This window comes from Pseudomonas sp. R151218B TE3479 (assembly GCF_053629195.1).
In genome coordinates this window covers 341,135-397,836 of record NZ_JBRJHV010000001.1, presented here as the reverse complement: position 1 = coordinate 397,836, position 56,702 = coordinate 341,135, and the positions used below count along the sequence as shown (strand labels likewise).

Below are 56,702 nucleotides of genomic sequence, written 5' to 3'. Positions count from 1 at the left end.
TGTATTAGTACAGACGTACGGCGCGGCGCTGTTCGCGCTGAACTTTCTTGGCGTGACGCTTAACAGCGGCTGCTGCCTTGCGCTTACGCTCAGAAGTCGGCTTCTCGTAGAATTCGCGGCTACGAACTTCAGCCAGAACACCGGCTTTTTCGCAGGAGCGCTTGAAACGACGCAGAGCTACGTCGAAGGGTTCGTTCTCTTTTACTTTGACGGCTGGCATCCAGAGCTACCTTCATTCATTACCGGGGTCAACATCCTCGCGGCAAAAGAGCACTTGAAGACGTCGGTTTTTAAGGGTTGCGGATGTTAACCCCTCAACGCTCGGAATGCAAAGCCTCTGATCGAAAACCGCTGGTCGGGGCACAACGCGGCGACTATTATGCGCGCCTTCGAATTCAGCCTCTACAAGGCGCAAACCCATGCTAGTACTGGGATTAGAAACCTCCTGCGACGAAACCGGTGTCGCACTTTACGACAGTGAGCGCGGCCTGCTGGCCGATGCGTTGTTCAGCCAGATCGACCTGCACCGTGCCTACGGCGGGGTGGTGCCCGAACTTGCCTCCCGCGATCACGTCAAGCGCATGCTGCCCTTGATCCGTCAGGTCCTGGCTGAAGCCGGCTGCATGCCGACCGAGATCGACGGCATCGCCTACACCGCCGGCCCGGGCCTGGTGGGCGCGTTGCTGGTAGGCGCTTCCTGTGCCCAGGCGCTGGCCTTTGCCTGGGGGATTCCGGCCCTGGGTGTGCATCACATGGAAGGCCACTTGCTGGCGCCGATGCTGGAGTCGCAACCACCACAATTCCCGTTCGTCGCTTTGTTGGTATCGGGGGGCCATACACAGCTCATCCGGGTCGATGGCATCGGCCAATACGAATTGCTCGGCGAAACCCTCGACGATGCCGCCGGCGAAGCATTCGACAAAACTGCAAAAATGATGGGGCTCAATTATCCAGGTGGGCCGGAAATTTCCCGGCTTGCGACGCAGGGGGTCGATGGGCGTTTCGTGTTCCCGCGGCCGATGTGCGACCGCCCCGGCCTGGATTTCAGTTTCAGCGGGCTGAAGACCTTCGCCCTGAACACCTGGCAGCAATGCGTCAGCGCCGGGGACGACAGTGAGCAAGCCCGTTGCGACATCTCGCTGGCGTTCCAGCAGGCCGTGGTGGAGACTTTGACCATCAAGTGCAAGCGCGCCCTGAAGCAGGCAGGGCTCAAGCGCCTGGTGATCGCCGGGGGCGTGAGTGCGAACAAGGCCTTGCGGACATCGCTGGAGAAAATGCTCGGTGACATGAAGGGCGACGTTTACTACGCCCGGCCGGAGTTCTGCACAGATAACGGCGCGATGATTGCCTTTGCCGGTTGCCAGCGTTTGCAGGCCGGCCAGCAGGAAAGCCTGGCAATCAGCGTGCAGGCGCGCTGGCCCATGGAGCAGTTGGCCCCCCTGTGAAACGGCATTTAAAAATGCCGTTCGCGCCCGGCGAACAGGTCGCGTAGATTGCCCCGGTGGCGCCAGACGATCAGTGCAACCAGCACGGTCATTGGCAGCAAGGCCGCCGGTTCCTGCCAGGCCAGCAATGGCAGGGTCAGCGGTGTGGCGATCAGCGCTGCCAGGGAGCTGGTGCGGGTCAGGTAGAACGTCAGCAGCCAGGCGCAGACAGCCAGCAGGGCGGCGGGCGGGTACAGGCCCAGCAGCATGCCGGCGGCGGTGGCGACACCCTTGCCGCCACGGAAGCGGAAGTACAGCGGGAACAAGTGGCCGATGACGGCGCAGACGCCGATCCAGGCCTGTTGCTGCAACGAGAGCCCTGCAAGGCTGGCGATCAATACCGGGACAAGGCCTTTGCAGAGGTCGCCCAGCAGGGTCAGGATGGCGAGCTTGCGTCCGGCCAGGCGCAGCATGTTGGTGGCGCCGGCATTGCCTGAGCCACTCATTCGCGGATCCGGGCGACCGGTCAGGCGGCTGAGCAAAATGGCGAAGGACAGCGAGCCGAGTAGGTAGGCGAGAATCGCCAGTAACCAAAACATGCTAACTATTCCGGGCGAGGACGCCCTGATTCTAACGGGGCATCGCGCCCTTGTCGTGCTGCGGAGAAGAGTGCTTGGACAGAGTGTTTATCGAGGGCCTGGAAGTCGACACGGTAATCGGTGCCTACGACTGGGAGCGAGGCATCCGACAGTGCCTGCGGCTTGACCTGAGCTTCGCCTGGGACAACCGCCCGGCCGCCGCGGGCGACGACCTGACCCTGGCGCTCGACTATGCCAGCGTGTCGTCGCGCATCCAGGCGTTTGCCGAGCAAGCTCAGTTCCAGTTGGTCGAGACCTTCGCCGAACGGCTGGCCCAGGAGCTGATGGACGAGTTCAAGATCACCTGGCTGCGTCTGAAAGTGACCAAGCCTGGCGCCGTACCGGCGGCCAGCGGCGTTGGCGTGGAGATCGAGCGCGGATGTCGCTGACTCAGGTTTTTCTCGGGCTCGGCAGTAATATCGAGCGCGAAACCCATTTGTGCGCCGGTCTTGAGGCCTTGGCCGGTTTCCTCGTGGACATGCGCTGTTCGGCCGTGTTCGAGAGCCAGCCAGTGGGGATCAAGAGCGGGCCGTTCTTCAACTTCGTCGTGTCGGCTTTCACGGACCTGCCGCTGATGGAGTTGGACCGTCGCCTCAAGTTCATCGAGGCGGACAACGGTCGCTATGCGCCAGACCGCAAGGGACTGCCACTGGATATCGACGTATTGTTGTATGGCGAACAGGTCGGCAACTTCGATGGGCTGATTCTGCCGCGTGCGGAAATCCTCAAGAACGCCTTCGTCCTGTGGCCTTTGTCGTTGATCGCGCCGGATCGGATTCATCCGGGCGTAGGCAAAAGCTTCGCTACGTTGTGGGATGAGTCGCAGATTGATCAGGTGCTGGCGCCAGTGGCGTTTGAGTGGCGGGGCCAGCCGCTTACGCCGTCCAGCCTGTTGTGAGGCGCCTGCCGCCATCGCGAGCAAGCTCGCTCCCACAGTGGATTTCAGTCGAACACAAGTGTCCACTGAGAGTCGCTGTGAGAGCGGGCTTGCTCGCGATGACAGTGGGCACTCCATCGCAAATGTAAACTGACTCAGTTCGCCGCTTCCTTGTAGGCTTTCAATGCCTTGAGTCGCTCGCGCTTGATCGCCTCACCCAGTTCCGGCCCCTTGAAGCCTTTCTCCAGCAAAGGCTGCACCGCCACTGCGCGGGCCGCGGCTGCGGCGCCCCGCAGATAATCAGCCTGTGGATAACTTCGCTGCTCAAGCCCCTTGCGTCCCCGCGCATCCATCTCGCAGGCCGCGATGAATTCTTCGAAGCGCTGGGGCCGGCGGTACACATCAAAACTTTGTAGCAGCTCAAGCAGAGTAGATGCCTTCAGTTCAAGCGCGCGATGACCATGGGTATGGTATTGGCCCACTAATAACGCCAGTTCCTGACAGTCGCGTGGCACCTTGAAGCGCTCGTTGACGGCTTTGATCAGCTTCAAGCCCGTGTGCTCATGGGCGATGTGTCGCGGCCATTCGTGCTGGGGCGTCAGGCCTTTGCCCAAATCATGGAGCAGGCAGGCCCAGCGGACCGTTAGCGGCTGTTGATGCAGTGCCGCCTGCTCCAACACGCTCAGGGTATGGATACCGGTATCGATTTCCGGGTGATGGGCTTCAGGTTGTGGCACGCCGAACAGTGCGTCGACTTCGGGCATCAAGACCTTGAGGGCCGTGCAGTCGCGCAAGACCTGAATGAATACTTGTGGTTGCTTCTCCATGAGGGCGCGGGAAATCTCTTTCCAACTGCGCTCGGCCGTCAACGCCTCCAATTCACCGGACTCGCTGAGCTGGCGCATCAGCTCAAGGGTTTCGTCCGCCACCTTGAAGCCCAGCGGCGCATAACGCGCGGCAAAGCGGGCAACCCTCAGAACTCGGAGCGGATCTTCGGCGAAAGCGGGGGAAACGTGACGCAGCACCCGGGCTTCGAGATCGCGCCGGCCGTGGTACGGATCGGTCAGGTTGCCATGGTCATCTTCAGCCATGGCGTTGATGGTCAAGTCCCGGCGGACCAGGTCTTCCTCCAGGGTGACTTCAGGGCTGGCATGGAACACGAAGCCGCCATAGCCGCGGCCGTTCTTGCGCTCGGTGCGGGCGAGGGCGTATTCCTCGCCGGTCTTCGGGTCTAGAAATACCGGAAAGTCGGCCCCCACAGGGCGAAAACCCTTGGCGAGCATTTCCTCGGCGGTGGCTCCCACGACGACCCGATCGATGTCGGTGATGGGAATGCCCAGCAGGCGATCGCGTACGGCGCCGCCAACTTTATAGATCTGCATAAAAAACCTCCGTTGGTCCGACAGGATAACCTTTGCGTCAGACGTCCGGAGGCGAAAACGGGATCAAAGATGAATGACGGCCAAGTCCAGGCGTCCATAATCGCCTTCGGCTTGTTCGCCTCTGGGAGGTACATGATGGGTTTTCATCACTTGGTCGCCTTGCAGGGTTTCCAGGTGGATGTCGAAGCCCCAGAGGCGATGCAGGTGCTTGAGCACTTCATCGGTGGAGTCGCCCAGCGGTTTGCGGTCGTGCGCCTGATGGCGCAGGGTCAGTGAGCGATCTCCGCGGCGGTCGATGCTGTAGATCTGCACGTTGGGCTCGCGATTACCCAGGTTGTATTGTGCTGCCAGGGTTTCGCGGATGATGCGATAGCCGCTCTCATCGTGAATGGCAGGTACCACCAAGTCATCTTTCTGGTCGTCATCCAGGATGCTGAACAGTTTCAGGTCGCGGATCACCTTGGGCGAAAGGTACTGCAGGATGAAGCTTTCGTCCTTGAAGCTGCTCATGGCGAATTTAATGGCGGACAACCAGTCCGAACCGGCGATTTCTGGAAACCAGCGACGATCTTCCTCGGTAGGGTTTTCGCACATGCGCCGGATGTCGCGGTACATGGCGAAACCCAGTGCGTAAGGGTTGATGCCGCTGTAGTACGGGCTGTCGAAGCCAGGTTGGAACACCACGCTGGTGTGTGACGTCAGGAACTCCATCATGAAACCGTCGGTGACCAGGCCTTCGTCGTACAGGTCGTTCATCAGCGTGTAGTGCCAGAACGTGGCCCAGCCTTCGTTCATTACCTGGGTTTGGCGCTGTGGATAGAAATACTGGGCGATCTTGCGCACGATACGCACGATTTCCCGTTGCCACGGCTCCAGCAGCGGCGCATGTTTTTCAATGAAATAGAGAATGTTCTCCTGGGGCTCGGCAGGGAAGCGGGCATTGTCTTTTTCGCTGTACTTGTCAGCACCCTTGGGAATGGTGCGCCAAAGATCGTTGATCTGTTTTTGCAGATGTTCTTCGCGGTCCTTCTGGCGCCGGCGTTCTTCTTCGGCGGAAATCGGATACGGTCGTTTGTAGCGGTCCACGCCGTAGTTCATCAGGGCATGGCAGGAATCCAGCAAGTCCTCCACGGCGTCGATTCCGTGACGCTCCTCGCATTGCATGATGTACTGCTTGGCGAACACCAGGTAATCGATGATCGAACTGGCATCGGTCCACGTACGGAACAGGTAGTTGCCCTTGAAGAAGCTGTTGTGCCCGTAGCAGGCATGCGCCACCACCAAGGCCTGCATGCAGATGGTGTTCTCTTCCATCAGGTAGGCGATGCAAGGGTCGGAATTGATCACGATCTCATAGGCCAGCCCCATCTGACCGCGGCTGTAGGATTTCTCGGTGCTGAGGAAGTGCTTGCCGTAGGACCAGTGGTGATAGCCCAGCGGCATCCCGACCGACGCGTAGGCGTCCATCATTTGCTCGGCGGTGATCACCTCGATCTGGTTCGGGTAGGTGTCGAGGGCATAACGGTCCGCGATACGGCTGATTTCGCGGTCGTAGGCCTTGATCAGCTCGAACGTCCATTCGGAGCCGGTGGAGATGGGCTGGCGTTTCTGCTCTTTTTTGGCGGTCATGTCACTAACCTGCGCTGGAAGAGTTCACGGAAGACCGGGTAGATATCCCCGGCCGAGACCAGTTGCTGTTGGGCAAATGTGTCGGAAAATGCTTCGGCAATCCGTTCATATTCGTACCACAAGGCCTGGTGTTCTCGTGGAGTAATTTCCACATAGGTGTAGTACTGGACGAACGGCATGATCTGGTTGATCAGGATGTCACGGCAGATCGGTGAATCGTCGTTCCAGTTGTCACCGTCCGACGCCTGGGCCGCATAGATATTCCATTCGTTGGCGGGGTAGCGTTCGGCCATGATTTCCTGCATCAGCTTCAGGGCGCTGGAGACAATGGTGCCCCCGGTTTCCCTGGAGTAGAAGAACTCCTCTTCGTCCACTTCCCGGGCGCTGGTGTGGTGGCGGATGAACACCACATCGATCTTGTCGTAGTTCCGCTTCAGGAACAGGTACAACAGGATGAAGAAGCGCTTGGCGATGTCCTTGGTGGCCTGGGTCATGGAGCCGGAAACGTCCATCAGGCAAAACATCACCGCCTTGGAGCTGGGATTTGGCTGTTTCACCAGCAGGTTGTATTTGAGATCGAACGTATCGAGGAAAGGGACGCGGTGGATGCGTGCGCTGAGTTTTTCGATTTCCGCTTCCAGGTCCTGAATATCGCCGAAATTGTCGGGTTCTTCGCGTTTCAGGCGAGCCAGTTCTTCCTTGGCTTCGCGCAGTTTGGCCCGGCTGCTACCCGACAGCGCGATGCGCCGGGCATGGGCTGAACGAAGGGTGCGGATGATGTTGATGCGTGATGGGTTGCCTTCATTGCTGATACCGGCACGCACCGTCTTGAAGGTGTCGGTACCGGTCAGGTTGCGCTTGACCAGGTTCGGCAGCTCCAGGTCCTCGAACATGAACTCCAGGAATTCCTCCTGGGTGATCTGGAAGACAAACTCATCCATGCCTTCGCCGGAATTGCCGGCCTTGCCAGGGCCCTTGCCGCCACCGCCGCCCTGGGGGCGGGGGATGTGCTCGCCACTGGTGAATTCCTTGTTGCCGGGGTGCACGACGGTCTGTTTGCCGCCGCGACCATGGTGAAGTACCGGCTCGTCGATGTCGCGGCCAGGGATGCTGATCTGTTCGCCGTGTTCCATATCGGTAATGGAACGCCGGCTGACCGCCTCTTCGACGGCCTTCTTGATGTGGTCACGGTAACGCCGCAGAAACCGCTGGCGGTTCACCGTGCTCTTGTTCTTGCCATTAAGGCGTCGGTCGATCACATAGCTCATAGGCCCCTCCAGGGGAGCTTCAAGTCGTAAGCCTCAAGCCGTAAGGGACGTGGCGTCGAGCCTTGGGCTCGACGCCACGCCCTTGCAGTTTGTAGCTAGAAGCTTGCCGCTGCTTACTGCGATTTCCGTACCCGCAGGTACCATTCGGAAAGCAGTCGTACCTGTTTGTCGGTGTAGCCACGTTCGACCATGCGTGTGACGAAGTCGTTGTGTTTTTGCTGGTCCTCCTTGCTGGCCTTGGCGTTGAAGCTGATGACGGGCAGCAGGTCTTCGGTGTTGGAGAACATCTTCTTCTCGATGACCACCCGCAGCTTTTCATAGCTGAGCCAGGTTGGGTTCTTGCCGTTGTTGTTGGCACGGGCGCGCAGCACGAAGTTGACGATTTCGTTGCGGAAATCCTTTGGATTGCTGATGCCCGCCGGTTTCTCGATTTTTTCCAGTTCCTCGTTGAGTGCCACGCGATTGAGTATTTCGCCGGTTTCCGGGTCGCGATATTCCTGGTCCTGGATCCAGAAGTCTGCGTACAGCACGTAGCGATCGAAGATGTTCTGGCCGTATTCGCTGTAGGACTCCAGGTACGCCGTCTGGATTTCCTTGCCGATGAACTCGATGTAGCGTGGGGCCAGGTATTCCTTGAGGAAGCGCAGGTAACGCTCGCGGGTTTCGGCCTGGAATTGTTCCTGTTCAATCTGCTGTTCCAGCACGTACAGCAGGTGAACCGGGTTGGCGGCAATTTCGTGGGGGTCGAAGTTGAAGACCTTGGACAGGATCTTGAACGCGAAGCGTGTGGACAGCCCGTTCATCCCTTCGTCGACGCCGGCGTTGTCGCGATATTCCTGGATCGACTTGGCCTTTGGATCGGTGTCCTTGAGGTTTTCACCGTCGTACACACGCATCTTCGAATAGATGTTGGAGTTTTCCGGCTCCTTGAGACGCGACAGCACCGTGAACTGGGCCAGCATCTTCAGGGTGTCGGGGGCGCAATGAGCCTTGGACAGCGAGCTGTTGAACAGCAGCTTGTCGTAGATCTTCACCTCGTCGGTCACTCGCAGGCAGTACGGCACCTTGACGATATAGATCCGGTCGATGAAGGCTTCGTTGTTCTTGTTGTTGCGGAAAGTATGCCATTCCGACTCGTTGGAGTGCGCCAGCAGGATGCCGGTGAACGGAATGGCCCCCAGGCCCTCGGTGCTGTTGTAGTTGCCTTCCTGGGTGGCGGTCAGCAGCGGGTGCAGCACCTTGATAGGTGCCTTGAACATTTCGACGAATTCCATGAGGCCCTGGTTGGCCCGGCACAGCGCACCCGAATAGCTGTAGGCGTCGGCGTCGTTCTGTGGGAATTCTTCCAGTTTGCGGATATCGACCTTGCCCACCAGTGCCGAGATGTCCTGGTTGTTCTCGTCCCCAGGCTCGGTCTTGGCTACCGCGATCTGGTTGAGGATCGAAGGGTAGAGCTTGACCACCCGGAACTGGCTGATATCACCGCCGAATTCGGCCAGGCGCTTGGTCGCCCATGGCGACATGATGGTATTGAGGTAGCGGCGTGGAATGCCGAAGTCTTCCTCGAGGATTGCGCCGTCCTCTGTTGCATTGAACAGCCCCAAGGGCGATTCGAACACCGGCGAGCCCTTGATGGCATAGAAGGGCACTTTTTCAATCAGCTGCTTGAGTTTTTCGGCCAGGGACGATTTACCGCCACCCACGGGGCCGAGCAGATAAAGGATTTGTTTCTTCTCTTCCAGGCCTTGGGCGGCATGGCGGAAATAGGACACGATCTGTTCGATGCATTCTTCCATCCCGTGGAAGTCCGCAAAGGCCGGATAGCGGCGAATCACCTTGTTGGAGAAGATGCGCGAAAGCCTCGAGTTGGTCGAGGTATCCAGCAGCTCCGGTTCTCCGATGGCCAGCAACAGACGCTCCGCAGCCGACACATAGGCACTGCGGTCCTGCTTGCAGAGTTCGAGGTACTCCTGCAGCGAGTATTCCTCTTGCCGCGTGGACTCGAAACGTTGCTGGAAGTGGCTAAAAATGCTCATGACGTCACCTCGCTCGATACGTGGAGCCGGTGTCGGATCAATCAGTCGATGCTGGACAGCCGCTGGGAACCCAGTTGCCGTTTACCCCCCAGAATGCTTTCAAGAATGCAGGCTCCTGAAAGCTGACTCCCGATGACCCGCGCGCCGGTGTACCGGCTCTCCCCTGTTTTGGATGGCCTGAGGCTAAGGATAGTTCGGAATCACGGAGGTAAAGGTGGAATACGTAATTAGTTGTGGCAGACCGTTCGTCCGCCATCGCTCAAGCCCACGGTTCACGCGGGCTTGGCCGGCATAAAAAATTATTCGGCGGCGCCTTGCGCTGTTTCTGCGGGATAGGTCGTGCGCCATAACTCAAAACCACCGTCCAGGCTGTAGACGTCGGTGAAGCCCTGGCTGATCAGATAGGCAGCTGCGCTCTGGCTGGAGTTGCCGTGATAGCAGACCACGACGGTCGGTGCATCGAGGTCGGCGGCGCGGATGAAGTCGGCGATGGAATGGTTATCCAGATGCTTGGCGCCACTGATATGCAGGGCCGCAAACGTGGCTGGGTCGCGAACGTCGACGACGACCGCGCCTTGCTCGCGCAGGGCCTGGGCCTGTTCCGGGGGGATGCGTTTGAATTCGGTCATGAGGGACTCCTGTAGCTTGAGCGCAACGCCGGTCAAACGGCGGTGCCGGCTGGCAATGGTGCAGTGGTCGGGTGATGGATTCTGGCGTGGCCCTGTTCATCGCAATCGCAACGCAGTTGCTCGCCCGTGTCGACGTTCATCAGTGTCATGGCGCTGCCCCACACACAGCCGGTATCGAGGGCGAAAACGCCGGGTTCGTCGCATTGACCTCCCAGTGCCGCCCAGTGCCCGAAAATGATTTTCAGGTGACGGGTCTTGCGCTCGCTGTGCTTGAACCAGGGGGCGTAGCCGGGGGGGGCGGTCTCGATGCCTTCCTTGCCCTTGAGATCGAGCTTGCCGTCGCGGGTGCAGAAGCGCATGCGCGTGAAATAGTTGGTGATGACGCGAAGGCGGGCGCTGCCGGTGAGGTCATTGTCCCACTTGACCGGCTCGTTGCCATACATGCCGTCCAGGTAGGGCGCGAACAGATTGTCGTCGCGCAGTGCCTGTTCCACCTCGCCGGCGCACTTGAGCGCCTTGCGCAGGGACCACTGAGGCGGGATGCCGGCATGGACCAGCGCCAGGTTGCGTGGCTCATCGTAGTGCATGAGCTTTTGCTGGCGCAGCCATTCCAGCAGTTCAACGCAATCGGGGGCGTCGAGGATTTCCGTCAAGGTGTCGGATTTTTTCAGGCGTTCGATGTTCTGCCAGGCGGCCAACAGGTGCAGGTCGTGGTTGCCGAGCACGCACACCAGCGACTGGCGGATGCTGTAGAGAAAACGCAACGTTTCAAGGGATTGCGGGCCACGGTTGACCAGGTCACCCACCAGCCACAGCGTGTCTTTCTGGGGATCGAAGGCGACCCGTTCCAACAGGCACTTGAGCGGATCGAGGCAGCCTTGCAGGTCGCCGACCGCATACGTGGCCATTAGTGCAGCGCTCCGGGTACGGCCAGGCGAAAGGGCTTGATGACAGCGTCGAAGCGTGTGCCGTCCTCGGCCAGCATCTGGTAGGTACCCTGCATGGTGCCGACCTTGGTGGTCATCACGGTCCCGCTGCTGTAGCTGTGGCTTTTACCGGCGTCGATCAGCGGCTGCTGGCCGACCACGCCTTCACCTCGCACTTCTTCGACATGGCCGTCGCCGTCGGTGATCACCCAGTGCCGCGACAGCAGCCTGGCGGGCAGGGAGCCGTTGTTGCGCACGGTAATGCTGTAGGCGAAGGCGAAGCGGTCATGCTCGGGTTGCGACTGTTCTGCCAGAAAACGGGTGGTGACGCTGACGTCGACCTGGTAACGAGGATCAGACATGCAAATAAGGCCTTAAAAACGAAGCGGGACGCGGGCGCGACTCAGGAGATCAGTCTAGGCCAAGTATCGGGTAGTAGACCAGACTGGCGTACTGCCCGATAGCGCTTATCACCCGTTCAGCTGGCGTCGGCTTGCGGCGCGGCCTGTTCGCTGAGCTTGTCGGCCAGGCGTACGAAAGCCGCCAGGTCCAGCTGCTCGGGGCGCAGGCTGCCGTCGACGCCGGCGGCTTCGATTTCGGCGCTGCTGAGCAACAGTTTCAAGGTGTTGCGCAAGGTTTTGCGGCGTTGGTTGAACGCTTCGCGCACCACCCGCTCCAGCAGGCGATGATCCTTGGCCGGGTGCGGCAGGACGGCATGAGGTACCAGGCGGACGATGGCCGAATCGACTTTCGGCGGCGGGTTGAATGCACCCGGACCAACGTTGAACAGGTGCTCGACCCGGCAATGGTACTGGACCATGATCGACAGGCGGCCCCAATCGCCACCGCCAGGGCCGGCGGCGAGGCGCTCGACCACTTCTTTCTGCAGCATGAAGTGCATGTCACGGATCAGGCTGGCATTGCTCAGCAGATGGAAGATCAGCGGTGTGGAGATGTTGTACGGCAGGTTTCCTACCACCCGCAGGCTGTTAGGCGCGGCATTCAGGCTATTGAAGTCGAATTTCAGTGCGTCGCCTTGGTGCAGGTTGAAATTGCTCTTGCCGGCGAACTGCTGGTTAAGGATCGGGACCAGGTCCTTGTCCAGTTCCACCACGTCCAGTTGCGCGCCGCTGTCGAGCAGGCCCTCGGTCAGGGCGCCCTGGCCCGGCCCGATTTCCAGCAGACGGTCGTCGGGCTTGGCCCGGATGGAGCGCAGGATGCGATCGATCACGCCGGCGTCATGCAGGAAGTTCTGGCCGAAGCGTTTGCGCGCGCGGTGTTGGTATTGCTCGGTCATAAATGGGTCTCGGCCATCTGGTAGGCGGTTTCCAGGGCGACTTGCAGGCTGCCGGTATCGATCTTGCCGCTGCCGGCCAGGTCCAGGGCGGTGCCATGGTCCACGGAGGTACGGATGATCGGCAGGCCCAGCGTCACGTTGACTGCTGCGCCGAAGCCTTTGTACTTCAGCACGGGCAGGCCCTGGTCGTGGTACATCGCCAGCACCGCATCGCAGTGCTCCAGATATTTGGGGGTAAACAGAGTGTCGGCAGGCAGCGGGCCACGCAGGTCCATGCCCTCCCTGCGCAAGCGCTCCAAAGTGGGTTCGATGATGTCGATTTCTTCACGGCCCAGGTGCCCGCCTTCGCCGGCATGGGGATTGAGCCCACAGACCAGGATGCGTGGCCGGGCGATGCCGAATTTTTCCTGAAGGTCGGCGTGCAGGATGCGGGTAACCCGCTCCAGGCGTTCCGAGGTGATGGCGTCGGCGATGTCCCGCAAGGGCAGGTGAGTGGTCACCAAAGCCACGCGCAGGCCGCGGGTGGCGAGCATCATCACCACTTGCGCCGTATGGGTCAGGTCCGCCAGGAATTCGGTATGTCCGGAAAAGGCAATCCCGGATTCGTTGATCACGCCCTTGTGCACCGGAGCGGTGATCATGCCGGCGAACGTCCCGTCCAGGCAGCCTTGGCCGGCACGGGTCAGGGTATCGAGGACGAACGCCGCGTTGGCCTTGTCCAGTTGCCCAGTGACGACTGGCGCGCCCAAAGGCGTATCCCAGACATACAAGCTGTTGGCGGGTGCCGGGACGTCCGGCCAAGCGCCTGGCGATACCGGCAGCAAGTCGACAACCACCCCCAGTTGCGCGGCCCGCTCAAGGAGCAGGTCGCGACTGGTGACGGCAATCAGAGGATGCGGCTGGAGGTGCGAGGCGAGCAGCAGGCACAAGTCGGGACCGATGCCGGCTGGTTCGCCGGGTGTCAGCGCGAAACGCTTGGGTTTCACTGCGCTGCCTGGTCTGCACCAGGAAGTTTGATTTCAACATAGGCTTCGTCGCGAATCTGACGCAGCCAGGTTTGCAGCTCTTCGTCATATTTGCGGTTACGCAATACGGTCATCGCCTGCTGTTCGCGCGCTTGGGTGGTGCTGTCGGTGGCGCGACGGCCAAGGACTTCCAGTACGTGCCAGCCATACGGGCTCTTGAACGGCTTGGACAGTTGGCCTTGCGGCGTATCGGCCATGACCTGGCGGAACTCGGGAACCAGTGCATTCGGGTCAACCCAGTTCAGATCGCCGCCGTTGAGGGCCGACCCCGGGTCTTCGGAGAAACTCTTCGCCAGTTCGGCGAAGTCCTCGCCCGCTTCGATGCGGTCGTAGAGTTTTTCCGCCAGGCGCTTGGTCTCGGCTTCGCTGCGAATCTCGCTTGGCTTGATCAGGATGTGGCGGACATGCACTTCGTCACGAACCTGGGTTCCGCCGCCGCGTTTTTCCAGCACTTTCAGGATGATGAAGCCACCTGGCGTGCGAGCTGGCTGGGTGATGTCGCCCACGGCCATGGCGCTCAGTTCGCGGTCGAACGGAGGTGGCAGTTGAGCGGGCTTGCGCCAGCCCATGTCGCCGCCTTCCAGGGCGTTGTCGCTGCCCGACTTGGCAATGGCCATTTGGCCGAAATCAGCGCCTTGCTTGAGCTGCTGGTAGACATCCATTGCCTGGCGATAAGCGCTCTGGATGGCTTCGGAGTTGGCGCTTTCCGGGGTAGGAATCAGGATGTTCGCCAGGTGCAGCTCTTCGGAAAGCTGCATCTTGCCCAGGTCGGAGGCGAGGAAATTCTTCACTTCCTGCTCCGACACCTGGATGCGTTCGGCGACACGGCGCTGGCGCACACGGCTGATGATCATTTCGCGACGGATCTGATCGCGGGCGTCCTCGTAGGAGAGGCCGTCGCGAGCCAGGGCGGCGCGGAACTGCTCGATGCTCATGTTATTGCGCTGGGCAATGGTGCCAACGGCCTGGTTCAGCTCTTCATCGGTAATGCGGATGCCGGAGCGTTCGCCGATCTGCAGTTGCAGGTTTTCGACGATCAGGCGTTCGAGCACTTGCTGGTCCAACACACCCGGAGGCGGCAGGCCACCGCCGCGCTTGGCGATGGTTTGCTGCACTTCATGGACACGTTGGTCCAACTGGCTCTGCATGACCACGTCGTTGTCAACGATGGCCACCACTTTATCGATGGACTGTACCGCGGCGTTGGCCGCGGTACCCAGGAACAGCGCGCCCAGCATCAGCGGGCGCAGACAATCAGAAAGCTTGGTCTTCACGTTCACGATAACCTTGGATGCCTTTGTCGAGGAAGCTCTCTACCTTGGCGCCGGTCAGGCCGCCGAGTCCCTTCAGAACAATTTGGAGGAAGATGCCGTGGTCGCCTTTTTCGTTTTCCGGGGCGGCTTGACTGAACTCTTCGTAGTCGACCCAGTAACGGTTGATCAGGCGCAGTTTCCAGCAGCAATTGTCGTATTCGAAACCACCGAAGGCTTCCAGGGTACGGTTGCGGTTGTAGTCATACTGCCAGCGGCTGATGGCGTTCCACTGCGGCACGATCGGCCAGATGACCGAGAAGTCGTGCTGCTGGATCTTGTAGTAGTCCTTCACGTAGCCAGGCTGGCCAGGCGTGCCGTAGTCGCCACCGCCCACGGACCATTGACCCGTAGTCTGGTCGTAACGGACCTGGTCGTTGCGATAGCGATAACCGGCGTTGATGACCTTGTTCGGGTTGTCTTCAGGCTGGTAGTGGAACATCGCGCTGCCCGAACGAGGGCTACGAGTATCCGGGTCCCAGTTATAGGTAGCAGTGGTGCGCCAATCGCGGTTCCAGCGGAACTCATACTCCAGGGCGTAAGGCGATACATCCGATTTGGCGTCTTCGCGCGTTTTGAAGTCGATGCCCGGCAACTGGACTTCGCGATCCTTGAAGTACAAGGCCTGGCCGACGCTGATGCGCTGGCGTTCGAAACCATTTTCTTCGATCCAGCGGCTGGTTATGCCCAGCGACAGTTTGTTCTCGTCGCCGACACGGTCGGAGCCCGAGAAACGATTGTCACGGAACAACGAGGAGTAGCTGAAGGTGTATTCACCGGTGTCGAACACGGGGATATCGCTCTGGTCTTTCTCAGGTACGTAGAGATAGAACAGGCGTGGTTCCAGAGTCTGGCGATAGTTGGTGCCAAACCACTGGGTATCACGGTCGAAATACAGGCCGCTATCGATGCTGGCGATTGGGACGCCGCGGCTCTGGCTGCCGCTGTACGTGCCGCGCAGACGATCCGTCTCGGCGGACTGCGCGGCGATCTGGGATTTGCCAATGCCGTCCAGGTCCAGGTCGTATTGGGTGTATTGGTATTTGAGCGACGGCGTGATGAAACCGTAGGTGGCTTCCATCGGCAGGCTCATCACCGGCGCCAGATTCAGGCGAGTACCGTTAGCCCGTGCCAGTCCGCGAACGTTGGAGTCCAGCCTCGGCTCGGAGTTACCGTCTTCGTCGGTGTAGGCGCCGGTTCGCAGATCACGATCAAACCGCACCAGCTCTGTCTTGTAGGCGAGATCCAGTCCATACGGGTGTTGCGGCAGCTCACCGATGAAGGTGATCTGAGGCAAGCGGTTGTAAGGGGTGATCTTCGAAATCGTTGCCATCTGGTAGGCCTGGGCATTCACCCGCGCCGTGTAGCTGTCGCCGCGATAGCTGACTGCGCCTTGCTGATTGACGTAATCATTGGACTCGATACCAATCTGGTCGCTTTCAAGATCCTGGAAATAGTACGGATCGCTGATCTTGGTGTAGTCGACTTCCGTCAGCACGCGCGAATCGAGGCCGCCCTTGTGCTGCCAGTTGTACATGTAGCGGGTCTTGTCGTAGTCGCTCTGCCCGCTGCGCTCATCGTCTTCGTCGTTGAGGTATGCGGCACCGAACTGACCTTCGCTGGACTTGGTCAGGTAGCGGAATTCACCTTCCATCAACAAGCCACGCTTGGCCATGTAGCGTGGGTACAGCGTGGCGTCGTAGTTCGGCGCCAGGTTGAAGTAGTACGGGGTGACCAGCAGGAAGCCGGTGTCGCTGCTGCTGCCGATGGTCGGCGGCAGGAAGCCGGACTGGCGACGATCGTCGATCGGGAAGTAGATGTACGGCGTGTACAGGACTGGGAAATCCTTGACCCGCAGCGTCACGTTGGTCGCGGTGCCGAAGCCGGTGGCCGGGTTCAGGGTGATGTTGTTGCCCTTGAGCGTCCAGGCGTTGCTGCCCGGCTCGCATGTGGTGTACGTACCGTCCTTGAGGCGGATGATCGCGTTCTCGGCACGCTTGGCGTACAGCGCGTTACCGCGGATGCGCGACTTGTGCATCACGTATTCGGCGTTGTCGACCTTGGCTTCGCCGGTGTCCAGCTGTACATCGGCGTGGTCGCCGACGATCAGCGCACCGTTGTCGCGAACCCGCACGTTGCCGCTCAGCTCGCCACGGTTCTCGGCCTGGTACAGGCTGGCCTCGTCGGCCTCGACCTGCATGCTGCCCTGGCGCATGACCACATCGCCGGCCAGGGTCGCCACTTGCTGTTCCTGCTCATAGCGGGAAGCCTTGGCGCCGAGGAAAGTCGGGGCATCGCTCTTGGCCGTCTTGTCGTTCATGCCGGGACGAGAGGGCTCGATATAGGCGCCCGCGCAGTAAGGACCGGTCTCAGCCAGTTGCGCCGGGGTGAGGTTCTCTCGTGGAACCCAATCCAGGTGGCTGTAGTCTGCACTGCGCGACTTCAGGCCGCGGCCCTTGGCTTCGGTAACGAGCATCGGCTTTTCGCCTGCTTCCTCGCCCGAGCTGCTGTCGGCTGGCGCCGCGCCGCTGTCGGAAACCGCACTGCCGTCGTGCACGGGACGCGGCGGCAACGCGGCGGCCGGTGTCTTGGGCGCACAGTCCCAGGCACCCGAAGCGGAGACGGAGCAGTCATACTGCTGCGCCGCGACGACGAATGAAGAGGCCAGGGGTTGCAGGGCCAGCAGACTGCCGGTGACCAGCAACGGAAATTTTTTACGAAACGCGGGGGATTTCAATGCCATCTTATTAGTCCGGGCTTCCTGCGTGCCATCTGCCCGCGGTGTGGGCCGCACGCCTCTCGATGGTCTGAAAAAGATGCTGGATAATAAAGCATGACCCGCTTGACGGCTAGCGCCGTCGGAGACCCTTGCAATGCCCGACCAAGATGTACGCTTGCAACACCTGAAACTTTGGCTCGATGAACAACTGCCGATCCTTTTCACTCAACAGGGCTGGGGCACCGTACCCCCGGCCACGTTGACCGCCGCCAGCAGTGACGCGAGTTTCCGGCGGTATTTCCGCTGGGAGGGCGAGGGCCGCAGTTTGATCGTGATGGATGCGCCACCGCCCCAGGAAAACTGCAAACCCTTCGTGGATATTGCTTTTTTACTGGCGAAATCCGGCATCAACGTGCCGAAAATTTATGCCGAAGACCTCGAGCGCGGCTTTCTTTTGCTCAATGACTTGGGCAATCAGACCTACCTGGACGTGATCGACGGCGAAAATGCCGACGATTTATTCGGCGATGCCTTGCAAGCCTTGTTGGCTTTCCAGCAATTGCCGATGGTCGCGCCGTTGCCGAGCTACGATGTCGCGTTGCTGCGTCGGGAGCTGGAATTGTTTCCCGAGTGGTACGTCAAGCGCGAGCTGGGTATCGAATTCGATCCGGCCCAGCAGCAACTCTGGCAACAGGCCAGCGAGCTGTTGATCGACAGCGCCCTGGCCCAGCCCAAAGTGCTGGTGCACCGCGACTACATGCCGCGCAATCTGATGCTCAGCGTACCGAACCCCGGTGTGCTGGACTTCCAGGATGCGGTCTATGGTCCGGTGACCTATGACGTGACCTGCCTGTTCAAGGATGCCTTCCTCAGTTGGCCCGAGGCGCGTGTGCGCGGTTGGCTGGAGCGTTACTGGCAGCAGGCTGGCGCCCTTGGCATTCCCGTTCAGCCGGATCTCGAGGATTTCCTGCGGGCCAGCGACTTGATGGGCGTGCAGCGTCACCTCAAGGTCATCGGGATCTTTGCGCGCATCTGCCACCGTGATGGCAAACCACGTTACCTCGGTGATGTGCCGCGTTTCTTTGCTTATATAGAAGCGGTCATCGCCCGGCGCCCGGAACTGGCACCGCTCGATGAGCTGCTTGGCAGCCTGCGACAGTCGACCGGAGCAACGGCATGAAGGCGATGATCCTGGCAGCGGGCAAGGGCGAGCGCATGCGCCCCTTGACCCTCACCACGCCAAAGCCATTGATTCGCGTGGGTGGCGTTCCCTTGATCGAATACCACTTGCGGGCGCTCGCCAAGGCCGGGTTCAGCGAGATCGTGATCAATCACGCCTGGCTCGGTCAGCAGATCGAAGATCACTTGGGGGACGGTTCGGGTTTTGGCGTGAGCATTCGGTTTTCACCCGAAGGCGAGCCGCTTGAGACCGGGGGAGGGATTTTCCGGGCCTTGCCGTTGCTGGGCGATGACGCGTTTGTGGTGGTCAATGGCGATATCTGGACCGACTACGATTTCAGCCTGTTGCGCAGGCCGCTCAAAGGGCTGGCGCACCTGGTGCTTGTCGATAATCCCGAGCATCACCCGAACGGTGATTTCATCCTGGCCGACGGAAAAGTTCACGATGGGCGAACGCCTGCCGACAACCTGACCTATAGCGGCATCGCCGTCCTGCACCCACGGTTGTTCGACGGTTGCACAGGCGGTGCCTTCAAGCTCGCACCGCTGTTGCGCACGGCCATGGCCGAGGGGAGCGTCAGTGGCGAGCACCTGAAAGGGCATTGGGTCGATGTCGGCACCCATGAGCGTTTGGCGCAGGTCGAAACCTTGATAGAAGCGAGCGGTTGATATGTGGTGGCCAGGGACTCTCATTGGAGCCGGGGCGGGCTTTGCCATCGCCAGCATTCCGGGGGCCATGCTTGGCGCGTTGTTGGGGCAGGCGCTGGACCGGCGCCTGAACTTGCAGGGCTGGGCGCAAATACGCGAACGGCTGGGCGGCCGCCCGGCGTTGCGCAACGATGAGTTGTTGTTTGTATTGCTCGGGCGTCTGGCCAAATGCGATGGGCGCGTGGTCGACGGCCACATCCAGCAAGCTCGCCAGGAGATGCGGGCGTTGGACTTGAGTGAATCGGCGCAGCGCCGGGCGATCGCGGCGTTCAACCGAGGCAAGTCCGGAAACGATCGGTTGCGCGGTTACATGCGTCGCCTGGCCGTCCAGCCCCATGCGGCTGAAGGGGTATTGCGCGCTTGTTGGCGGATGGTCTGGGCCGACGGACGTGCCGGTGTCGGCGAGCGAGAGCTGGTGGCCCAATGGGGCCGCTGGTTGGGCTGGACGCCGCAACAGGTCCAGGCGCTGGCGGCTGATTACGAACCGCAGAAACTGTCGCGGCCCAACGCCGGCGTGACCTATCAGGAGGCGTTGAGCTTGCTGGGGGTTTCGGCCACCAGCGAGCCGTCGCAGATCAAGCGTGCTTACCGGCGACTGCTCAGCCGTCATCACCCGGACAAGATTGCCGGCAGCGGGGCGACGCCCTTGCAGGTGCGTGAAGCCACCGACAAAACCCGAGAGCTGCATAACGCCTATCGGTTGATTCGCGAGCGGCGGGATTTTCGCTAGCGCCACTCGCCACAGTGAATGGCACCGAAACACACCGTTGAGCCAGCCTTTACTCCCCCGCCTTTTGCGGATTCAACCAACCCCGCACCCGACGAAATAGCTGCTCCTGCTCCGCCGACGGGTTCGGCAGGGCCTTTAAGGAGACTTGGCTGAAGGTCGAACCTTTCAAGCGTTTGCTTGCCTGCAAGCGCTCCAGTGCCGCGTTTCGATCCAGTGATTTGTCCACGTAGAAAATATCGGCGGTCGCCAGTTTCAAGGTTGGGGTCAGTTCGGCCAGACCGGGCTTGGCAGTGACCGGCGTCTGCGCAGCCACCATCACGAAGCGTTCGACTTGCGAAGGCTGCTTTTCACTCAAGTAACGCGCGGCCCAATAGGCGCCCGTGCCATGGCCCAGCAGTACGATACGACGTGCGCTTTGCTGTTCGGCGTAGGCCAGCGCCGCATCGATGCGGGCGAAGATGCGCTCGACATCGGCCTTGGCATGTTCTTCATCGGTTTGCGCAACGACCGGATCCACCGCATCGGCCTCGCCGCCGGCGACCTGTTCGATCGGCGCCGAAGTGGTAGCGTCCGGTGCCGCGGCAGCCGTATCGGCCGGCTTGGTCTCGGGCGTGGCTTCCACCACGCGCGGTGCGATGACATCGCTTTGCAGGTCCGGCAGGGTGATACTCAGGCTGCTCCATTCAACATCGGGCAACTTTTTGCGTAATGGGCCGACGACTTGAGGCCAGTCAGCGGTTTCGCCGGCGCCGGGGATGATAATGACCGCGCCTCTGGGATCACTGGTATTGGCCGGTTTCCACAGTGCCAGGAAAGTGTCGCTGCCGGTCTGCAACTGTTGCTGTTCCTGGGGCGGGAGTTTTCGCCCCAATGCGGCCGCTTCTTCCTGACTACGCTCGAGCAAAGGCTGGCGCTCGACAGGTTTTTCCTCGGCAGGTTGCTCGGCGGCGGGGGCCGTTTCGCTGGCCTGGACAGAAAAGGCACTTGGCAGGATCAGCGATAGGCACAATGCTGGCAACGCCAGGCGATAAACAGAGGGCATCGGATATTCCATGACCAGAAGTATTTCCGGCAGCCTAATGGGTTGGTCAGTATTTGTCAGTGCATGAGACTTCAATGATGCGTTTTTGCTGCCTGTGGGTTATCGGCTGTTTATGGCTTCCCTTGATGGCGTGGGCCGCGCCCGCGCCGTCGGCGCCTGGGGTGCAATTGAATGCAGGGCAGCGCCAATGGCTGGTGCAACATCCGCAGTGGCGGGTCGGCCTGGTCTTGCAGGCGCCCTATGCGCAATACGACCGGCGCTTGCAGCGTTTGTCCGGCACCAATGTCGAGTTGATGCAGTGGCTGGGCAAGGCGCTGAACGTCGAGCTGACCTGGCGCAACTTCCAGGACGTGGCGCAACTGGAAGCCGCGGTGCGTGCCGGCGAGGTGGACATCGCTCCGGGCCTGACCCAATCCCCGGGCGGGCTCAAGCTCTGGCAGTTTTCCGATCCCTACATGCGCGTGCCGCAATTGATCGTCGGCGCGCAGAAAGGCGCCGAGGGGGTGGAGTTGGAAAAGCTCGACGCCCAGGCCCGCGTTGCGGTGCGCATGCCCAGTGCCACGGCTGATTACTTGCGCAGCAACTACCCGACGCTGAACCTGCAAGGCGTGCCGATGGAGCGCGAGGCCCTGCAATTGCTGCTGACCCAGCAGGCCCGGTACGCGGTGGTCGACGAGGCGCAACTGGGTAGGTTGATGGTCGAACCCGAATTCGCCGAGCTGGCGGTGGTGGGCGACATTGGCCTGCCGCAGTTGCTACGGGTTGCCACACGCCGGGACTGGCCGGAGCTGGCAGAAATCATCGACAGAGGTTTGCAGGCAATCCCGGCCAAGGAGCTGGAGCAACTGCACAGTCGTTGGCTCAAGCCAAAATACCCGCGCCTGACCGAGACCCCGGGTTTCTGGCAGAACCTGACCCTGTTGATCCTGGCCCTGCTGCTCAGCAGCGTCGCCATCGTGTTCTGGCAGCGCCGCCAGCAACGCGCACTGGAGCGCCGCCTGCGTGCCGCGAGGGAGGACATCGCCCAGCGTGCAGCCAGCGAAGAAGCCTTGCGCCTGACCCAGTTCTCCATCGATCAAAGCACGGTCGGCATCCTGTGGGTCAATTGGGACAGCCACGTGCGTTATGCCAACCGAGCGGCCGAAACCATGCTCGGCTATGCCCCGGGCGCCATCATCGAGCGGCCGTTGATCGACTTCGAGCCGGGCTTGCACATGGACCGCTGGTTGAACCTGTGGAAGCGCGCCCGGGCCAGTGAAGAGGGTCCGCTGAGCTTCGAAACCGAGTGCGTGCGAGCCGATGGCAGCATCCTGCCGACCGACGTCTCCCTGAGCTTCCTGCGTTTTCGCGACGCCGAATACCTGGTGGTCTACCTCAATGATGTGACCGAGCGCCGACGTGCGCTGGCGGCGTTGCGCGAAAGCGAGGCGCGGCTGCAAGGCATCGCCGCCAATGTGCCGGGCCTGGTCTTTCGCCTGGAGCGGGCGCCGGTGACCGGCCAGATCGACTTTGCCTACATCAGCGAAGGCAGCGAAAGCCTGGTGGGCTATTCCCCAGCAATCCTGGCCCGCAGCGACACCGGGCTGCGTAGTCTGGTGCATCCGCAGGACAAGGCCGATTATCACCGCACCCAGGACCAGGCGCTGGATACCGACAGTGACTGGTCATGGCAGGGCCGCATCCTGACCCGCGAAGGCCAGGAGCGTTGGGCCGAGATCAAGGCGATCACCCGTCGTCTCGAAGACGGCGCTTACGTCTGGGACGGTATCGTCTGGGACATCACCGACAGCAAGCGCATCGAACTGGAGCTGGCCAGCTCACGGGAGCAGTTGCGCGAGTTGTCGGCGCACCTGGAAAGCGTGCGGGAAGAGGAAAAGGCGCGCATTGCCCGGGAAGTCCACGACGAGCTGGGCCAGATGCTGACGGTGTTGAAGCTTGAAACTTCCATGTGCGAATTGGCTTACGCGCAACTCGACCCGGGCCTGCATGAGCGACTGAACAGCATGAAGCGCCTGATTGCGCAGTTGTTCCAGCTGGTGCGGGACGTGGCGACGGCGTTGCGCCCGCCAATCCTGGATGCCGGCATCGCCTCGGCCATCGAATGGCAGGCCCGGCGCTTCGAGGCGCGAACGCAGATTCCTTGCCTGGTGCAGGTGCCGGACAACCTGCCGCCCCTGAGCGACGCCAAGGCCATCGGCCTGTTTCGGATTCTCCAGGAAGCGCTGACCAATGTGATGCGCCATGCCCAGGCGCATACTGTGGAGTTGACGCTGGTTCAACAAGGCGCTGATTTATGTCTGACCGTCAGCGACGACGGTGTAGGATTTATTGCCGATACAAGCCGGCCAACGTCCTTTGGACTGGTCGGCATGCGTGAACGGGTGCTGATCATGGGTGGACAGTTGACCCTGGACAGTGAGCCGGGGGAGGGCACCACCCTGTCGGTGCGGGTGCCGTTGAATGAGGCCTGATGGTTTGGGTTGCCTGGGCTGACGCTATCGCGAGCAAGCTCGCTCCCACATTGATTGAGGTGTACACAAACCGTGTGGGATCGAGCTTGCTCGCGATGAGATCCTGAATCTGGAGAAGCATGTGATCCGTGTACTGGTAGCCGAAGACCACACCATTGTCCGCGAAGGCATCAAGCAGTTGATCGGCCTGGCCAAGGATCTGCTGGTGGTGGGGGAGGCGAGCAATGGCGAACAGTTGCTCGAGACCCTGCGCCATGTGCCCTGCGAAGTGGTGCTGCTGGATATCTCCATGCCGGGTGTCAACGGCCTGGAGGCGATCCCGCGGATTCGTGCGTTGAACAATCCGCCGGCCATCCTGGTGCTGTCGATGCATGACGAGGCGCAAATGGCCGCCCGTGCCCTGAAGGTCGGCGCTGCGGGCTACGCAACCAAGGACAGCGACCCGGCCCTGCTGCTCATGGCGATTCGCAAGGTCGCGGCCGGCGGGCGCTATATCGATCCGGACCTGGCCGATCGCATGGTCTTCGAAGTCGGCCTGACGGACACGCGACCGTTGCACTCGCTGCTGTCCGAGCGTGAATTCTCGGTTTTCGAACGCCTGGCCCAGGGCGCCAACGTCAACGACATCGCCCAGCAACTGGCCCTGAGCAGCAAGACCATCAGCACCCACAAGGCGCGGCTGATGCAGAAGCTCAACATCACCTCATTGGCCGAGTTGGTGAAATATGCGATGGAGCACAAGTTGCTCTGAGCCCCACCGCAGTTTCCCCCTGTGGGAGCGAGCAAGCTCGCTCCCACAGGGTTTTGTCTCGGCATATCCATTTGCGACACTCCCCGACAGCGCTTTTTGCCCAGGCTTGCAGCTTGGCGCTTAAAACGCGCCGCCGCACTTACCCAATCCCGCCATCCTTGTAGGGCGATCCCTACCCCGACTCTTCCATCCGGCTGAGGCGATTCTCTCCTGCGCCCCGATTTGCGCGGACCCCAGGGTCCACTAGGCTTGATTCACAAGCAGTCATCAAAACAAAAGGTGCGGGTATGAGCCAGGTCGATTCAAGCGCGGGGGCCAGCGATGTGCTGGTCAGCTTTCGTGGTGTGCAGAAGAGCTACGACGGCGAGAACCTGATCGTCAAAGACCTCAACCTGGACATTCGCAAAGGCGAATTCCTGACCCTGCTCGGGCCTTCCGGCTCCGGCAAGACCACCAGCCTGATGATGCTCGCCGGGTTTGAAACCCCAACCGCCGGCGAGATCCTGCTGGCCGGGCGCTCAATCAACAATGTGCCGCCGCACAAGCGCGACATCGGCATGGTGTTCCAGAACTACGCCTTGTTCCCGCACATGACCGTCGCCGAGAACCTTGCTTTCCCGCTGACCGTGCGAGGCCTGAACAAGAGCGACGTGAGCGATCGGGTCAAGCGTGTCCTGAGCATGGTCCAGCTGGACAGCTTCGCCCAACGTTACCCGGCGCAATTGTCCGGCGGCCAGCAACAACGGGTGGCCCTGGCCCGGGCGCTGGTGTTCGAGCCGCAGTTGGTGCTGATGGACGAACCCCTGGGTGCGCTGGACAAGCAATTGCGTGAACACATGCAGATGGAAATCAAACACCTGCACCAGCGCCTTGGCGTGACCGTGGTCTACGTGACCCACGACCAGGGCGAAGCCTTGACCATGTCCGACCGTGTGGCGGTGTTCCACCAAGGTGAAATCCAGCAGATCGCCCCACCGCGCACCCTGTACGAAGAGCCGAAAAACACTTTCGTCGCGAACTTCATCGGCGAAAACAACCGTCTCAACGGTCGCCTGCACAGCCACACCGGCGATCGTTGCCTGGTGGAGTTGGCGCGCGGCGAGAAAGTCGAGGCCCTGGCGGTGAATGTCGGTCAGCCCGGCGAGCCGGTGACCCTGTCGATTCGTCCGGAGCGGGTGAGCCTCAACGGCGTCAGCGAACAATGTGTCAACCGCTTCTCAGGGAGGGTGGCGGAATTCATCTATCTGGGCGACCACGTCCGGGTTCGCCTGGAAGTCTGTGGCAAGAACGACTTCTTCGTGAAGCAACCGATCGCCGAGCTCGATCCCGCGCTCGCCGTCGGGGACGTGGTTCCGCTTGGCTGGCAAGTCGAGCATGTGCGTGCGCTCGATCCCCTTCTAGAGGCGAATTGATCGCCCCCTGCTGTACCAACACCAACCCTGCACGTGGAGAGAACAATAAATGTTGAGATCCCTGAAGTTCACAGCCCTGACACTGGGCATGATGGGTGCGGCAAGCGCGATGGCGGCGGGCCCGGACCTGACCGTGGTGTCTTTCGGCGGGGCGAACAAGGCGGCTCAGGTCAAAGCCTTCTACGCACCGTGGGAAGCGGCTGGCAACGGCAAGATCGTGGCTGGCGAGTACAACGGCGAAATGGCCAAGGTCAAGGCCATGGTCGATACCAAGAGCGTTTCCTGGGACCTGGTGGAAGTCGAGTCTCCGGAATTGTCCCGTGGTTGTGACGAAGACATGTTCGAGCAACTGGACCCGGCCCTGTTCGGCAAGGCCGAAGACTACGTCAAGGGCGCCATCCAGCCTTGCGGTGTAGGTTTCTTCGTGTGGTCGACCGTGCTGGCCTACAACGCCGACAAACTCAAGACCGCGCCGACCAGTTGGGCAGACTTCTGGGACACCAAGCAATTCCCGGGCAAGCGCGGCTTGCGCAAAGGCGCCAAGTACACCCTGGAATTCGCCCTGATGGCCGACGGCGTAGCGCCGAAAGACGTCTACAAAGTGCTGGCCGGCAAGGATGGCCAGGACCGTGCGTTCAAGAAGCTCGACGAGCTCAAGCCGAATATCCAGTGGTGGGAAGCCGGCGCCCAGCCGCCGCAATACCTGGCTTCTGGTGACGTGGTCATGAGCTCGGCCTACAACGGCCGAATCGCTGCGGTACAGAAAGAAAGCAACCTGAAAGTGGTGTGGAACGGCGGTATCTACGACTTCGACGCTTGGGCCATTCCGCGCGGCCTGGACAAGACCCGCGCCGAAGCGGCGAAGAAATTCATCGCCTTCTCGGTTGCACCGCAGCAGCAGAAGACCTACTCGGAAAACATCGCCTACGGCCCGGCCAATACCCAGGCTGTACCGTTGCTGGCCAAGGATGTCCTGAAAGACATGCCGACCACCCCGGAAAACATCGCCAACCAGGTGCAGATCGACGTCAGCTTCTGGGCTGACAACGGTGAGCAACTGGAGCAGCGCTTCAACTCCTGGGCGGCCAAGTAACCCGACGGTCTGAAGCTGGATGAGATCCCTGTGGGAGCGAGCTTGCTCGCGATAGCGGTTTGTCAGACACATGAATGTTGAATGTGCCGTAGCCATCGCGAGCAAGCTCGCTCCCACAGGTTCTTGCCCCAATCGGGTGTTTCAAAAGAACAGAGGCGGCCCGCCGCCCCTGTAACGATAAAAAGATTTGCGGAGTTCGCCATGGCCATCGCCGTTCCACTGAACGCGGGCACCAGCCCCACCCTCAAGCAACGGCTCAAGCGCGCCGAGCGGGTCAACCGCTGGAAGGCCCAGGCCTTGATCGCGCCGCTGGTGCTGTTTCTGTTGCTGGTGTTCCTGGTGCCGATCGTGGCGCTGTTGTTCAAAAGCGTCAGCAACCCGGAAGTGGTGGGCGCCATGCCACGCACGGTCGCTGCCGTCGCGGCCTGGGATGGGCGCGGTTTGCCGGGCGAGCCGGTGTACAAGGCTGCCAGTGAAGACCTGGCCGAAGCCCGCAAGAATCAGACCCTGGGCGACTTGTCCAAGCGCCTGAACATGGAACTGGCCGGCTATCGCAGCCTGCTGACCAAGACTGCTCGGGCGTTGCCGTTTGCCACCGAGCCGGCTTCCTATAAAGAAGCCATGGAAAACCTCGATGAGCGTTGGGGCGACCCGGCGTACTGGCAGGTGGTCCGCCGCAACACCAGTAATGTCACCCCGTACTACCTGCTGGCGGCCGTCGATCACCGCATCGATGACCTGGGGGAACTGGCCCCGGCGACTCCCGACCAGGCGATTTACCTGGATATTTTCACCCGCACGTTCTGGATGGGCCTGGTCATCACCGCGATCTGCCTGGTGCTGGCCTATCCGCTGGCCTACCTGCTGGCGAACCTGCCGTCGCGCCAAAGCAACCTGTTGATGATCCTGGTGTTGCTACCGTTCTGGACCTCGATCCTGGTGCGCGTCGCCGCGTGGATCGTGCTGCTGCAGTCGGGCGGCCTGATCAACAGTGGCCTGATGGCCATGGGCATCATCGATAAGCCCCTGGAGCTGGTGTTCAACCGCACCGGTGTCTACATCTCCATGGTCCATATCCTGCTGCCGTTCATGATCCTGCCGATCTACAGCGTGATGAAGGGCATCTCGCCCACCTACATGCGGGCGGCGATTTCCCTGGGCTGCCATCCGTTCGCCAGTTTCTGGCGGGTGTATTTCCCGCAGACCTATGCCGGTGTCGGCGCCGGTTGCCTGTTGGTGTTCATCCTTGCCATCGGCTACTACATCACGCCGGCGCTGCTGGGCAGCCCGAACGACCAGATGGTCAGCTATTTCGTCGCGTTCTACACCAACACCAGTATCAACTGGGGCATGGCCACGGCGCTCGGCGGCCTGCTGTTGCTGGCGACCGTTGTGCTTTACCTGATTTACAACCGGCTGGTGGGTGCCAGTCGCCTGCGCCTGAGCTAAGGGGAGATCGAAAATGCTGAGTCCTTACATGTCTCCCATCGAACGGGTGTGGTACTACAGCTTGCGCACACTCTGCGGGCTGATCCTGTTGTTCCTGATTCTGCCGGTGCTGGTGATCATTCCACTGTCGTTCAACTCCGGCAGCTTCCTGGTGTACCCGCTGCAAGGTTTTTCGCTGCAGTGGTACCACGATTTCTTCGCCTCGGCCGAATGGATGCGGGCGTTGAAGAACAGCATCATCGTGGCCCCGGCGGCGACGTTGCTGGCAATGATCTTTGGCACGCTGGCGGCGATCGGCCTGACCCGGGGTGACTTTCCGGGCAAGGCGCTGGTGATGGCCCTGGTGATTTCGCCCATGGTGGTGCCGGTGGTGATCATCGGCGTGGCCAGCTACCTGTTCTTCGCACCGCTGGGGATGGGCAACAGTTTCCTCTCGCTGATCGTGGTCCACGCCGTGCTGGGCGTGCCGTTCGTCATCATCACGGTGTCGGCGACCTTGCAAGGGTTCAATCACAACCTGGTCCGCGCCGCCGCCAGCCTCGGGGCTTCGCCACTGACGGCGTTTCGTCGGGTGACCCTGCCGTTGATTGCCCCGGGCGTAATCTCCGGCGCCCTGTTCGCCTTCGCGACGTCGTTCGATGAAGTGGTGGTGACCCTGTTCCTGGCCGGCCCCGAGCAGGCGACGTTGCCACGGCAGATGTTCAGCGGCATCCGCGAGAACCTCAGCCCCACCATCGCGGCGGCGGCGACGCTGCTGATTGCCTTCTCGGTGATCCTGCTGCTGACCCTGGAATGGTTGCGTGGGCGTAGCGAGAAGTTGCGCACGGCCCAGGTCTGAAGGTCAGCGTTGTCCAAATGTGGGAGCGAGCTTGCTCGCGATCGCGATAGCGGTAGAGCATTTAACATTGATGCTGAATGTCAGTGCGTTATCGCGAGCAAGCTCGCTCCCACAGGGACCCAAGGTGTATTCATAAGCTGAATAGCAGACAACCCCCAATACCGAGCTATTCTTGTGCCAGCCCACACTCGAACAAGAGGCCGCGCACATGAGTCTTTCCTCATTCAAGATCGCCCATAAACTGATCACCGGTGCCGCTGCCATCGAGCAACTGGCCGCCGAGTTGACGCGCCTGGACGTCGACAACCCGCTGATCGTGACCGATGCGGCGTTGGTCCAGTCCGGCACCGTGGAGCTGGCCCTGCAACATCTGGGCGGGCGCGACTACGAGATTTTCGACCGGGTCATGCCGGACCCGGAAATCGCCATCGTCGAGGATTGCATGCAAGCCTACCGCGATGGTGGTCATGATGGCCTGATCGGCCTGGGCGGCGGCAGTGCCATCGACATTGCCAAGTGTGTGGGCGTCTATGCCGGCTACCACGGCGAGTTACAAGATATGTTTGGCGTCGATCAGGTGCCGCGCAAAGGCCCGCCCATGATTGCCATCCCCACCACAGCCGGTACCGGTTCGGAAGTCACCAACGTGGCGATCCTCTCCGACAAGGCCGCGCAGCTGAAAAAAGGCATCGTCAGCGATTTTCTGTTGCCGGACGTGGCGCTGGTCAGCCCACAGATGACTCTCACGTGCCCCCGTGGCGTAACGGCTTCCAGTGGTGTCGACGCGCTGGTCCATGCCATCGAGGCCTACCTGTCGCTCAATGCTTCGCCGATCACCGATGCCCTGGCTATCGGCGCAGTCAAGCTGATCAGCAAGGCGTTGCCCAAGGCCTACGCCAACCCCGCCCATCTGCAAGCCCGTGAGGACATGGCCACCGCCAGCCTGATGGCCGGCATGGCGTTCGGCAACGCCGGGGTTGGCGCGGTACACGCGCTGGCCTATCCGTTAGGTGGGCGCTTTCACGTTTCTCACGGTGTCGCCAATGCGTTGTTGCTGCCGTACGTCATGGCGTGGAACAAGATGGCGTGCGTCGAGCGCATGCGTGACATCGCCGAAGCCATGGGTATCAGGACGGCCCATCTGAGCGATATGGAGGCCGCCGACGAAGCCGTGGAAGCCATGGTTGCCTTGTGCGCCGCCGTGGAAATCCCCCAGGGCCTGAGTAGCCTGGGCGTGACCGAGGACGTGATTCCCTCCATGGCTCTGGAGGCCGTGGGGATCGAGCGGTTGATGCGCAACAACCCACGCAAGCTGACCGCCAGCGACATCGAGAAGATCTACCGCGCGGCGTATTGATCGACGGTCACGGTGGGCGCGCCAAATCTTGAGGTATACAATGCGCGCCATCGTGATTTCGCTCAAAACAGGTGCGTCATGCAGCCCTTCGCTATTGCTCCGTCGATTCTCTCCGCCGACTTCGCCCGCCTGGGCGAGGAAGTGGACAACGTTCTGGCCGCCGGGGCCGACATCGTGCACTTCGATGTCATGGACAACCACTACGTACCCAACCTGACCATCGGCCCGATGGTCTGCGCGGCGCTGCGCAAGTACGGCGTCACCGCGCCGATCGACGCGCACCTGATGGTCAGCCCGGTGGACCGCATCGTCGGTGACTTCATCGAAGCCGGTGCCACCTACATCACCTTCCATCCTGAAGCCACGCTGCACATCGACCGCTCCCTGCAGTTGATCCGCGAGGGTGGTTGCAAGGCCGGCCTGGTGTTCAACCCGGCAACGCCCCTGGACGTGCTCAAGTATGTGATGGACAAGGTCGACATGATCCTGCTGATGAGCGTCAACCCTGGCTTCGGCGGCCAGAAGTTCATCCCGGGCACCCTCGACAAGTTGCGCGAAGCTCGGGCGCTGATCGATGCCTCGGGGCGTGACATCCGCCTGGAAATCGACGGTGGCGTGAACGTGAACAATATCCGTGAAATCGCCGCGGCCGGCGCCGACACGTTCGTCGCGGGCTCGGCGATCTTCAACGCCCCCGACTACAACGAGGTGATTGCAAAAATGCGCGCCGAACTGGCCCTGGCGCGCCCATGAGCGGCTTCGAGCAGCTGTTCCCCGGCACTTTGCCGCGCTTGGTGATGTTCGACCTCGATGGCACATTGGTCGATTCAGTCCCGGACCTCGCGGCGGCCGTGGACAGTATGCTGCTCAAGCTCGGGCGTCCGTCCGCCGGCATCGACTCGGTGCGCCACTGGGTGGGCAACGGTGCGCCCATGCTGGTGCGCCGGGCCCTGGCCAATCACATCGATGCCCAGGGCGTCGATGACGCCGAAGCCGAGCGGGCGCTGGAGCTGTTCAACGAAGCCTACGAAGGCAACCACGAGCTGACGGTGGTCTACCCCGGTGTACGTTCCACGCTCAAGTGGCTGAAAAAGCAGGGCGTGGAAATGGCCCTGATTACCAACAAGCCGGAACGCTTCGTTGCGCCGCTGCTGGACCAGATGAAAATCGGCCGCTATTTCCGCTGGATCATCGGCGGCGATACCTTGCCACAGAAAAAACCTGACCCGGCCGCGCTGTTCTTCGTGATGAAAATGGCGAACATCCCGGCTTCCCAATCCTTGTTCGTCGGCGACTCGCGCAGCGATGTGCTGGCGGCCAAGGCGGCAGGGGTCAAATGCGTGGCGCTGAGTTACGGCTACAACCACGGCCGGCCCATCGCCGAAGAGTTTCCGACGCTGGTAATCGACGATTTGCGCCTGTTAATTCCCGGTTGCCTGGACCCGGCCGCTGAGATAACGTTGCCCGACGCTGTTCAATCCTCTTCTGGAAACGCCATCGTGGTGGTCACTCGCAAACTCTGGATGAAAGTCATGAAGGCCCTGGCCCGCTGGCGTTGGCGCGCCTGACGTGATCCTGGCCGGTTATCCGGCGCGTTTGCATACCTGACTGTCAGCTCCTCTTGCCACGAGGCATCCCATGATCCGTGAAGAATTCCTGCGTCTAGCCGCTGCCGGCTACAACCGCATCCCCCTTGCCTGCGAAACCCTGGCCGACTTCGACACGCCGCTGTCGATCTACCTCAAGCTGGCCGACCAGCCCAACTCCTACCTGCTCGAATCGGTACAGGGCGGGGAAAAATGGGGCCGTTATTCCATCATCGGCCTGCCGTGCCGTACGGTGCTGCGGGTCCATGACCATCGCATCAGCGTGACCCACGACGGTGTCGAAATCGAAAGCCTCGACGTCGAAGACCCGCTGGCATTCGTCGAAACCTTCAAGGCCCGCTACAACGTGCCGACCATTCCTGGCTTGCCGCGCTTCAACGGTGGCCTGGTGGGGTATTTTGGCTACGACTGCGTGCGCTACGTGGAAAAACGTCTGGGCACCTGCCCGAACCCCGATCCCCTGGGCGTGCCGGATATCTTGCTGATGGTCTCCGACGCCGTCGTGGTCTTCGATAACCTCGCCGGCAAGATGCACGCCATCGTCCTGGCCGACCCGTCCCGGGAAGATGCCTACGAGCAAGGTCAGAAAAGCCTGCAGGCGCTGTTGGAAAAACTCCGTCAGCCGATCACGCCGCGTCCGGGCCTGGATTTCAGCAAGCAGTCGGCGGCCGACCCGGTGTTCCGTTCCAGCTTCACCCAGGACGATTACGAAAGGGCTGTCGATACCATCAAGGAATACATCCTCGCCGGCGACTGCATGCAGGTGGTGCCGTCGCAACGGATGTCCATCGACTTCAAAGCCGCGCCCATCGATCTCTACCGGGCGCTGCGCTGCTTCAACCCGACGCCCTACATGTACTTCTTCAACTTCGGCGACTTCCATGTCGTCGGCAGTTCGCCAGAAGTGCTGGTGCGGGTCGAAGACAACCTGATCACCGTGCGCCCGATCGCCGGCACTCGCCCCCGTGGTGCCACGGAGGAGGCTGACCGGGCGCTGGAAGAAGACCTGCTGTCGGACGACAAGGAAATCGCCGAGCACCTGATGCTGATCGACCTGGGGCGCAACGATACCGGGCGGGTCTCGGAAATCGGTTCGGTGAAACTCACCGAGAAGATGGTCATCGAGCGTTATTCCAACGTGATGCACATCGTGTCCAACGTCACCGGCCAATTGAGGGCCGGGCTGACGGCCATGGATGCCTTGCGGGCGATCCTGCCGGCGGGCACCTTGTCCGGCGCGCCAAAAATCCGCGCGATGGAAATCATCGATGAACTGGAGCCGGTCAAGCGAGGGGTGTACGGCGGGGCCGTGGGTTATTTCGCCTGGAACGGCAACATGGACACCGCGATTGCCATCCGCACTGCGGTCATCAAGAACGGCGAGCTGCACGTGCAGGCCGGCGGCGGCATCGTTGCCGACTCGGTGCCGGCATTGGAATGGGAAGAAACCCTGAACAAACGCCGGGCGATGTTCCGCGCCGTGGCGCTGGCCGAGCAGACCTCGAACGACTGAAGGCCTCCAATAACTGTGGCGAGGGAGCGAACTCCCTCGCCACAGGTCCTTCAGCGACTCGATCAAAATGTGGGAGCGAGCTTGCTCGCGATGAGGCCGTCATATTCAACCCATAGGTCGACTGACAGTCCGCTATCGCGAGCAAGCTCGCTCCCACAGGCTCGCCTCGATCAGAAGTCCAGGCTGACGCCTAGGCTCACCCCTTGCTGGGTCAGGTCATCATCCTTGCGCAGTGTATAACCGCCCCGCAGCGCCAGGTCGTTGGTCAACTTGTGGCTGACCCCCAGGCTCAGGCGATTCAGGTGGCTCTGTGGCGTGTAGCCTTCCAGCGTGAAGTCGTTGGCTGGCAGGCTGTTGAGGGCGATGTTGACCTTTTGCGTGTCGTCTTCGTACTCGCGCTCGTGGGCATATTCGCCAAACACCTGGGTCTGCCGGGTGATGTTGTATTTGCCCTGCAAGCCAATGCCCAGGCGTTTCGAGTCGCGGGTCTGGTCATCGAAGGTCAGGGCCGTGGAGCGGTTGCTCTTTTCCGAGTAGCCATCGACTTCCACCTTCGCATAGTCAGCGCTGATAAACGGCGAGAGGTGCCATTCGCTGCCCGGCTGGGCAATGTCGTAGCCCACCCGCGTGCTGAATGCCCAGAGATGGCCATCTGTGTCGCCCTTCTCTTGCGCTTCGTTGACGCCCAGGTCGAACTTGCGCTCCAGGTTGTCGTAGTCGAGCTTGCCGCCAGTCAGTGCCGCATCGGCCCACCAGCGGTTTTGCTGGAACTGGGCGAAGGCGGTGGCCAGGTAGCTGTTGAGCTTGTACTTCGAGTCGTTGTGGCCTGCTTCCATGTCCTGGCGGTAGAGGCCGGCGGCGACACCTACGCGCCAAGCCTCGTTGAGGCGATAGCTGCCGCCGACGTTGAGGCTGTAGCCGCTGCCGTCGGCGCTGGCGCCGCTGCCCTGGCTGTCCATGTCCAAGTGTTGGCCGCCACCCGCCACGATGGCTCGCCACTGGCCGACCGCCTGCCAGTCCTCCCAGTCCGATTGCCACTGGCTGCGCAACTCATCTTGGTGGGCGCGCAGGGTCGAGTGGGCCATTTCCGGTAGCAACGTCAGTTCCCAGGGCGCCGCAAGCAGGGAAAAAGCGTAGTCGGCGATCAGTTTTTGCCCGGTTTCGGTTGGATGGACCGCGTCGTTGTAGATCAGCTTGCTGGGGTCTGGCGTGGCGCTGTTGATGCCATAGGTGGCATTTTCCGTGCAGCCGTTGCCGCTGAAGCAGGTTGCGGTGAGATTCTCGCCGGTGGCGAGGCCGAATCTTGCCGGATCGGCGAAGCTTTCTTTCAGCAGAAGCGGAATGTTCAGTGGAATGATTTCAGCGTCGATGCCTTGCAGGCGTGTGATCAGTTGTTGGTTGAACTGATTGCCCAACTGCGAAAAGGTGTCCTGCAAGGGGCCGCCGTTGAGGGCCGGCGTCAGGCCCAGATCGGGCAACAGCCAGACCATCACATAGCGGGCACCGGCCGTCTGCAGCACCTGGACGCTGTCGGCCAGGCGGTCCGCGGCGGCGTTCGCTTGCGCGGTGTTCAGTACCCGGCCTTGAAGGAAGTCGTTACCGCCACCGGAAAGGTAATACAGCGCATTCGGATCGGCACGCAGGCCATTGGATTGCAGATAGCCGGGACGGCTGCGTTCGCCGGTGTCGGATACACCGGTAATCGATTCGAGGATCTGGTCGGTACGATAACCGCCCACCGCCCAGTTATTGCCGTCTGCCAGCCCTTGGTCGGCGCGGACCGCCGAGGTGGAGGCGGCGGTCTCGTCGGCGGAATAACCCAGGCGCCCACCGAGCAGTTGGGTGGAGTTGGCCGAATAGGCTTCACCGCTGCCGTCCGTATAGATCGGACCGGTTCGGTTGGTATAGCGCTCGGTCGAGCCGGGCGGGCCATTCGGGTCGGCGAACTGGCCTGCGTCATTGAGGCTGTCGCCGAACACAATGAACTTGGAGTACGGGTTGGGGGCGGCGCTCGCCTGGGCGCAGGCCATCGCCAGCAGGCAACCGGCAATCGGTACGAACAACGTCTTTTTGATCATGGGAAATCCGTTTTTATTTTTTTGTTGTTAGAAAACGAAACGACAGTACCAAAAACTTTCGGCGTTTTGCCATCTATCCGGAACGTCGCGATTGTTTCAAAGCCCTTCGGGAACGGTCATATTGCGTGCTCCGTCCAGCTAAGCTACTGTGCCGGAACGTATGAACGAGACTTCCCCTGTGTCGATTGCCAGCAAACTTCTGGATCAAATGATCAAGGCACACGCCCGTTGGCGTTGGCGCGCCTGAACATTCTCCGCCGGCCTCGCCGGACCTGTACCGATTTGCCTTCTTTACCCGCTGTAGAACCGCTTCGCCGGGGCATCAATCGCCTCGCCAAGCGCAGCAGCGTGCGGGTCACTCTCTGAAGGCTGTGTTTAAAGTCAGTGAATTCAATAGGTTGCTTAGCCATGTTGCTGATGATCGATAACTACGACTCTTTTACCTACAACGTTGTGCAATACCTTGGCGAGCTGGGCTCCGAGGTCAAGGTCGTGCGCAACGACGAACTGACCATCGCCGAAATCGAAGCCCTCAAGCCTGAGCGCATCGTGGTTTCCCCCGGCCCGTGCACGCCGACCGAAGCGGGCGTTTCCATCGACGCCATCAAGTATTTCGCCGGCAAGCTGCCGATCCTGGGTGTCTGCCTGGGGCATCAGTCGATCGGCCAAGCGTTCGGTGGCGACGTCGTGCGCGCCCGACAAGTCATGCACGGTAAGACTAGCCCGGTATTCCACGAGGACAAGGGCGTGTTCGAGGGACTGAATCGTCCGCTTACCGTAACCCGCTACCACTCTTTGATCGTCAAGCGCGAAACGCTGCCTGACTGCCTGGAATTGACGGCCTGGACCCAGCTTGAAGACGGCTCGGTCGATGAGATCATGGGGTTGCGCCACAAGACACTGAATATCGAGGGTGTGCAATTTCATCCCGAGTCTATTCTCACCGAGCAGGGCCACGAGCTGTTCGCCAACTTCCTCAAACAAACCGGCGGCACGCGCTAAGGACTTTTCATGGATATCAAGACAGCCCTGAGCCGTATCGTCGGCCATCTCGACTTGAGCACCGACGAGATGCGCGATGTGATGCGCGAAATCATGACCGGCCAATGCACGGATGCGCAGATCGGCGCGTTCATGATGGCCATGCGCATGAAGAGCGAGAGCATCGATGAAATCGTCGGCGCCGTGTCGGTGATGCGTGAACTGGCGGACAAGGTCGAACTCAAGACGCTGGACGGCGTGGTTGATGTCGTCGGCACCGGTGGTGATGGCGCCAATATCTTCAACGTTTCCACCGCCTCGTCGTTTGTGGTCGCGGCGGCTGGTTGCACCGTTGCCAAGCACGGCAACCGCGCGGTCTCAGGCAAGAGCGGCAGTGCCGATTTGCTGGAGGCAGCCGGCGTCTACCTGAACCTGACGCCGATTCAAGTGGCGCGCTGCATCGACAATGTCGGCATTGGTTTCATGTTTGCCCAGACCCATCACACTGCCATGAAACATGCCGCCGCGCCGCGTCGTGACCTGGGCCTGCGGACACTGTTCAACATGCTCGGCCCGCTTACGAATCCGGCCGGCGTGAAGCATCAAGTGGTTGGGGTGTTCAGCCAGGCGTTGTGCCGGCCATTGGCCGAAGTCCTGCAACGCCTGGGCAGCAAACACGTGCTGGTGGTTCATTCGAAAGATGGCCTGGATGAATTCAGCCTGGCGGCGCCCACATTCGTGGCCGAACTAAAAAATGATCAGATCAGCGAGTATTGGGTCGAACCTGAAGACCTCGGCATGAAAAGCCAGAGTTTGCATGGCCTGGCGGTCGATGGTCCGGCCCAGTCGCTGGAGTTGATCCGCGATGCCCTGGGTCGCCGCAAGACCGAGAATGGCCAGAAAGCCGCCGAGATGATCGTGCTCAATGCCGGTGCTGCGTTGTACGCCGCCGACCACGCCAGCAGCCTCAAGCAAGGCGTGGAACTGGCCCATGATGCGCTGCACACTGGCCTGGCCAGGGAAAAACTCGAAGAGTTGGGTGCATTTACCGCCGTATTCAAAGTGGAGAACGAAGGATGAGCGTGCCAACGGTTCTGGAAAAAATTCTGGCTCGCAAGGCCCAGGAAGTGGCTGAGCGCCGCGCGCGCATCAGTCTGGCCGAGCTGGAAAACCTGGCGCGTTCAGCGGATGCGCCGCGCGGTTTTGCCAAGGCTCTGATGGATCAGGCCAAGAAAAAACAGCCGGCGGTCATTGCCGAAATCAAGAAAGCTTCCCCCAGCAAGGGCGTGATTCGTGAGCACTTCGTCCCGGCCGACATTGCACGGAGCTACGAGAAAGGCGGTGCGACCTGCCTCTCGGTGCTGACCGACGTCGACTTTTTCCAGGGGGCCGACGATTACCTGAAGCAGGCACGGGCGGCGTGCAAGTTGCCGGTGATCCGCAAGGATTTCATGATCGACCCGTACCAGATCGTCGAGGCGCGTGCGCTCGGCGCCGACTGCGTGCTGTTGATCGTTTCCGCCTTGGACGACGCAAGAATGGCCGAGCTGGCGGCCGTGGCCAAGAGCGTCGGGCTCGATGTCCTGGTGGAAGTCCATGATGGCGACGAGTTGGAACGAGCCCTGAAAACCCTCGATACCAAACTGGTCGGCGTGAACAACCGCAACCTGCACACCTTTGAAGTCAGCCTGGAAACCACCCTGGACCTGTTGCCGCGCATCCCGCGTGATCGCTTGGTCATCACCGAAAGCGGCATCCTCAACCGGGCCGATGTCGAGTTGATGGAAGTCAGCGACGTGTACTCGTTCCTGGTGGGAGAGGCGTTCATGCGGGCCGAGAATCCGGGGACTGAATTGCAGCGACTGTTCTTTCCTGAACGAGGCCTGCCAGTGAGCAGCTCGACGCTGGACTGATCCATGTCGCCTGTGATTTCCCTCAGCGTCGAAGCTGGCCTGCAAGCCGAACAGGACCTGTTGGCCAGCATCTGCGCGGGCGACGCCGAGTTCGGCCTGCTGTTCTGGCAGCCCAATGACCGCGCGCTGGTCATGCCGCGTCGCTTGAGTCGGCTGCCGGGGTTCGAACACGCCAGTGAAGTATCGGCCGCCCAAGGCTGGCCAGTCCTGCTACGTGAAACCGGTGGCGAGCCGGTGCCGCAATCGGCCGCTACCGTCAATATCGCCTTGGTCTACGCGCCACCGCGCAGCGAAGGCGACCACGGCCGCATCGAAACCGGATATCGCCGGTTGTGCGACCCCATCTGCCAATTGTTGGATGAATTGGGCGGGGTGGCTTCGCTGGGAGAAGTGGACGGGGCTTTTTGCGACGGGCGCTTCAACGTCAACCTCGACGGCCGGAAAATGGTCGGCACCGCTCAGCGCTGGCGCCAGAGCAAGGGGGGGCAACGTCCGGTGGGTCTGGTGCATGGCGCGCTTTTGCTGGAGAACGAGCGCGAGTCCATGGTCGCGGCAGTCAATCGCTTCAATGAGGCCTGTGACCTGGAGCAGCGAGTGCGTGCCGAGAGCCACATTGCCTTGCGTGAAAAATTCCCGGCGCCTCACGCGCTGGAGCGACTCGAGGCGCTGTACCGGGAATTACAGACCCAACTGCTGGGTGCTTAACGCGTTCCGAACACCACCATGGTCTTGCCTTTGACGTTGACCAGGTTGCGCTCTTCCAGGTCCTTGAGTACGCGACCGACCATTTCACGCGAGCAACCGACAATCCGGCCAATCTCCTGGCGGGTCACCTTGATCTGCATGCCGTCCGGGTGCGTCATGGCATCGGGCTGCTTGCACAGCTCCAACAGACAACGTGCGACACGTCCGGTGACGTCGAAAAATGCGAGATCGCCGACCTTGCGGGTGGTGTTGCGCAGGCGCTGTGCGATTTGTCCGCTGAGGACGTAAAGAATGTCCGGGTCTTGCAGGGACAGTTCTCGGAATTTGGCGTAGCTGATTTCCGCAACTTCACATTCAATCTTGGTCCGCACCCAGGCGCTGCGTTCTTGTTCCTTGCCCGCCTGTTCGAACAAGCCCAGCTCACCGAAAAAATCTCCGGAATTGAGGTAGGCGATGATCATTTCCCGACCGTCATCATCTTCTATCAGGATAGTGACCGAGCCCTTGATGATGAAAAACAGCGTCTCGGACCGATCTCCTGCACAAATGATGTTGTGTTTGGCTGGGTAGCGGCGGCGCTGGCAATGCATCAAGAGCTTGTCGAGATTCTTGATCTTGAACGTGGGAGTAATGGCAACCATGGTTGTATCCCGAAAGACTGCGCGGTGTAGTGGTTTGGTTTTTTATGAAGGCGAATAGCTATCCCTAAAGATGGCCATACGCCAGCGAGTTGGCGCCAGCTTAACAGAGGCGTCCTCAATAGATTTGAGAATTTACCTACAGGCCGACAGGACGGGGCTCCTAAGACGAAGAGCGGTCATGGCGAAGCGCTGTGCTAAGCTGGCGACCCTTTTTTAACAGTGGAGTCTTGGCGATGAAGGCACGCATCCAATGGGCTGGCGAAGCCATGTTCCTCGGTGAGTCAGGCAGTGGTCATGTGGTCGTCATGGACGGCCCGCCAGAGGCCGGTGGTCGGAACCTGGGTGTTCGGCCGATGGAAATGCTCCTGTTGGGCGTCGGCGGTTGCAGCAATTTCGACGTGGTCAGCATTCTTAAAAAGTCCCGCCAGGCCGTCGAAAGCTGCGAAGCGTTTCTGGAAGCGGAACGTGCTACCGAAGATCCAAAGGTATTCACCAAGATCCACATGCACTTCGTGGTGAAGGGGCGAGCCTTGAAGGAAGCCCAGGTCAAGCGGGCCATTGAGCTGTCCGCCGAGAAATACTGCTCGGCTTCGATCATGCTCGGCGCCGCCGGCGTCGAAATCACCCACGATTATGAAATCATCGAATTGGGTTGAGTCGATCTCAATGGCGAAGCCCGCAACTCGCCGCGTTGAAATCCTGAACTAAAGAAAAAGGCGACTCCCGCTGGAAGTCGCCTTTTTCATTGGCGTTGCAGTGGGGATGGGTTTTCAGTCCCCCATCTCCGTCAAATCCGATAAGTGCTCTTAGTCATGACCTTGGCCAGCAGGCTCATGCCGAACTTCACCGGGGCCGGAAAACGGAAGCCGCCGGCGTCAAGTGCACTTTCTGCATGGTGTTCTTCATCCACGCGCATCTGCTCGAGGATCGCCCGGGACTTTTCATCCTCGGCCGGCAGTTGCTCCAGGTGTTCGTTCAAGTGCTTGCACACTTGATGCTCGGTCGCGGCAACGAAGCCGAGGCTGACTTTATCGCTGATCAGGCCAGCGACGGCGCCGATTCCGAATGACATCCCGTAGAACAGCGGGTTCAGGACGCTGGTGTGGCTGCCCAGTTGGCGAATGCGTTGTTCACACCAGACCAGATGGTCGATTTCTTCCTCGGCGGCGTGTTCCATTGCCTCACGCACCTGGGGCAGCTTCGCTGTCAGCGCCTGGCCCTGATAAAGCGCCTGGGCACAGACTTCGCCGGTGTGGTTGATACGCATCAATCCGGCGACATGGCGGGTTTGCTCGTCACTCAGTTGCGCGTCCGGTTGCACGATAGCCGGTGATGGGCGGTACGGCTGGCCACTGAAGGGCAGCAGGGTGCGCATCGCGGTATCGGCTTGCAGCAACAGACGGTCAATCGGCGAGTAGTGACGTTGGGTAGTCATGCTTACCTCCGGGAAAAATCACAGCGGCCAGTTTAACCCAATCGGCCGCCGAAGATTTGCGTTGGGTCAGGGGTATCAGCCCGGCGGCCAGTGCATCTGGCGCTGACCCAGCACATGCATATGAATGTGATAGACCGTCTGCCCTCCCAGTTCATTGCAATTCATCACCACGCGAAAACCTTCTTCACAGCCCAACTCCAGTGCCAGGCGCTGGGCAGTGAACAGAATGTGCCCGGCCAGGCCCTTGTCTTCTTCGGTGAGGTCATTGAGCGTACGGATCGGTTTTTTCGGAATGACCAAAAAATGCACGGGTGCCTGCGGGGCGATGTCGTGGAAGGCCAATACCTGGTCATCCTCGTAGATGATCTTTGCCGGGATTTCCCGGTTGATGATCTTGGTAAACAGAGTATCCACAGCTGTTTTCTCCGTTGGGTTCGTCGAGCTCGGGTGTCGTGAAGGCTCCGTTGGGGCGCCTGGTTGTTCAACATGAAGGAATCAGCGTGGGCAGTAAGCCTTGTTGATCATGCCGGCGATGGTCCGGACCAGCCATCGCGATCCCAGTCGCGGCAGTACGGCCAGCCAGCGATTGCGGCGTCCAGGAATGATGATGGCGCGGTTCTTGTCCAGTGCGCGTACGGCGTACAGGGCAACTTCCTCCGGGCTCATCAGCAACTTGCTGTCGATGAGTTTCTGTTCGTCCATCTGCGCCTTGGCGAAAAAGCCGGTCCGGGTCGGCCCAGGGCAAAGCACCGAGACCTTGATCGCGCATTTCTTCAGTTCAACTCGCAGGGCTTCGGAAAAATGCAGTACATAGGCCTTGCTGGCGTAATAAGTACTCATCCAGGGGCCGGGTTGGAATGCGGCGATCGAGGCAACGTTGAGGATCTGGCCGCCGCCGAGCAGCGCCATGCTATTACCGATGGCGTGACAAAGCCGTGTCAGGGCGAGGATGTTGACTTCGATCAGGTCCTGCTCGGTCATCCAGTCCTGGCCCAGGAACGGCCCACTGGTGCCGATGCCAGCACAATTGACCAGCAGATCGATCTGCCGCTCGCTTTCCTCCAGTTCCAGCAGAAAGCCTGAAAGCCTCAGCGGTTCGCCCAGGTCACAGGCCCGGAACAATACTTCCACGCCGAACCGCTGAGTCAGTTCGATTGCAATACTTTCCAGCCGATCACGCTGTCGAGCCACCAGTATCAGGTTGCGGCCGCGCCGGGCCAGCGCTTCGGCCATGGCCAGGCCGATACCGCTGGAAGCGCCAGTGATCAGTGCGTAACGGGTCATGCAGTTCTCCATCGCAATAGCCCGCCGCCAGTTGACTGGGCTGTCACCGGCATGAAGCGCGCTTATTGTTCCTCTTCTTCTTCATAGTCTACAGAAGGCGCAGCGGGCTCGGCTGCCTCGACGGCGGGCTCTTCAGAGGTTTCGTTGCTGGACTCGCTGCTTTCATAGCTGCTCAGGCTGCTGCTGTCGTAGTCCTCCTGAAGGGCCCCGAAGATGCCGGCAAAGGTGGCCATGAAAATCAGGACGATCATCACCAGCCAGAGCGAGGCCAGCAATTTGACCGCTGTGGTGTTGCGCGGCGGCGGCGGGCCGTACTGGTTTGCGCCGGTATTGCCCGGAGCGATGATTAGGATGAAGGGGAAGATGCTGCCCACGAACGGAACCAGGTTGATCAGCCACAACCACCCCGACCAACCGAGATCATGCAGGCGCTGGACGTTGAACTGGATGCTCACGAAGGCAAAGGCTAGCACGACGACTGCGGCGAGCAGGCCGCCGACGATGAGTCCCGCGACCGAGTCGGAAGCTAGCAGCCAGGCCGTGGACAGCCAGAAGCCTATGCCGACCAAGGGCAGTAGGGCCAGGGTCAATACCATGGTCCAGGCCAGGTAGCGTAGACGGCCGATACGCCCGTCGAAACTGAAGGGTTTGAGTGTGCCGTACTCGGCAAGCGCTTCACCGACTTCGGCGCGGGGAGGCGCGTATGGCGAGGCGGGCTCGACGATCGAATCGGGATGGCGTCCGCTCGGTTGCCGTGATGCCTCCTGTACCTCGTCAAGGTTCAGTTGGACGACGGGTTCGGCTTCGATCCTGGCATCGATTCCGCTCTTGTTGAGCGCTTCCAGATACTGCTGCGCCTCGCTCTGGGACAGGTTGCTTTTGAGAGCTACCTTTCGACCGGTGAACAGTCGTTCAATGGCGCTGACATCGCTTTTGAACAGCTCGGCGAGGTTGAGCTTGGCGGTGGTGGTATCGACGCCCGGCATCAGGCCGCCGTCAAATACGATGTTGAAACGGGTTTCGCTCATGCCCGGCATCCTTGTCTCTTAAAGTTGATGAGTTGTTTTGTTCAGGCTGATTCAGCGGGGCCATTGCCCACCAAGCTGCGCCGCCCGGGCTTGTGCCTGACGGTATTCTTCATCCAGGCGTGCCACCAACTGATCGACGCTGGGCAAATCATCGATTTCACCCACGCCCTGGCCAGCGGACCATACGGTTTTCCAGGCCTTGGCTTCATCGTTCAGCGGTTTGAGTTTCGAGCCGAAATCCACCTGGCCTTTGTTCTGCAGGGCGGCCAGATCGAAACCGGCGTTCTCCAGGCTCTGGCGCATGAAACTGGCCGGTACCCCGGATACAGCGGGAGTATGCACGATGTCTGCGGCTCTGGATGTGAGCAACATCTCTTTATAAGCGTCAGGTGCGTGGCTTTCGCTCGTACCGATAAAGCGCGTACCGAAGTAGGCCAGATCCGCGCCGAGCAATTGTGCGGCCAAGATCTGATGGCCGTGGTTCAGGCATCCTGCCAGCAGCAGGGTCTTATCGAAAAACTGCCGGATCTCGGCAATCAGTGAAAACGGGCTCCAGGTCCCGGCGTGCCCACCTGCGCCAGCAGCAACGGCGATCAAGCCATCGACACCGGCTTCGGCGGCTTTCTCGGCATGCCGTCGGGTCGTCACGTCATGGAACACCAGGCCGCCGTAACCGTGAACCGCGTCCACCAACTCTTTCACCGCACCCAAGCTGGTGATGACAATCGGCACCTTGTGTTCGATGCAGATGGCCAGGTCGGCCTGAAGTCGCGGATTGCTGTGATGAACAATCAGGTTTACCGCGTAGGGCGCCGGGTTTTCCAGGGTTGCCAAGCCTGCTTCGATTTCTTCCAGCCAGGCCTTGAAGCCGCTGCTTTCGCGCTGGTTCAACGCCGGAAAGCTGCCGACAATGCCATTGCGGCAGCAGGCCAGTACCAGTTGTGGATTGGAAATCAGGAACATTGGCGCCGCCACGACGGGCAGTCGCAAGCGTTGTTCAAGCAGAGCGGGCAACGACATTGGAAGTACCCCGGATAATGGAGGCTGATTGGAGGTTAGAACGGTCGAACGACGACCAGAATTACGATAGCCAGCAATATCAGAACCGGCACTTCATTGAACCAGCGATAAAAGACATGGCTGCGGGTGTTTTCGCCACGGGCGAAGCGCTTTACCTGGGCGCCGCACATATGGTGGTAACCGATCAGCAGCACGACCAGGGTCAACTTGGCGTGCATCCAGCCTCCCTGGGTGAAGTAGGCGCCGGCATTGAGACTGAGCAACCAGATGCCGAATACCAAGGTGGCAATCATCGCCGGGCCCATGATGCCGCGGTACAGCTTGCGCTCCATGACGCTGAAGCGTTCTTTGCTGACACTGTCTTCGCTTTGGGCGTGATAGACAAACAGGCGAGGCAGGTAGAACAGGCCGGCGAACCAGCAGACCATGCTGACAATGTGAAGTGCTTTGAGCCACAGATAGAGCATTTTTAGTTATTCCTCGATTCACGGTAGCTCGATAGTAGAGGTTAGAGCGGCCACACGTCACCTTGACGGTTGTCGCCACGCCCTGCGGCCCCTATCATCGACGGCTTTCCAGTGGGTTCGTTGAGGGCAGGTTTATGGTCAAGGTCGGTATCGTCGGCGGCACGGGTTACACCGGTGTCGAACTGCTGCGTCTTCTGGCACAGCATCCGCAGGCTGAGGTGGTGGTCATCACCTCCCGATCCGAGGCCGGCCTGGCCGTCGCCGACATGTATCCGAACCTGCGAGGCCATTACGACGGCCTGGCGTTCAGCGTTCCGGACGTCAAGACCCTCGGCGCCTGCGATGTGGTGTTCTTCGCCACGCCCCACGGTGTCGCCCACGCCCTGGCCGGTGAACTGCTGGCCGCTGGAACCAAGGTGATCGACCTGTCGGCGGACTTCCGTCTGCAGGACGCCGATGAGTGGGCCAAATGGTACGGCCAGCCCCACGGTGCACCGGAGTTGCTCGAAGAGGCGGTCTACGGCTTGCCGGAAGTCAATCGCGAGAAAATCAAGCAGGCTCGACTGATCGCCGTACCGGGTTGCTATCCAACCGCTACACAGTTGGGCTTCTTGCCGTTGCTTGAGGCCGGTCTTGCCGATACTTCGCGTCTGATTGCCGACTGCAAGTCCGGTGTCAGCGGTGCCGGGCGTGGCGCCAGTGTCGGCTCGCTGTATTCCGAAACGTCGGAAAGCATGAAGGCGTACGCGGTCAAGGGGCATCGCCACCTGCCGGAGATTCGCCAGGGGTTGCGCCGGGCAGCGGGCAAGGACGTCGGCCTGACCTTCGTGCCGCACCTGACGCCGATGATTCGTGGCATCCATTCCACCCTTTATGCGACCGTCGTCGATCGTTCGGTGGACCTGCAGGCATTGTTTGAGAAGCGTTACGCCGACGAACCGTTCGTCGACGTAATGCCAGCCGGCAGCCATCCGGAGACCCGTAGCGTGCGCGGTGCGAACGTTTGCCGGATCGCCGTGCATCGCCCGCAGGACGGTGACCTGGTGGTGGTATTGTCGGTCATCGATAACCTGGTCAAGGGCGCGTCCGGCCAGGCGGTGCAGAACCTGAACATTCTGTTCGGGCTGGAGGAGCGCCTGGGGCTGTCCCATGCGGGGATGTTGCCGTAAAAGCAGTTTGCCGCAGTCCCGCAAATAGTTGACCGATTTTGTAGGAGAAGCGGATAATGCCCGCCATCACGCATTATGGCGGCGTAAGCGCCGGGAGATATTCAGCATGAGCGTCGAAACCTTCACCCCCACGGCTTTGCAATTCACCCACGGTGCCGCGCACAAGGTGAAGAGCCTGGTCGATGAAGAGGGCAATGATCGTTTGAAGCTGCGCGTATTTGTTACGGGTGGCGGTTGTTCCGGTTTCCAGTACGGCTTCACTTTCGATGAGGAAGTGGCCGAAGACGACACCATCGTCGAGCGCGAAGGGGTCAGCCTGGTGGTCGATCCGATGAGCTTCCAGTACCTGGCAGGTGCCGAGGTGGATTATCAGGAAGGTCTGGAAGGGTCGCGTTTCGTGATCAAGAACCCTAACGCCACCACGACCTGTGGGTGCGGTTCTTCGTTCTCGATCTGAGACAGCTCCAATAAAAACGCCGCAGTGCTTTACGGCCCTGCGGCGTTTTTTTGTCCGTAATCTTGATCTCAGGCCGGGTAGATGGCGCCGAGTACGCGCAAGCCACGGGCGCCAGTGACACTTGGACGGTTGCCCGGAATACCTTCAAGGCAGCAATGGGCGAGCCAGGCGAAAGCCATGGCTTCGACCCAGTCCGGGTCCACGCCATACACGGCCGTACTGCTGACCTTGGTATCCGGCAGCGCCTCGGCCAGGCGCTTCATGAGCGCCTGGTTGTGCGCGCCGCCGCCGCAAATCAGCAACTCCTGGGTATTCGTTTGGGCATGCTGCAGTGATTCGACGATGGTCAGGGCGGTCAGTTCGAGCAAGGTCGCCTGTACGTCTTCCGGGGCGAAGGTTGGCAACTGCGACAAATGCTGGCTCAGCCAAGGCAGGTTGAATACCTCACGGCCGGTACTTTTCGGCCCCTTGGTGACGAAGAAAGGATCGCTGAGCAGGGCCTTGAGCAGGGCTGGCTCGACTTTCCCGCTGGCAGCCCATTGGCCGTCACGGTCGAAATGGTCGCCTCGTTGTTGATGTATCCAGGCATCGAGCAATACGTTACCTGGGCCACAGTCGAAACCGGCTACAGGTTTTGCGGGCTCTATCAGGCTGAGATTGCTGAAGCCGCCGATATTCAACACGGCACGATTACCAGCTCGTTCCTCGAACAGTGCTTCGTGAAACGCCGGTACCAGTGGGGCGCCTTGTCCGCCAGCGGCGACATCACGGCTGCGGAAATCGCTGACGACGGCGATGCCGGTCAATTCGCTCAACAGGGCCGGATTGCCGATTTGCACGGTAAACCCACGGGCTGGTTCATGGCGGATGGTCTGACCGTGGCTGCCAATCGCCGTGATGTCTTCAGGCTTGAGTTTCTGTTCGTCGAGTAGGGTATGGATACCCTGGGCGGCCAGCTTTACCCAACTTTGCTGGGCAATGGCGGAGCGGGCGATTTCATCGGGCCCGCTGCTGCACAGTTCGAGTAATTCGGCGCGCAGGGTGGCGGGCATGGGGATGTAGTGCGTGGCAATCAATTTGATCGCCGGGGCCAGTTCGATCAGTGCGATATCCAAGCCATCCAGGCTGGTCCCGGACATCACACCGATATAGAGCGCCATGGCTTAGCGCTTGCTCGAGGCCAGCATAGTGGCTTTCTCTTGATCCATGCGAGCCATCAAGGGTTGGCTTTGCGCCAGGAAGCGCGCGCGTTCGCCCTTGGCGATCGGATCGGCCATCGGTAACTTCTGGCCAAGCGGATCGACATGGACGCCGTTGACCTGGAACTCATAGTGCAAGTGCGGTCCGGTGGACAGCCCGGTGGTACCGATGTATCCGATCACCTGGCCTTGCTTGACGGTGCCGCCAGTCTTCACGCCTTTGGCGAAGCCCTGCATGTGGCCGTACAGGGTGCGATAGGTGTTGCCGTGCTGGATGATCACGGTATTGCCATAACCGCCGCGACGTCCGGCCAGCAATACCTTGCCGTCGCCGGCCGCCTTGATGGGCGTACCGCGGGGGGCAGCGTAGTCGACACCTTTATGGGCGCGGATCTTGTTCAGGATCGGATGCTTGCGGCCGGCGGAGAACTTCGAGCTGATGCGGGCGAAGTCAACCGGTGTACGAATGAAGGCCTTGCGCATGCTGTTGCCGTCGGCGGTGTAGTAGCTGCTGTTGCCTTGCTTGTTGGTGTAGCGCACCGCGGTGTATGTCTTGCCGCGGTTGGTGAAGCGCGCGGAAAGAATCGGGCCGTTGCCGACGCTCTTGCCATTGACCACTTTCTGCTCATAGATGACGTCGAATTCGTCACCCTGGCGAATGTCCTGGGCGAAGTCGATGTCGTAGCCGAAGACGCTGGCCATGTCCATGGTCAAGCTATGGGAAAGGCCGGCGCGTGCAGCTGACTGGGACAATGAGCTGTTGATGACGCCATGGACGTAGGCCGAGCGAACGGTGGGCTTGGCGGTGACACGGTTGAATACATAACCCTTGTCGTTTTTGGTCAGGGTGATGCTTTCCAGGTCGCTCAGCTTAGTGTGCAGATTGTTCAGTTGCCCGTCTGGATTGAGTTCGAATTCGAGTTTCTGACCGCGTTGCAGTTGAGTGAATTGCTTGGCTTGCTTGTCGCTGGCCAGGATTTCGTGAACCGATGTGGAGGGCAGGCCAACCTTTTCGAAGAGGGTGGAAAGCGTGTCGCCCTTGGCAACGATCACTTCGCGGTGTTCCGGGCCTTTCTTTTCCTGGGCAACAGGTGCTTCTACCTGAACGGCGGCCTGGGCAGTGTCTTCCGGGCTGTTTTCAATCTGCGCAAAAGGAGAGGCAGCCGGTTCGTTTGTGGCTTGAACGGCTTCGGCGGCGTCTTGTTCTTGTGTCAGTTGTTCAGCAGGACTTTCCAGTTCAAGACTCAGAGTCGTCTTTTTGGCTTCAACATCGCTGGAGGGAAACACCAGGAGTGCCAGGCTTAGGAGGGCTGCGATGCCGCTGGCGGCAAGCAGGTGGGTCTTTGGGTAAAGCGGCGGCGCTTTAGACGGTTCTGTGGTCATAAGTAATTTTGACTTTTGAAAAGATGAATTGGAAAAGATGAATGACATGATGAAGATGAAATAACTGTATAAAATATAACCAAAACCCCTGCGAAGCAAGCCCGCGAACGCTCTGTTCTGTGGATCGGCGTCCGTGCGCCGGGCAAACCTTGTATTTGGTGCGCGATCTTGTATGGTTGGGGCCCTTTGAATCTGAGCCTTACGGGTCTGTTATGAAGTCGGTTGAAGAGCAGCTAGCGCTGATCAAACGTGGTGCGGAAGAACTGTTGGTCGAGTCCGAGCTGATCGAAAAGCTCAAGCGCGGGCAGCCGCTGCGCATCAAGGCTGGCTTCGATCCGACGGCGCCCGATCTGCACCTGGGTCATACCGTGCTTATTAATAAGCTGCGCCAGTTCCAGGAACTGGGGCACCAAGTCATCTTCCTTATAGGTGACTTCACCGGGATGATCGGTGATCCGAGTGGCAAGAGTGCTACTCGTCCGCCGCTGACCCGCGAGCAGGTTCTCGATAACGCCGAGACCTATAAAACTCAGGTTTTCAAGATTCTTGATCCGGCCAAGACCGAAGTGGCATTCAACTCCACCTGGATGGATCAGATGGGGCCGGCGGATTTCATTCGCCTGACGTCCCAATACACCGTGGCTCGCATGCTCGAGCGCGATGATTTCGATAAGCGCTATACAACCAATCAGCCGATCGCCATCCATGAGTTCCTCTACCCGCTGGTGCAGGGTTATGACTCGGTCGCGTTGCGCGCGGACGTTGAGCTGGGCGGTACCGACCAGAAGTTCAACCTGTTGATGGGGCGTGAGTTGCAGCGTGGTTATGGTCAGGAGGCGCAGTGCATCTTGACCATGCCATTGCTGGAAGGTCTGGATGGCGTGAAGAAGATGTCCAAGTCGTTGGGCAACTACGTGGGCATCCAGGAAGCGCCAGGCGTCATGTACAGCAAGCTGGTCTCCATTCCTGATGTGCTGATGTGGCGTTACTTCGAGCTGTTGAGCTTCCGGTCCATGGATGAGATCAATGCGTTCCGTGCTGATGTAGAGGCCGGGGCCAATCCGCGGGACATCAAGATCAAGCTGGCTGAAGAGATCGTTGCGCGTTTCCATGGTGAGGAGGCTGCGGCCAATGCCCATCGTGCGGCGGGTAATCGTATGAAGGATGGCGAGCTGCCGGATGATCTGCCAGAGATCGAGTTGACTGCTGTCGAGAATATGCCAATTGCAGCGGTCCTTAATAAGGCTGGCCTGGTCAAGAATGCGGCGGTGGCGCGAGATCTCCTGGGTTCGGGGGGTGTGCGTATAGATGGTGAGGTTGTGGATCGCACCTATATATATGAGCTGGGCTCTACTCATGTATGCCAGGCCGGCAAGAAGGCTTTCGCTCGTATTACGCTGAAATCTGAATAAAGCGTAATTAAGGGTTGACGGCAGATTCTGGAAGTCTATAATTCGCCCCACTTCCGGCGCAGTCGAAACGGAAAACTCCTTGAGATTCAATGGGTTAAGTAGGTTTCGAAGGTGCGGGGCTTCAGTTCATCGAAGTCCGGAAGGAGCGGGTAGAGCGGTGTTGTTTGGCTCTATCGGCGGTTCGATCTTCTCGGTCGAAAGCGGTGAAAAAGAGGTGTTGACAGCAGCGAGTAACGCTGTAGAATTCGCCTCCCGCTAACGAGAGATCGGAAGCGCAAGTGGTTGAAGTTGTTGAGGTTTCCGAAGCGAAACTTTGAAAATTTCTGAAAATAACCGCTTGACAGATACACGGGGCGCTGTAGAATGCGCGCCTCGGTTGAGACGAAAGACTCAGCCAACCGCTCTTTAACAACTGAATCAAGCAATTCGTGTGGGTGCTTGTGGAGTCAGACTGCTAGTCAACAGATTATCAGCATCACAAGTTACTCCGCGAGAAATCAAAGATGTAACCAACGATTGCTGAGCCAAGTTTAGGGTTTTCTCAAAACCCAAAGATGTTTGAACTGAAGAGTTTGATCATGGCTCAGATTGAACGCTGGCGGCAGGCCTAACACATGCAAGTCGAGCGGTAGAGAGAAGCTTGCTTCTCTTGAGAGCGGCGGACGGGTGAGTAATGCCTAGGAATCTGCCTGGTAGTGGGGGATAACGCTCGGAAACGGACGCTAATACCGCATACGTCCTACGGGAGAAAGCAGGGGACCTTCGGGCCTTGCGCTATCAGATGAGCCTAGGTCGGATTAGCTAGTTGGTGAGGTAATGGCTCACCAAGGCGACGATCCGTAACTGGTCTGAGAGGATGATCAGTCACACTGGAACTGAGACACGGTCCAGACTCCTACGGGAGGCAGCAGTGGGGAATATTGGACAATGGGCGAAAGCCTGATCCAGCCATGCCGCGTGTGTGAAGAAGGTCTTCGGATTGTAAAGCACTTTAAGTTGGGAGGAAGGGCATTAACCTAATACGTTAGTGTTTTGACGTTACCGACAGAATAAGCACCGGCTAACTCTGTGCCAGCAGCCGCGGTAATACAGAGGGTGCAAGCGTTAATCGGAATTACTGGGCGTAAAGCGCGCGTAGGTGGTTCGTTAAGTTGGATGTGAAATCCCCGGGCTCAACCTGGGAACTGCATTCAAAACTGTCGAGCTAGAGTATGGTAGAGGGTGGTGGAATTTCCTGTGTAGCGGTGAAATGCGTAGATATAGGAAGGAACACCAGTGGCGAAGGCGACCACCTGGACTGATACTGACACTGAGGTGCGAAAGCGTGGGGAGCAAACAGGATTAGATACCCTGGTAGTCCACGCCGTAAACGATGTCAACTAGCCGTTGGGAGCCTTGAGCTCTTAGTGGCGCAGCTAACGCATTAAGTTGACCGCCTGGGGAGTACGGCCGCAAGGTTAAAACTCAAATGAATTGACGGGGGCCCGCACAAGCGGTGGAGCATGTGGTTTAATTCGAAGCAACGCGAAGAACCTTACCAGGCCTTGACATCCAATGAACTTTCCAGAGATGGATTGGTGCCTTCGGGAACATTGAGACAGGTGCTGCATGGCTGTCGTCAGCTCGTGTCGTGAGATGTTGGGTTAAGTCCCGTAACGAGCGCAACCCTTGTCCTTAGTTACCAGCACGTTATGGTGGGCACTCTAAGGAGACTGCCGGTGACAAACCGGAGGAAGGTGGGGATGACGTCAAGTCATCATGGCCCTTACGGCCTGGGCTACACACGTGCTACAATGGTCGGTACAGAGGGTTGCCAAGCCGCGAGGTGGAGCTAATCCCACAAAACCGATCGTAGTCCGGATCGCAGTCTGCAACTCGACTGCGTGAAGTCGGAATCGCTAGTAATCGCGAATCAGAATGTCGCGGTGAATACGTTCCCGGGCCTTGTACACACCGCCCGTCACACCATGGGAGTGGGTTGCACCAGAAGTAGCTAGTCTAACCTTCGGGGGGACGGTTACCACGGTGTGATTCATGACTGGGGTGAAGTCGTAACAAGGTAGCCGTAGGGGAACCTGCGGCTGGATCACCTCCTTAATCGACGACCGCAGCTGCTTCATGAGCTCCCACACGAATTGCTTGATTCATTGAAGAAGACGATAGAAGCAGCTTTAAGCTCCAAGCTGATAGCTCACAGCTAACAGTTACAAGCTCGAAATTGGGTCTGTAGCTCAGTTGGTTAGAGCGCACCCCTGATAAGGGTGAGGTCGGCAGTTCGAATCTGCCCAGACCCACCAATTTTGTTATGGGGCCATAGCTCAGCTGGGAGAGCGCCTGCCTTGCACGCAGGAGGTCAGCGGTTCGATCCCGCTTGGCTCCACCATAAACTGCTTCTGAAAGCTTAGAAATGAGCATTCCATCAAGGTGATGGTGAATGTTGATTTCTAGTCTTTTGATTAGATCGTTCTTTAAAAATTTGGGTATGTGATAGAAAGATAGACTGAACGTTACTTTCACTGGTAACGGATCAGGCTAAGGTAAAATTTGTGAGTTGCTCTTTGAGCAAGATCGAATTTTCGGCGAATGTCGTCTTCACAGTATAACCAGATTGCTTGGGGTTATATGGTCAAGTGAAGAAGCGCATACGGTGGATGCCTTGGCAGTCAGAGGCGATGAAAGACGTGGTAGCCTGCGAAAAGCTTCGGGGAGTCGGCAAACAGACTGTGATCCGGAGATGTCTGAATGGGGGAACCCAGCCATCATAAGATGGTTATCTTGTACTGAATACATAGGTGCAAGAGGCGAACCAGGGGAACTGAAACATCTAAGTACCCTGAGGAAAAGAAATCAACCGAGATTCCCTTAGTAGTGGCGAGCGAACGGGGACTAGCCCTTAAGCTTCTTTGATTTTAGCGGAACGCTCTGGAAAGTGCGGCCATAGTGGGTGATAGCCCTGTACGCGAAAGGATCTTGGAAGTGAAATCGAGTAGGACGGAGCACGAGAAACTTTGTCTGAATATGGGGGGACCATCCTCCAAGGCTAAATACTACTGACTGACCGATAGTGAACTAGTACCGTGAGGGAAAGGCGAAAAGAACCCCGGAGAGGGGAGTGAAATAGATCCTGAAACCGTATGCGTACAAGCAGTGGGAGCCCACTTTGTTGGGTGACTGCGTACCTTTTGTATAATGGGTCAGCGACTTATTTTCAGTGGCGAGCTTAACCGAATAGGGGAGGCGTAGCGAAAGCGAGTCTTAATAGGGCGTCTAGTCGCTGGGAATAGACCCGAAACCGGGCGATCTATCCATGGGCAGGTTGAAGGTTAGGTAACACTGACTGGAGGACCGAACCGACTACCGTTGAAAAGTTAGCGGATGACCTGTGGATCGGAGTGAAAGGCTAATCAAGCTCGGAGATAGCTGGTTCTCCTCGAAAGCTATTTAGGTAGCGCCTCATGTATCACTGTAGGGGGTAGAGCACTGTTTCGGCTAGGGGGTCATCCCGACTTACCAAACCGATGCAAACTCCGAATACCTACAAGTGCCGAGCATGGGAGACACACGGCGGGTGCTAACGTCCGTCGTGAAAAGGGAAACAACCCAGACCGTCAGCTAAGGTCCCAAAGTTATGGTTAAGTGGGAAACGATGTGGGAAGGCTTAGACAGCTAGGAGGTTGGCTTAGAAGCAGCCACCCTTTAAAGAAAGCGTAATAGCTCACTAGTCGAGTCGGCCTGCGCGGAAGATGTAACGGGGCTCAAACCATACACCGAAGCTACGGGTATCACGCAAGTGATGCGGTAGAGGAGCGTTCTGTAAGCCTGTGAAGGTGAGTTGAGAAGCTTGCTGGAGGTATCAGAAGTGCGAATGCTGACATGAGTAACGACAATGGGTGTGAAAAACACCCACGCCGAAAGACCAAGGTTTCCTGCGCAACGTTAATCGACGCAGGGTTAGTCGGTCCCTAAGGCGAGGCTGAAAAGCGTAGTCGATGGAAAACAGGTTAATATTCCTGTACTTCTGGTTATTGCGATGGAGGGACGGAGAAGGCTAGGCCAGCTTGGCGTTGGTTGTCCAAGTTTAAGGTGGTAGGCTGGAATCTTAGGTAAATCCGGGATTCTAAGGCCGAGAGCTGATGACGAGTTACCCTTTGGGTGACGAAGTGGTTGATGCCATGCTTCCAAGAAAAGCTTCTAAGCTTCAGGTAACCAGGAACCGTACCCCAAACCGACACAGGTGGTTGGGTAGAGAATACCAAGGCGCTTGAGAGAACTCGGGTGAAGGAACTAGGCAAAATGGCACCGTAACTTCGGGAGAAGGTGCGCCGGTGAGGGTGAAGCACTTGCTGCGTAAGCCCACGCCGGTCGAAGATACCAGGCCGCTGCGACTGTTTATTAAAAACACAGCACTCTGCAAACACGAAAGTGGACGTATAGGGTGTGACGCCTGCCCGGTGCCGGAAGGTTAATTGATGGGGTTAGCTAACGCGAAGCTCTTGATCGAAGCCCCGGTAAACGGCGGCCGTAACTATAACGGTCCTAAGGTAGCGAAATTCCTTGTCGGGTAAGTTCCGACCTGCACGAATGGCGTAACGATGGCGGCGCTGTCTCCACCCGAGACTCAGTGAAATTGAAATCGCTGTGAAGATGCAGTGTATCCGCGGCTAGACGGAAAGACCCCGTGAACCTTTACTATAGCTTTGCACTGGACTTTGAATTTGCTTGTGTAGGATAGGTGGGAGGCTTTGAAGCGTGGACGCCAGTTCGCGTGGAGCCATCCTTGAAATACCACCCTGGCAACTTTGAGGTTCTAACTCAGGTCCGTTATCCGGATCGAGGACAGTGTATGGTGGGTAGTTTGACTGGGGCGGTCTCCTCCTAAAGAGTAACGGAGGAGTACGAAGGTGCGCTCAGACCGGTCGGAAATCGGTCGTAGAGTATAAAGGCAAAAGCGCGCTTGACTGCGAGACAGACACGTCGAGCAGGTACGAAAGTAGGTCTTAGTGATCCGGTGGTTCTGTATGGAAGGGCCATCGCTCAACGGATAAAAGGTACTCCGGGGATAACAGGCTGATACCGCCCAAGAGTTCATATCGACGGCGGTGTTTGGCACCTCGATGTCGGCTCATCACATCCTGGGGCTGAAGCCGGTCCCAAGGGTATGGCTGTTCGCCATTTAAAGTGGTACGCGAGCTGGGTTTAGAACGTCGTGAGACAGTTCGGTCCCTATCTGCCGTGGACGTTTGAGATTTGAGAGGGGCTGCTCCTAGTACGAGAGGACCGGAGTGGACGAACCTCTGGTGTTCCGGTTGTCACGCCAGTGGCATTGCCGGGTAGCTATGTTCGGAAAAGATAACCGCTGAAAGCATCTAAGCGGGAAACTTGCCTCAAGATGAGATCTCACTGGGACCTTGAGTCCCCTGAAGGGCCGTCGAAGACTACGACGTTGATAGGCAGGGTGTGTAAGCGCTGTGAGGCGTTGAGCTAACCTGTACTAATTGCCCGTGAGGCTTGACCATATAACACCCAAGCAATTTGAATGCTCCAAGCCCCAAGGCGAACGAGACCAGATTGCGGTGTGTGAAGACGAAACGAACCGAAAGTTCGAGACGCTCAACCGCAACGCACAAACTATCGCATACCCATTTGCTGGAACGTGACCGCAAGGCACGCGCTGGCTACCGAATTTCTTGACGACCATAGAGCATTGGAACCACCTGATCCCATCCCGAACTCAGAAGTGAAACGATGCATCGCCGATGGTAGTGTGGGGTTTCCCCATGTGAGAGTAGGTCATCGTCAAGATTAAATTCCGAAACCCCTATCTGCTGATGCAGGTAGGGGTTTTGTTTTGCCCGCAGGAAAGTCATTTTGTGTTTCTATGCAACTGTCTTGCGCATGGCTATCATGCGGGCCTCATTATCAGGGCGCAGTCCGCATGCTCACGTTGCTAAAACTTCTGAAGGATGGCCGCTTTCATTCGGGGCAAGCGCTGGGTGCTGCGCTGGGCATCAGTCGTAGTGCTGTATGGAAGCAGTTGCAGCACTTGGAGGCGGATTTAGGATTGTCTGTTCATAAAGTTCGAGGTAGGGGCTATCAGTTGGCTAAGCCCCTGTTGCTTTTGGATGCAGCAGAGATCTGCGCAAAAGGCCTTCATGAGTGGCCTGTCCATATATTTGACTCTATCGATTCCACTAACGCCGAGGCGCTGCGTTTCATCGAG

General features: G+C 59.5%; 49 protein-coding genes, 2 tRNA genes and 3 rRNA genes (1 of these 54 cut by a window edge). 30 read left to right on the top strand and 24 right to left on the bottom strand.

All coding sequences use genetic code 11. From position 1 onward, the window contains the following. Positions 1 to 4: 4 nt before the first annotated feature. Positions 5 to 220 carry a 30S ribosomal protein S21 gene (gene rpsU, locus AB7M32_RS01910; RefSeq protein ID WP_002551877.1) on the bottom strand — a complete coding sequence of 72 codons (216 nt, stop codon included), beginning with the start codon at positions 218 to 220 and terminating at the stop codon, positions 5 to 7. A gap of 199 nt (positions 221 to 419) precedes the next feature. Between rpsU and tsaD the strand changes: the two genes are divergently transcribed. Continuing rightward, positions 420 to 1,445: a tRNA (adenosine(37)-N6)-threonylcarbamoyltransferase complex transferase subunit TsaD gene (tsaD, locus tag AB7M32_RS01905; protein WP_454248921.1), complete on the top strand. Its 1,026-nt coding sequence runs from the start codon at positions 420 to 422 to the stop codon at positions 1,443 to 1,445. Positions 1,446 to 1,453: 8 nt separating this feature from the next. Here the strand turns inward: tsaD and plsY are convergent, their stop codons facing one another. Continuing rightward, the gene (gene plsY, locus AB7M32_RS01900) at positions 1,454 to 2,023 is read right to left on the bottom strand and encodes a glycerol-3-phosphate 1-O-acyltransferase PlsY (protein WP_060740351.1); all 570 of its coding nucleotides are present in this window, start codon (positions 2,021 to 2,023) and stop codon (positions 1,454 to 1,456) included. A gap of 74 nt (positions 2,024 to 2,097) precedes the next feature. On the opposite strand from plsY, the gene folB reads away from it, so the two are divergent. Together folB and folK are read left to right on the top strand one after the other, a co-directional pair. Then, positions 2,098 to 2,451, top strand: coding sequence for a dihydroneopterin aldolase (folB, locus tag AB7M32_RS01895; protein WP_039590767.1), 354 nt, complete (start codon positions 2,098 to 2,100; stop codon positions 2,449 to 2,451). Continuing rightward, a complete protein-coding gene (gene folK, locus AB7M32_RS01890) occupies positions 2,442 to 2,960 on the top strand; it encodes a 2-amino-4-hydroxy-6-hydroxymethyldihydropteridine diphosphokinase (protein WP_072405774.1) in 519 nt (172 codons plus the stop codon). The genes folB and folK overlap by 10 nt, the downstream gene beginning before the upstream one ends. A 134-nt stretch (positions 2,961 to 3,094) precedes the next feature. Here folK and AB7M32_RS01885 read toward each other — a convergent pair whose 3' ends face one another. The 11 genes from AB7M32_RS01885 to AB7M32_RS01835 form a co-directional block, all read right to left on the bottom strand. Further along, positions 3,095 to 4,321, bottom strand: coding sequence for a multifunctional CCA addition/repair protein (locus AB7M32_RS01885; protein WP_454248920.1), 1,227 nt, complete (start codon positions 4,319 to 4,321; stop codon positions 3,095 to 3,097). A gap of 63 nt (positions 4,322 to 4,384) precedes the next feature. Then, complete coding sequence (locus AB7M32_RS01880; protein WP_072405772.1) at positions 4,385 to 5,950, bottom strand: SpoVR family protein; 1,566 nt, start codon at positions 5,948 to 5,950, stop codon at positions 4,385 to 4,387. Beyond that, complete coding sequence (locus AB7M32_RS01875) at positions 5,947 to 7,218, bottom strand: YeaH/YhbH family protein (protein WP_003206179.1); 1,272 nt, start codon at positions 7,216 to 7,218, stop codon at positions 5,947 to 5,949. The genes AB7M32_RS01880 and AB7M32_RS01875 overlap by 4 nt, the downstream gene beginning before the upstream one ends. A gap of 113 nt (positions 7,219 to 7,331) precedes the next feature. Then, positions 7,332 to 9,254, bottom strand: coding sequence for a PrkA family serine protein kinase (locus tag AB7M32_RS01870; RefSeq protein WP_053125937.1), 1,923 nt, complete (start codon positions 9,252 to 9,254; stop codon positions 7,332 to 7,334). 299 nt (positions 9,255 to 9,553) lie between these two features. After that, positions 9,554 to 9,883 carry a thiosulfate sulfurtransferase GlpE gene (gene glpE, locus AB7M32_RS01865; RefSeq protein WP_072405771.1) on the bottom strand — a complete coding sequence of 110 codons (330 nt, stop codon included), beginning with the start codon at positions 9,881 to 9,883 and terminating at the stop codon, positions 9,554 to 9,556. 32 nt (positions 9,884 to 9,915) lie between these two features. Beyond that, complete coding sequence (locus tag AB7M32_RS01860; protein ID WP_072405770.1) at positions 9,916 to 10,791, bottom strand: symmetrical bis(5'-nucleosyl)-tetraphosphatase; 876 nt, start codon at positions 10,789 to 10,791, stop codon at positions 9,916 to 9,918. Further along, positions 10,791 to 11,171, bottom strand: a complete 381-nt coding sequence (gene apaG / locus AB7M32_RS01855) for a Co2+/Mg2+ efflux protein ApaG (RefSeq protein ID WP_053125932.1) — start codon at positions 11,169 to 11,171, stop codon at positions 10,791 to 10,793. The genes AB7M32_RS01860 and apaG overlap by 1 nt, the downstream gene beginning before the upstream one ends. 116 nt (positions 11,172 to 11,287) lie before the next feature. Then, entirely contained in the window at positions 11,288 to 12,106 is an 819-nt protein-coding gene (gene rsmA, locus AB7M32_RS01850) for a 16S rRNA (adenine(1518)-N(6)/adenine(1519)-N(6))-dimethyltransferase RsmA (RefSeq protein ID WP_092331241.1), read from the bottom strand. Continuing rightward, the gene (gene pdxA / locus AB7M32_RS01845; RefSeq protein WP_454248919.1) at positions 12,103 to 13,092 is read right to left on the bottom strand and encodes a 4-hydroxythreonine-4-phosphate dehydrogenase PdxA; all 990 of its coding nucleotides are present in this window, start codon (positions 13,090 to 13,092) and stop codon (positions 12,103 to 12,105) included. Before pdxA ends, rsmA begins: the two co-directional genes overlap by 4 nt. Then, positions 13,089 to 14,405 (bottom strand): peptidylprolyl isomerase SurA, encoded by a 1,317-nt coding sequence (surA, locus tag AB7M32_RS01840; protein WP_139271692.1) that lies wholly within the window; start codon positions 14,403 to 14,405, stop codon positions 13,089 to 13,091. The genes pdxA and surA overlap by 4 nt, the downstream gene beginning before the upstream one ends. After that, the gene (locus AB7M32_RS01835) at positions 14,386 to 17,184 is read right to left on the bottom strand and encodes an LPS-assembly protein LptD (protein WP_454248918.1); all 2,799 of its coding nucleotides are present in this window, start codon (positions 17,182 to 17,184) and stop codon (positions 14,386 to 14,388) included. Before AB7M32_RS01835 ends, surA begins: the two co-directional genes overlap by 20 nt. 130 nt (positions 17,185 to 17,314) lie before the next feature. On the opposite strand from AB7M32_RS01835, the gene AB7M32_RS01830 reads away from it, so the two are divergent. The 3 genes from AB7M32_RS01830 to AB7M32_RS01820 are packed head-to-tail and all read left to right on the top strand — an operon-like array spanning position 17,315 to position 19,777. Then, entirely contained in the window at positions 17,315 to 18,340 is a 1,026-nt protein-coding gene (locus tag AB7M32_RS01830) for an aminoglycoside phosphotransferase family protein (protein ID WP_454248917.1), read from the top strand. After that, positions 18,337 to 19,008 carry an N-acetylmuramate alpha-1-phosphate uridylyltransferase MurU gene (gene murU / locus AB7M32_RS01825; RefSeq protein WP_454248916.1) on the top strand — a complete coding sequence of 224 codons (672 nt, stop codon included), beginning with the start codon at positions 18,337 to 18,339 and terminating at the stop codon, positions 19,006 to 19,008. The genes AB7M32_RS01830 and murU overlap by 4 nt, the downstream gene beginning before the upstream one ends. Position 19,009: 1 nt before the next feature. Continuing rightward, positions 19,010 to 19,777: a TerB family tellurite resistance protein gene (locus AB7M32_RS01820; protein ID WP_454248915.1), complete on the top strand. Its 768-nt coding sequence runs from the start codon at positions 19,010 to 19,012 to the stop codon at positions 19,775 to 19,777. Positions 19,778 to 19,826: 49 nt separating this feature from the next. On the opposite strand, the gene AB7M32_RS01815 is transcribed toward AB7M32_RS01820, so the two are convergent. Further along, positions 19,827 to 20,819 (bottom strand): alpha/beta hydrolase family protein, encoded by a 993-nt coding sequence (locus AB7M32_RS01815; RefSeq protein ID WP_454248914.1) that lies wholly within the window; start codon positions 20,817 to 20,819, stop codon positions 19,827 to 19,829. A 74-nt stretch (positions 20,820 to 20,893) separates the two neighbouring features. On the opposite strand from AB7M32_RS01815, the gene AB7M32_RS01810 reads away from it, so the two are divergent. The 10 genes from AB7M32_RS01810 (at position 20,894) to trpE (ending at position 33,310) form a co-directional block, all read left to right on the top strand. Further along, entirely contained in the window at positions 20,894 to 23,290 is a 2,397-nt protein-coding gene (locus tag AB7M32_RS01810) for a PAS domain-containing sensor histidine kinase (RefSeq protein ID WP_454248913.1), read from the top strand. A gap of 121 nt (positions 23,291 to 23,411) precedes the next feature. Next, positions 23,412 to 24,041, top strand: coding sequence for a response regulator (locus tag AB7M32_RS01805; RefSeq protein ID WP_003177702.1), 630 nt, complete (start codon positions 23,412 to 23,414; stop codon positions 24,039 to 24,041). 287 nt (positions 24,042 to 24,328) lie between these two features. Then, positions 24,329 to 25,453 carry an ABC transporter ATP-binding protein gene (locus AB7M32_RS01800; protein ID WP_072342484.1) on the top strand — a complete coding sequence of 375 codons (1,125 nt, stop codon included), beginning with the start codon at positions 24,329 to 24,331 and terminating at the stop codon, positions 25,451 to 25,453. A gap of 49 nt (positions 25,454 to 25,502) precedes the next feature. Beyond that, positions 25,503 to 26,546, top strand: coding sequence for an ABC transporter substrate-binding protein (locus AB7M32_RS01795; protein ID WP_003206153.1), 1,044 nt, complete (start codon positions 25,503 to 25,505; stop codon positions 26,544 to 26,546). A gap of 201 nt (positions 26,547 to 26,747) precedes the next feature. Next, complete coding sequence (locus AB7M32_RS01790) at positions 26,748 to 27,995, top strand: ABC transporter permease (protein ID WP_060740368.1); 1,248 nt, start codon at positions 26,748 to 26,750, stop codon at positions 27,993 to 27,995. A gap of 13 nt (positions 27,996 to 28,008) precedes the next feature. Continuing rightward, positions 28,009 to 28,833: an ABC transporter permease gene (locus AB7M32_RS01785; protein ID WP_454248912.1), complete on the top strand. Its 825-nt coding sequence runs from the start codon at positions 28,009 to 28,011 to the stop codon at positions 28,831 to 28,833. 208 nt (positions 28,834 to 29,041) lie between these two features. Continuing rightward, positions 29,042 to 30,190 (top strand): iron-containing alcohol dehydrogenase, encoded by a 1,149-nt coding sequence (locus AB7M32_RS01780; protein WP_072405757.1) that lies wholly within the window; start codon positions 29,042 to 29,044, stop codon positions 30,188 to 30,190. Between the two features lie 78 nt (positions 30,191 to 30,268). Then, the gene (gene rpe / locus AB7M32_RS01775) at positions 30,269 to 30,943 is read left to right on the top strand and encodes a ribulose-phosphate 3-epimerase (RefSeq protein WP_060740371.1); all 675 of its coding nucleotides are present in this window, start codon (positions 30,269 to 30,271) and stop codon (positions 30,941 to 30,943) included. Further along, the gene (locus tag AB7M32_RS01770) at positions 30,940 to 31,758 is read left to right on the top strand and encodes a phosphoglycolate phosphatase (RefSeq protein ID WP_454248911.1); all 819 of its coding nucleotides are present in this window, start codon (positions 30,940 to 30,942) and stop codon (positions 31,756 to 31,758) included. The genes rpe and AB7M32_RS01770 overlap by 4 nt, the downstream gene beginning before the upstream one ends. Positions 31,759 to 31,828: 70 nt before the next feature. Then, a complete protein-coding gene (gene trpE / locus AB7M32_RS01765; protein WP_454248910.1) occupies positions 31,829 to 33,310 on the top strand; it encodes an anthranilate synthase component I in 1,482 nt (493 codons plus the stop codon). 170 nt (positions 33,311 to 33,480) lie between these two features. On the opposite strand, the gene estP is transcribed toward trpE, so the two are convergent. Beyond that, the gene (gene estP / locus AB7M32_RS01760) at positions 33,481 to 35,388 is read right to left on the bottom strand and encodes an esterase EstP (RefSeq protein WP_454248909.1); all 1,908 of its coding nucleotides are present in this window, start codon (positions 35,386 to 35,388) and stop codon (positions 33,481 to 33,483) included. A gap of 408 nt (positions 35,389 to 35,796) precedes the next feature. On the opposite strand from estP, the gene AB7M32_RS01755 reads away from it, so the two are divergent. From AB7M32_RS01755 to AB7M32_RS01740, 4 genes are read left to right on the top strand one after another with little or no spacing between them, the layout of a single operon-like run. Beyond that, entirely contained in the window at positions 35,797 to 36,390 is a 594-nt protein-coding gene (locus tag AB7M32_RS01755; protein ID WP_454248908.1) for an aminodeoxychorismate/anthranilate synthase component II, read from the top strand. A gap of 9 nt (positions 36,391 to 36,399) precedes the next feature. Further along, positions 36,400 to 37,449 (top strand): anthranilate phosphoribosyltransferase, encoded by a 1,050-nt coding sequence (gene trpD, locus AB7M32_RS01750; RefSeq protein WP_072405753.1) that lies wholly within the window; start codon positions 36,400 to 36,402, stop codon positions 37,447 to 37,449. After that, complete coding sequence (trpC, locus tag AB7M32_RS01745; protein WP_454248907.1) at positions 37,446 to 38,282, top strand: indole-3-glycerol phosphate synthase TrpC; 837 nt, start codon at positions 37,446 to 37,448, stop codon at positions 38,280 to 38,282. The genes trpD and trpC overlap by 4 nt, the downstream gene beginning before the upstream one ends. 3 nt (positions 38,283 to 38,285) lie before the next feature. Then, a complete protein-coding gene (locus AB7M32_RS01740; protein WP_454248906.1) occupies positions 38,286 to 38,987 on the top strand; it encodes a lipoate--protein ligase family protein in 702 nt (233 codons plus the stop codon). On the opposite strand, the gene crp is transcribed toward AB7M32_RS01740, so the two are convergent. Further along, positions 38,984 to 39,628 (bottom strand): cAMP-activated global transcriptional regulator CRP, encoded by a 645-nt coding sequence (gene crp / locus AB7M32_RS01735; RefSeq protein WP_003206128.1) that lies wholly within the window; start codon positions 39,626 to 39,628, stop codon positions 38,984 to 38,986. The two genes, AB7M32_RS01740 and crp, sit on opposite strands and share 4 nt — an antisense overlap. Before the next feature lie 233 nt (positions 39,629 to 39,861). On the opposite strand from crp, the gene AB7M32_RS01730 reads away from it, so the two are divergent. Then, positions 39,862 to 40,284: an OsmC family protein gene (locus tag AB7M32_RS01730; RefSeq protein WP_003206127.1), complete on the top strand. Its 423-nt coding sequence runs from the start codon at positions 39,862 to 39,864 to the stop codon at positions 40,282 to 40,284. A 131-nt stretch (positions 40,285 to 40,415) separates the two neighbouring features. Here AB7M32_RS01730 and coq7 read toward each other — a convergent pair whose 3' ends face one another. The 6 genes from coq7 to hemJ all read right to left on the bottom strand — a co-directional run bounded on the left by coq7 (position 40,416) and on the right by hemJ (position 44,862). Beyond that, positions 40,416 to 41,063, bottom strand: a complete 648-nt coding sequence (gene coq7, locus AB7M32_RS01725) for a 2-polyprenyl-3-methyl-6-methoxy-1,4-benzoquinone monooxygenase (protein ID WP_060740380.1) — start codon at positions 41,061 to 41,063, stop codon at positions 40,416 to 40,418. Between the two features lie 75 nt (positions 41,064 to 41,138). Further along, positions 41,139 to 41,477, bottom strand: coding sequence for a histidine triad nucleotide-binding protein (locus AB7M32_RS01720; RefSeq protein ID WP_072405750.1), 339 nt, complete (start codon positions 41,475 to 41,477; stop codon positions 41,139 to 41,141). Between the two features lie 81 nt (positions 41,478 to 41,558). Continuing rightward, complete coding sequence (locus tag AB7M32_RS01715) at positions 41,559 to 42,347, bottom strand: SDR family NAD(P)-dependent oxidoreductase (protein ID WP_072405749.1); 789 nt, start codon at positions 42,345 to 42,347, stop codon at positions 41,559 to 41,561. A gap of 62 nt (positions 42,348 to 42,409) precedes the next feature. Next, positions 42,410 to 43,375 (bottom strand): DUF805 domain-containing protein, encoded by a 966-nt coding sequence (locus AB7M32_RS01710; protein WP_454248905.1) that lies wholly within the window; start codon positions 43,373 to 43,375, stop codon positions 42,410 to 42,412. Positions 43,376 to 43,426: 51 nt separating this feature from the next. Further along, positions 43,427 to 44,395: an NAD(P)H-dependent flavin oxidoreductase gene (locus AB7M32_RS01705; protein WP_092443193.1), complete on the bottom strand. Its 969-nt coding sequence runs from the start codon at positions 44,393 to 44,395 to the stop codon at positions 43,427 to 43,429. Between the two features lie 35 nt (positions 44,396 to 44,430). Further along, positions 44,431 to 44,862, bottom strand: coding sequence for a protoporphyrinogen oxidase HemJ (gene hemJ / locus AB7M32_RS01700; protein ID WP_003206117.1), 432 nt, complete (start codon positions 44,860 to 44,862; stop codon positions 44,431 to 44,433). 134 nt (positions 44,863 to 44,996) lie between these two features. Here hemJ and argC point away from each other — a divergent pair, with 134 nt between their 5' ends. Further along, positions 44,997 to 46,031 carry an N-acetyl-gamma-glutamyl-phosphate reductase gene (gene argC, locus AB7M32_RS01695; RefSeq protein WP_454248904.1) on the top strand — a complete coding sequence of 345 codons (1,035 nt, stop codon included), beginning with the start codon at positions 44,997 to 44,999 and terminating at the stop codon, positions 46,029 to 46,031. Positions 46,032 to 46,137: 106 nt separating this feature from the next. Then, entirely contained in the window at positions 46,138 to 46,488 is a 351-nt protein-coding gene (gene erpA / locus AB7M32_RS01690) for an iron-sulfur cluster insertion protein ErpA (RefSeq protein ID WP_003177727.1), read from the top strand. A gap of 68 nt (positions 46,489 to 46,556) precedes the next feature. Here erpA and AB7M32_RS01685 read toward each other — a convergent pair whose 3' ends face one another. Both AB7M32_RS01685 and AB7M32_RS01680 read right to left on the bottom strand, forming a co-directional pair. Continuing rightward, on the bottom strand, positions 46,557 to 47,648 hold the full coding sequence (locus tag AB7M32_RS01685) for an anhydro-N-acetylmuramic acid kinase (protein WP_454248903.1): 1,092 nt from the start codon (positions 47,646 to 47,648) through the stop codon (positions 46,557 to 46,559). A 3-nt stretch (positions 47,649 to 47,651) separates the two neighbouring features. Continuing rightward, complete coding sequence (locus AB7M32_RS01680; protein ID WP_454248902.1) at positions 47,652 to 49,070, bottom strand: peptidoglycan DD-metalloendopeptidase family protein; 1,419 nt, start codon at positions 49,068 to 49,070, stop codon at positions 47,652 to 47,654. Positions 49,071 to 49,282: 212 nt separating this feature from the next. On the opposite strand from AB7M32_RS01680, the gene tyrS reads away from it, so the two are divergent. The 7 genes from tyrS to birA form a co-directional block, all read left to right on the top strand. Beyond that, the gene (gene tyrS, locus AB7M32_RS01675; RefSeq protein WP_454248901.1) at positions 49,283 to 50,482 is read left to right on the top strand and encodes a tyrosine--tRNA ligase; all 1,200 of its coding nucleotides are present in this window, start codon (positions 49,283 to 49,285) and stop codon (positions 50,480 to 50,482) included. A 560-nt stretch (positions 50,483 to 51,042) separates the two neighbouring features. Continuing rightward, positions 51,043 to 52,579: ribosomal RNA gene (locus AB7M32_RS01670) — 16S ribosomal RNA — on the top strand. Between the two features lie 123 nt (positions 52,580 to 52,702). Then, positions 52,703 to 52,779, top strand: a tRNA-Ile gene (locus AB7M32_RS01665). A 10-nt stretch (positions 52,780 to 52,789) separates the two neighbouring features. Next, positions 52,790 to 52,865, top strand: a tRNA-Ala gene (locus tag AB7M32_RS01660). Between the two features lie 241 nt (positions 52,866 to 53,106). Continuing rightward, positions 53,107 to 55,998: ribosomal RNA gene (locus tag AB7M32_RS01655) — 23S ribosomal RNA — on the top strand. A gap of 170 nt (positions 55,999 to 56,168) precedes the next feature. Further along, positions 56,169 to 56,284 (top strand): 5S ribosomal RNA (gene rrf / locus AB7M32_RS01650). Together the 16S, 23S and 5S rRNA genes with 2 tRNA genes alongside form the textbook arrangement of a ribosomal RNA operon. 133 nt (positions 56,285 to 56,417) lie before the next feature. Continuing rightward, positions 56,418 to 56,702, top strand: partial view of a bifunctional biotin--[acetyl-CoA-carboxylase] ligase/biotin operon repressor BirA gene (gene birA / locus AB7M32_RS01645; protein WP_454248900.1) — the 5' portion only. It continues 672 nt past the right edge of the window; the window shows 285 of its 957 coding nt (coding positions 1–285); its start codon is at positions 56,418 to 56,420; its stop codon lies beyond the right edge, outside the window.

Excerpts from the sequence above, each read along its gene's own strand:
- folK (WP_072405774.1), top strand. The coding sequence starts at position 2,442 with ATGTCGCTGACTCAGGTTTTTCTCGGGCTCGGCAGTAATATCGAGCGC.
- AB7M32_RS01815 (WP_454248914.1), bottom strand. The coding sequence starts at position 20,819 with ATGCCCTCTGTTTATCGCCTGGCGTTGCCAGCATTGTGCCTATCGCTG.
- AB7M32_RS01730 (WP_003206127.1), top strand. The coding sequence starts at position 39,862 with ATGAAGGCACGCATCCAATGGGCTGGCGAAGCCATGTTCCTCGGTGAG.
- AB7M32_RS01785 (WP_454248912.1), top strand. The coding sequence starts at position 28,009 with ATGCTGAGTCCTTACATGTCTCCCATCGAACGGGTGTGGTACTACAGC.
- trpD (WP_072405753.1), top strand. The coding sequence starts at position 36,400 with ATGGATATCAAGACAGCCCTGAGCCGTATCGTCGGCCATCTCGACTTG.
- plsY (WP_060740351.1), bottom strand. The coding sequence starts at position 2,023 with ATGTTTTGGTTACTGGCGATTCTCGCCTACCTACTCGGCTCGCTGTCC.
- argC (WP_454248904.1), top strand. The coding sequence starts at position 44,997 with ATGGTCAAGGTCGGTATCGTCGGCGGCACGGGTTACACCGGTGTCGAA.
- coq7 (WP_060740380.1), bottom strand. The coding sequence starts at position 41,063 with ATGACTACCCAACGTCACTACTCGCCGATTGACCGTCTGTTGCTGCAA.
- AB7M32_RS01770 (WP_454248911.1), top strand. The coding sequence starts at position 30,940 with ATGAGCGGCTTCGAGCAGCTGTTCCCCGGCACTTTGCCGCGCTTGGTG.
- trpC (WP_454248907.1), top strand. The coding sequence starts at position 37,446 with ATGAGCGTGCCAACGGTTCTGGAAAAAATTCTGGCTCGCAAGGCCCAG.
- AB7M32_RS01680 (WP_454248902.1), bottom strand. The coding sequence starts at position 49,070 with ATGACCACAGAACCGTCTAAAGCGCCGCCGCTTTACCCAAAGACCCAC.
- AB7M32_RS01715 (WP_072405749.1), bottom strand. The coding sequence starts at position 42,347 with ATGACCCGTTACGCACTGATCACTGGCGCTTCCAGCGGTATCGGCCTG.
- AB7M32_RS01790 (WP_060740368.1), top strand. The coding sequence starts at position 26,748 with ATGGCCATCGCCGTTCCACTGAACGCGGGCACCAGCCCCACCCTCAAG.
- AB7M32_RS01795 (WP_003206153.1), top strand. The coding sequence starts at position 25,503 with ATGTTGAGATCCCTGAAGTTCACAGCCCTGACACTGGGCATGATGGGT.
- murU (WP_454248916.1), top strand. The coding sequence starts at position 18,337 with ATGAAGGCGATGATCCTGGCAGCGGGCAAGGGCGAGCGCATGCGCCCC.
- AB7M32_RS01740 (WP_454248906.1), top strand. The coding sequence starts at position 38,286 with ATGTCGCCTGTGATTTCCCTCAGCGTCGAAGCTGGCCTGCAAGCCGAA.
- hemJ (WP_003206117.1), bottom strand. The coding sequence starts at position 44,862 with ATGCTCTATCTGTGGCTCAAAGCACTTCACATTGTCAGCATGGTCTGC.
- AB7M32_RS01885 (WP_454248920.1), bottom strand. The coding sequence starts at position 4,321 with ATGCAGATCTATAAAGTTGGCGGCGCCGTACGCGATCGCCTGCTGGGC.
- AB7M32_RS01780 (WP_072405757.1), top strand. The coding sequence starts at position 29,042 with ATGAGTCTTTCCTCATTCAAGATCGCCCATAAACTGATCACCGGTGCC.
- crp (WP_003206128.1), bottom strand. The coding sequence starts at position 39,628 with ATGGTTGCCATTACTCCCACGTTCAAGATCAAGAATCTCGACAAGCTC.
- AB7M32_RS01800 (WP_072342484.1), top strand. The coding sequence starts at position 24,329 with ATGAGCCAGGTCGATTCAAGCGCGGGGGCCAGCGATGTGCTGGTCAGC.
- AB7M32_RS01820 (WP_454248915.1), top strand. The coding sequence starts at position 19,010 with ATGTGGTGGCCAGGGACTCTCATTGGAGCCGGGGCGGGCTTTGCCATC.
- AB7M32_RS01755 (WP_454248908.1), top strand. The coding sequence starts at position 35,797 with ATGTTGCTGATGATCGATAACTACGACTCTTTTACCTACAACGTTGTG.
- tsaD (WP_454248921.1), top strand. The coding sequence starts at position 420 with ATGCTAGTACTGGGATTAGAAACCTCCTGCGACGAAACCGGTGTCGCA.
- estP (WP_454248909.1), bottom strand. The coding sequence starts at position 35,388 with ATGATCAAAAAGACGTTGTTCGTACCGATTGCCGGTTGCCTGCTGGCG.
- rpsU (WP_002551877.1), bottom strand. The coding sequence starts at position 220 with ATGCCAGCCGTCAAAGTAAAAGAGAACGAACCCTTCGACGTAGCTCTG.
- glpE (WP_072405771.1), bottom strand. The coding sequence starts at position 9,883 with ATGACCGAATTCAAACGCATCCCCCCGGAACAGGCCCAGGCCCTGCGC.
- rsmA (WP_092331241.1), bottom strand. The coding sequence starts at position 12,106 with ATGACCGAGCAATACCAACACCGCGCGCGCAAACGCTTCGGCCAGAAC.
- AB7M32_RS01880 (WP_072405772.1), bottom strand. The coding sequence starts at position 5,950 with ATGACCGCCAAAAAAGAGCAGAAACGCCAGCCCATCTCCACCGGCTCC.
- AB7M32_RS01710 (WP_454248905.1), bottom strand. The coding sequence starts at position 43,375 with ATGAGCGAAACCCGTTTCAACATCGTATTTGACGGCGGCCTGATGCCG.
- trpE (WP_454248910.1), top strand. The coding sequence starts at position 31,829 with ATGATCCGTGAAGAATTCCTGCGTCTAGCCGCTGCCGGCTACAACCGC.
- tyrS (WP_454248901.1), top strand. The coding sequence starts at position 49,283 with ATGAAGTCGGTTGAAGAGCAGCTAGCGCTGATCAAACGTGGTGCGGAA.
- rpe (WP_060740371.1), top strand. The coding sequence starts at position 30,269 with ATGCAGCCCTTCGCTATTGCTCCGTCGATTCTCTCCGCCGACTTCGCC.
- AB7M32_RS01870 (WP_053125937.1), bottom strand. The coding sequence starts at position 9,254 with ATGAGCATTTTTAGCCACTTCCAGCAACGTTTCGAGTCCACGCGGCAA.
- erpA (WP_003177727.1), top strand. The coding sequence starts at position 46,138 with ATGAGCGTCGAAACCTTCACCCCCACGGCTTTGCAATTCACCCACGGT.
- AB7M32_RS01810 (WP_454248913.1), top strand. The coding sequence starts at position 20,894 with ATGATGCGTTTTTGCTGCCTGTGGGTTATCGGCTGTTTATGGCTTCCC.
- AB7M32_RS01835 (WP_454248918.1), bottom strand. The coding sequence starts at position 17,184 with ATGGCATTGAAATCCCCCGCGTTTCGTAAAAAATTTCCGTTGCTGGTC.
- AB7M32_RS01705 (WP_092443193.1), bottom strand. The coding sequence starts at position 44,395 with ATGTCGTTGCCCGCTCTGCTTGAACAACGCTTGCGACTGCCCGTCGTG.
- AB7M32_RS01685 (WP_454248903.1), bottom strand. The coding sequence starts at position 47,648 with ATGGCGCTCTATATCGGTGTGATGTCCGGGACCAGCCTGGATGGCTTG.
- AB7M32_RS01830 (WP_454248917.1), top strand. The coding sequence starts at position 17,315 with ATGCCCGACCAAGATGTACGCTTGCAACACCTGAAACTTTGGCTCGAT.
- AB7M32_RS01875 (WP_003206179.1), bottom strand. The coding sequence starts at position 7,218 with ATGAGCTATGTGATCGACCGACGCCTTAATGGCAAGAACAAGAGCACG.
- apaG (WP_053125932.1), bottom strand. The coding sequence starts at position 11,171 with ATGTCTGATCCTCGTTACCAGGTCGACGTCAGCGTCACCACCCGTTTT.
- AB7M32_RS01860 (WP_072405770.1), bottom strand. The coding sequence starts at position 10,791 with ATGGCCACGTATGCGGTCGGCGACCTGCAAGGCTGCCTCGATCCGCTC.